General features: G+C 69.1%; 57 protein-coding genes (1 of these 57 only partly in view). 34 read left to right on the plus strand and 23 right to left on the minus strand.

Annotation, left to right across the window (positions count from 1 at the left end; translation table 11 throughout):
• The coding region (locus E3O46_RS18255; protein WP_166791041.1) for a J domain-containing protein at positions 1–330 on the minus strand (330 nt) is incomplete at its 3' end.
• A complete protein-coding gene (locus E3O46_RS18260; protein ID WP_166791042.1) occupies positions 327–821 on the minus strand; it encodes a hypothetical protein in 495 nt (164 codons plus the stop codon). The genes E3O46_RS18260 and E3O46_RS18255, both read right to left, overlap by 4 nt.
• 179 nt (positions 822–1,000) lie before the next feature.
• On the opposite strand from E3O46_RS18260, the gene E3O46_RS07745 reads away from it, so the two are divergent.
• Complete coding sequence (locus tag E3O46_RS07745) at positions 1,001–1,690, plus strand: hypothetical protein (RefSeq protein ID WP_134561452.1); 690 nt, start codon at positions 1,001–1,003, stop codon at positions 1,688–1,690.
• A 150-nt stretch (positions 1,691–1,840) separates the two neighbouring features.
• Here the strand turns inward: E3O46_RS07745 and E3O46_RS07750 are convergent, their stop codons facing one another.
• Complete coding sequence (locus E3O46_RS07750) at positions 1,841–2,656, minus strand: ice-binding family protein (protein WP_134561453.1); 816 nt, start codon at positions 2,654–2,656, stop codon at positions 1,841–1,843.
• Positions 2,657–3,079: 423 nt separating this feature from the next.
• Between E3O46_RS07750 and ppsA the strand changes: the two genes are divergently transcribed.
• Positions 3,080–5,470, plus strand: a complete 2,391-nt coding sequence (gene ppsA / locus E3O46_RS07755) for a phosphoenolpyruvate synthase (protein ID WP_134449647.1) — start codon at positions 3,080–3,082, stop codon at positions 5,468–5,470.
• Between the two features lie 23 nt (positions 5,471–5,493).
• Here the strand turns inward: ppsA and E3O46_RS07760 are convergent, their stop codons facing one another.
• From E3O46_RS07760 to E3O46_RS07770, 3 genes are all read right to left on the minus strand, one after another.
• A complete protein-coding gene (locus E3O46_RS07760; protein WP_134449646.1) occupies positions 5,494–5,841 on the minus strand; it encodes a hypothetical protein in 348 nt (115 codons plus the stop codon).
• A gap of 136 nt (positions 5,842–5,977) precedes the next feature.
• Positions 5,978–6,196 carry a hypothetical protein gene (locus E3O46_RS07765; RefSeq protein WP_134449645.1) on the minus strand — a complete coding sequence of 73 codons (219 nt, stop codon included), beginning with the start codon at positions 6,194–6,196 and terminating at the stop codon, positions 5,978–5,980.
• A 3-nt stretch (positions 6,197–6,199) separates the two neighbouring features.
• Positions 6,200–6,481: a glutaredoxin family protein gene (locus tag E3O46_RS07770; RefSeq protein ID WP_134449644.1), complete on the minus strand. Its 282-nt coding sequence runs from the start codon at positions 6,479–6,481 to the stop codon at positions 6,200–6,202.
• 152 nt (positions 6,482–6,633) lie between these two features.
• On the opposite strand from E3O46_RS07770, the gene E3O46_RS07775 reads away from it, so the two are divergent.
• The gene (locus tag E3O46_RS07775; RefSeq protein WP_166791043.1) at positions 6,634–8,331 is read left to right on the plus strand and encodes a GGDEF domain-containing protein; all 1,698 of its coding nucleotides are present in this window, start codon (positions 6,634–6,636) and stop codon (positions 8,329–8,331) included.
• Between the two features lie 107 nt (positions 8,332–8,438).
• Here the strand turns inward: E3O46_RS07775 and E3O46_RS07780 are convergent, their stop codons facing one another.
• Together E3O46_RS07780 and E3O46_RS07785 are read right to left on the minus strand one after the other, a co-directional pair.
• Complete coding sequence (locus E3O46_RS07780) at positions 8,439–9,545, minus strand: DUF3320 domain-containing protein (RefSeq protein ID WP_134561455.1); 1,107 nt, start codon at positions 9,543–9,545, stop codon at positions 8,439–8,441.
• A gap of 373 nt (positions 9,546–9,918) precedes the next feature.
• Entirely contained in the window at positions 9,919–10,392 is a 474-nt protein-coding gene (locus E3O46_RS07785) for a VOC family protein (protein WP_134561456.1), read from the minus strand.
• Positions 10,393–10,491: 99 nt separating this feature from the next.
• Here E3O46_RS07785 and E3O46_RS07790 point away from each other — a divergent pair, with 99 nt between their 5' ends.
• Positions 10,492–11,472, plus strand: a complete 981-nt coding sequence (locus tag E3O46_RS07790) for a helix-turn-helix transcriptional regulator (protein WP_134561457.1) — start codon at positions 10,492–10,494, stop codon at positions 11,470–11,472.
• A 477-nt stretch (positions 11,473–11,949) separates the two neighbouring features.
• Here the strand turns inward: E3O46_RS07790 and E3O46_RS07800 are convergent, their stop codons facing one another.
• Both E3O46_RS07800 and E3O46_RS07805 read right to left on the minus strand, forming a co-directional pair.
• The gene (locus E3O46_RS07800; protein WP_198413701.1) at positions 11,950–12,411 is read right to left on the minus strand and encodes a P-loop nucleotide/nucleoside kinase family protein; all 462 of its coding nucleotides are present in this window, start codon (positions 12,409–12,411) and stop codon (positions 11,950–11,952) included.
• A 193-nt stretch (positions 12,412–12,604) separates the two neighbouring features.
• Complete coding sequence (locus tag E3O46_RS07805) at positions 12,605–13,144, minus strand: TetR-like C-terminal domain-containing protein (RefSeq protein WP_198413705.1); 540 nt, start codon at positions 13,142–13,144, stop codon at positions 12,605–12,607.
• 254 nt (positions 13,145–13,398) lie between these two features.
• Between E3O46_RS07805 and E3O46_RS07810 the strand changes: the two genes are divergently transcribed.
• A complete protein-coding gene (locus E3O46_RS07810; protein ID WP_134561459.1) occupies positions 13,399–14,232 on the plus strand; it encodes an alpha/beta fold hydrolase in 834 nt (277 codons plus the stop codon).
• 137 nt (positions 14,233–14,369) lie between these two features.
• Here E3O46_RS07810 and E3O46_RS07815 read toward each other — a convergent pair whose 3' ends face one another.
• The gene (locus E3O46_RS07815; RefSeq protein ID WP_134561460.1) at positions 14,370–14,744 is read right to left on the minus strand and encodes a putative quinol monooxygenase; all 375 of its coding nucleotides are present in this window, start codon (positions 14,742–14,744) and stop codon (positions 14,370–14,372) included.
• Between the two features lie 339 nt (positions 14,745–15,083).
• Between E3O46_RS07815 and E3O46_RS07820 the strand changes: the two genes are divergently transcribed.
• From E3O46_RS07820 to E3O46_RS07850, 7 genes are all read left to right on the plus strand, one after another.
• A complete protein-coding gene (locus E3O46_RS07820) occupies positions 15,084–15,314 on the plus strand; it encodes a dodecin (RefSeq protein ID WP_134445971.1) in 231 nt (76 codons plus the stop codon).
• A complete protein-coding gene (locus E3O46_RS07825; RefSeq protein WP_134561461.1) occupies positions 15,311–15,649 on the plus strand; it encodes a YciI family protein in 339 nt (112 codons plus the stop codon). Before E3O46_RS07820 ends, E3O46_RS07825 begins: the two co-directional genes overlap by 4 nt.
• Before the next feature lie 157 nt (positions 15,650–15,806).
• The gene (locus E3O46_RS07830) at positions 15,807–16,157 is read left to right on the plus strand and encodes a PadR family transcriptional regulator (protein WP_134561462.1); all 351 of its coding nucleotides are present in this window, start codon (positions 15,807–15,809) and stop codon (positions 16,155–16,157) included.
• Entirely contained in the window at positions 16,150–17,223 is a 1,074-nt protein-coding gene (locus tag E3O46_RS07835; RefSeq protein ID WP_134561463.1) for a DUF5808 domain-containing protein, read from the plus strand. Before E3O46_RS07830 ends, E3O46_RS07835 begins: the two co-directional genes overlap by 8 nt.
• A complete protein-coding gene (locus E3O46_RS07840) occupies positions 17,220–17,576 on the plus strand; it encodes a PLD nuclease N-terminal domain-containing protein (RefSeq protein ID WP_134561464.1) in 357 nt (118 codons plus the stop codon). Before E3O46_RS07835 ends, E3O46_RS07840 begins: the two co-directional genes overlap by 4 nt.
• Positions 17,573–18,502 (plus strand): ABC transporter ATP-binding protein, encoded by a 930-nt coding sequence (locus tag E3O46_RS07845; RefSeq protein ID WP_134561465.1) that lies wholly within the window; start codon positions 17,573–17,575, stop codon positions 18,500–18,502. Before E3O46_RS07840 ends, E3O46_RS07845 begins: the two co-directional genes overlap by 4 nt.
• Positions 18,499–19,260 (plus strand): ABC transporter permease, encoded by a 762-nt coding sequence (locus E3O46_RS07850; protein ID WP_134559630.1) that lies wholly within the window; start codon positions 18,499–18,501, stop codon positions 19,258–19,260. The genes E3O46_RS07845 and E3O46_RS07850 overlap by 4 nt, the downstream gene beginning before the upstream one ends.
• A 40-nt stretch (positions 19,261–19,300) precedes the next feature.
• On the opposite strand, the gene E3O46_RS07855 is transcribed toward E3O46_RS07850, so the two are convergent.
• The gene (locus tag E3O46_RS07855; protein ID WP_134561466.1) at positions 19,301–20,299 is read right to left on the minus strand and encodes a DMT family transporter; all 999 of its coding nucleotides are present in this window, start codon (positions 20,297–20,299) and stop codon (positions 19,301–19,303) included.
• 124 nt (positions 20,300–20,423) lie between these two features.
• Here E3O46_RS07855 and E3O46_RS07860 point away from each other — a divergent pair, with 124 nt between their 5' ends.
• The 11 genes from E3O46_RS07860 to E3O46_RS07910 all read left to right on the plus strand — a co-directional run bounded on the left by E3O46_RS07860 (position 20,424) and on the right by E3O46_RS07910 (position 30,729).
• A complete protein-coding gene (locus E3O46_RS07860) occupies positions 20,424–20,984 on the plus strand; it encodes a CGNR zinc finger domain-containing protein (RefSeq protein ID WP_134561467.1) in 561 nt (186 codons plus the stop codon).
• Between the two features lie 95 nt (positions 20,985–21,079).
• A complete protein-coding gene (locus E3O46_RS07865) occupies positions 21,080–21,532 on the plus strand; it encodes a helix-turn-helix domain-containing protein (RefSeq protein WP_134561468.1) in 453 nt (150 codons plus the stop codon).
• A 10-nt stretch (positions 21,533–21,542) separates the two neighbouring features.
• The gene (locus E3O46_RS07870; protein ID WP_134561469.1) at positions 21,543–21,887 is read left to right on the plus strand and encodes a HepT-like ribonuclease domain-containing protein; all 345 of its coding nucleotides are present in this window, start codon (positions 21,543–21,545) and stop codon (positions 21,885–21,887) included.
• Between the two features lie 376 nt (positions 21,888–22,263).
• Positions 22,264–22,575: a hypothetical protein gene (locus E3O46_RS07875; protein ID WP_134445961.1), complete on the plus strand. Its 312-nt coding sequence runs from the start codon at positions 22,264–22,266 to the stop codon at positions 22,573–22,575.
• A 127-nt stretch (positions 22,576–22,702) separates the two neighbouring features.
• A complete protein-coding gene (locus E3O46_RS07880) occupies positions 22,703–24,235 on the plus strand; it encodes an MDR family MFS transporter (protein ID WP_134561470.1) in 1,533 nt (510 codons plus the stop codon).
• A gap of 165 nt (positions 24,236–24,400) precedes the next feature.
• Positions 24,401–25,336, plus strand: coding sequence for an ABC transporter ATP-binding protein (locus E3O46_RS07885; RefSeq protein ID WP_134446017.1), 936 nt, complete (start codon positions 24,401–24,403; stop codon positions 25,334–25,336).
• Between the two features lie 3 nt (positions 25,337–25,339).
• Positions 25,340–26,563, plus strand: a complete 1,224-nt coding sequence (locus E3O46_RS07890; protein ID WP_134561471.1) for an ABC transporter permease — start codon at positions 25,340–25,342, stop codon at positions 26,561–26,563.
• A 177-nt stretch (positions 26,564–26,740) separates the two neighbouring features.
• Positions 26,741–27,871, plus strand: coding sequence for an ABC transporter substrate-binding protein (locus E3O46_RS07895; RefSeq protein WP_134445958.1), 1,131 nt, complete (start codon positions 26,741–26,743; stop codon positions 27,869–27,871).
• Positions 27,872–27,920: 49 nt separating this feature from the next.
• Positions 27,921–28,721 carry an ABC transporter permease gene (locus E3O46_RS07900; RefSeq protein WP_370294624.1) on the plus strand — a complete coding sequence of 267 codons (801 nt, stop codon included), beginning with the start codon at positions 27,921–27,923 and terminating at the stop codon, positions 28,719–28,721.
• Positions 28,709–29,563 (plus strand): ABC transporter permease, encoded by an 855-nt coding sequence (locus tag E3O46_RS07905; RefSeq protein ID WP_338145022.1) that lies wholly within the window; start codon positions 28,709–28,711, stop codon positions 29,561–29,563. Before E3O46_RS07900 ends, E3O46_RS07905 begins: the two co-directional genes overlap by 13 nt.
• Entirely contained in the window at positions 29,560–30,729 is a 1,170-nt protein-coding gene (locus E3O46_RS07910; RefSeq protein WP_134561472.1) for an ABC transporter ATP-binding protein, read from the plus strand. Before E3O46_RS07905 ends, E3O46_RS07910 begins: the two co-directional genes overlap by 4 nt.
• 3 nt (positions 30,730–30,732) lie before the next feature.
• On the opposite strand, the gene E3O46_RS07915 is transcribed toward E3O46_RS07910, so the two are convergent.
• Entirely contained in the window at positions 30,733–31,755 is a 1,023-nt protein-coding gene (locus E3O46_RS07915) for a diacylglycerol/lipid kinase family protein (RefSeq protein WP_134561473.1), read from the minus strand.
• 141 nt (positions 31,756–31,896) lie between these two features.
• Complete coding sequence (locus E3O46_RS07920; protein WP_134561474.1) at positions 31,897–33,840, minus strand: DUF2207 family protein; 1,944 nt, start codon at positions 33,838–33,840, stop codon at positions 31,897–31,899.
• Positions 33,841–34,029: 189 nt separating this feature from the next.
• Between E3O46_RS07920 and E3O46_RS07925 the strand changes: the two genes are divergently transcribed.
• Complete coding sequence (locus tag E3O46_RS07925) at positions 34,030–35,430, plus strand: wax ester/triacylglycerol synthase domain-containing protein (RefSeq protein ID WP_134561475.1); 1,401 nt, start codon at positions 34,030–34,032, stop codon at positions 35,428–35,430.
• 76 nt (positions 35,431–35,506) lie between these two features.
• Here the strand turns inward: E3O46_RS07925 and E3O46_RS07930 are convergent, their stop codons facing one another.
• The gene (locus E3O46_RS07930) at positions 35,507–36,517 is read right to left on the minus strand and encodes a hypothetical protein (RefSeq protein WP_134561476.1); all 1,011 of its coding nucleotides are present in this window, start codon (positions 36,515–36,517) and stop codon (positions 35,507–35,509) included.
• Positions 36,518–36,739: 222 nt separating this feature from the next.
• Here E3O46_RS07930 and kduI point away from each other — a divergent pair, with 222 nt between their 5' ends.
• Genes kduI through E3O46_RS07945 form a run of 3 tightly spaced genes read left to right on the plus strand, consistent with a single transcriptional unit; the run spans position 36,740 to position 39,209 of the window.
• Positions 36,740–37,588: a 5-dehydro-4-deoxy-D-glucuronate isomerase gene (kduI, locus tag E3O46_RS07935; RefSeq protein WP_134445951.1), complete on the plus strand. Its 849-nt coding sequence runs from the start codon at positions 36,740–36,742 to the stop codon at positions 37,586–37,588.
• The gene (locus E3O46_RS07940) at positions 37,588–38,445 is read left to right on the plus strand and encodes an IclR family transcriptional regulator (RefSeq protein WP_198413702.1); all 858 of its coding nucleotides are present in this window, start codon (positions 37,588–37,590) and stop codon (positions 38,443–38,445) included. The genes kduI and E3O46_RS07940 overlap by 1 nt, the downstream gene beginning before the upstream one ends.
• Entirely contained in the window at positions 38,442–39,209 is a 768-nt protein-coding gene (locus E3O46_RS07945; RefSeq protein ID WP_174774625.1) for an SDR family NAD(P)-dependent oxidoreductase, read from the plus strand. The genes E3O46_RS07940 and E3O46_RS07945 overlap by 4 nt, the downstream gene beginning before the upstream one ends.
• A gap of 174 nt (positions 39,210–39,383) precedes the next feature.
• On the opposite strand, the gene E3O46_RS07950 is transcribed toward E3O46_RS07945, so the two are convergent.
• Positions 39,384–40,406 (minus strand): LacI family DNA-binding transcriptional regulator, encoded by a 1,023-nt coding sequence (locus E3O46_RS07950; protein ID WP_134445950.1) that lies wholly within the window; start codon positions 40,404–40,406, stop codon positions 39,384–39,386.
• Between the two features lie 167 nt (positions 40,407–40,573).
• Here E3O46_RS07950 and E3O46_RS07955 point away from each other — a divergent pair, with 167 nt between their 5' ends.
• From E3O46_RS07955 to E3O46_RS07975, 5 genes are all read left to right on the plus strand, one after another.
• Positions 40,574–42,610, plus strand: a complete 2,037-nt coding sequence (locus tag E3O46_RS07955; RefSeq protein WP_134561477.1) for a beta-galactosidase — start codon at positions 40,574–40,576, stop codon at positions 42,608–42,610.
• Positions 42,607–43,566 carry a carbohydrate ABC transporter permease gene (locus E3O46_RS07960; protein ID WP_134445948.1) on the plus strand — a complete coding sequence of 320 codons (960 nt, stop codon included), beginning with the start codon at positions 42,607–42,609 and terminating at the stop codon, positions 43,564–43,566. Before E3O46_RS07955 ends, E3O46_RS07960 begins: the two co-directional genes overlap by 4 nt.
• 110 nt (positions 43,567–43,676) lie before the next feature.
• Complete coding sequence (locus tag E3O46_RS07965; protein ID WP_134446013.1) at positions 43,677–44,483, plus strand: carbohydrate ABC transporter permease; 807 nt, start codon at positions 43,677–43,679, stop codon at positions 44,481–44,483.
• Between the two features lie 87 nt (positions 44,484–44,570).
• Positions 44,571–45,899 (plus strand): ABC transporter substrate-binding protein, encoded by a 1,329-nt coding sequence (locus tag E3O46_RS07970; RefSeq protein WP_198413703.1) that lies wholly within the window; start codon positions 44,571–44,573, stop codon positions 45,897–45,899.
• 75 nt (positions 45,900–45,974) lie between these two features.
• The gene (locus E3O46_RS07975) at positions 45,975–48,206 is read left to right on the plus strand and encodes an alpha-galactosidase (RefSeq protein WP_166791044.1); all 2,232 of its coding nucleotides are present in this window, start codon (positions 45,975–45,977) and stop codon (positions 48,204–48,206) included.
• 23 nt (positions 48,207–48,229) lie between these two features.
• Here E3O46_RS07975 and E3O46_RS07980 read toward each other — a convergent pair whose 3' ends face one another.
• From E3O46_RS07980 to E3O46_RS07990, 3 genes are all read right to left on the minus strand, one after another.
• Positions 48,230–49,561 (minus strand): GmrSD restriction endonuclease domain-containing protein, encoded by a 1,332-nt coding sequence (locus tag E3O46_RS07980; RefSeq protein ID WP_241987364.1) that lies wholly within the window; start codon positions 49,559–49,561, stop codon positions 48,230–48,232.
• A gap of 80 nt (positions 49,562–49,641) precedes the next feature.
• Positions 49,642–50,322, minus strand: a complete 681-nt coding sequence (locus E3O46_RS07985; RefSeq protein WP_420897725.1) for a nucleoside/nucleotide kinase family protein — start codon at positions 50,320–50,322, stop codon at positions 49,642–49,644.
• Positions 50,322–50,723, minus strand: coding sequence for a winged helix-turn-helix transcriptional regulator (locus E3O46_RS07990; RefSeq protein ID WP_241975404.1), 402 nt, complete (start codon positions 50,721–50,723; stop codon positions 50,322–50,324). Before E3O46_RS07990 ends, E3O46_RS07985 begins: the two co-directional genes overlap by 1 nt.
• Positions 50,724–50,893: 170 nt before the next feature.
• Between E3O46_RS07990 and E3O46_RS07995 the strand changes: the two genes are divergently transcribed.
• Positions 50,894–51,256, plus strand: a complete 363-nt coding sequence (locus E3O46_RS07995) for a DoxX family protein (RefSeq protein WP_134445946.1) — start codon at positions 50,894–50,896, stop codon at positions 51,254–51,256.
• A 1-nt stretch (position 51,257) separates the two neighbouring features.
• Here E3O46_RS07995 and E3O46_RS08000 read toward each other — a convergent pair whose 3' ends face one another.
• The 4 genes from E3O46_RS08000 to E3O46_RS08015 all read right to left on the minus strand — a co-directional run bounded on the left by E3O46_RS08000 (position 51,258) and on the right by E3O46_RS08015 (position 54,785).
• Positions 51,258–52,235 carry an NAD(P)H-quinone oxidoreductase gene (locus E3O46_RS08000; protein WP_134445945.1) on the minus strand — a complete coding sequence of 326 codons (978 nt, stop codon included), beginning with the start codon at positions 52,233–52,235 and terminating at the stop codon, positions 51,258–51,260.
• Between the two features lie 49 nt (positions 52,236–52,284).
• Positions 52,285–52,698, minus strand: a complete 414-nt coding sequence (locus E3O46_RS08005; RefSeq protein WP_174775121.1) for a DUF6176 family protein — start codon at positions 52,696–52,698, stop codon at positions 52,285–52,287.
• Between the two features lie 216 nt (positions 52,699–52,914).
• Entirely contained in the window at positions 52,915–53,805 is an 891-nt protein-coding gene (locus E3O46_RS08010; protein ID WP_134561479.1) for a DUF4190 domain-containing protein, read from the minus strand.
• Positions 53,806–53,891: 86 nt separating this feature from the next.
• On the minus strand, positions 53,892–54,785 hold the full coding sequence (locus E3O46_RS08015) for a neutral zinc metallopeptidase (RefSeq protein WP_166791045.1): 894 nt from the start codon (positions 54,783–54,785) through the stop codon (positions 53,892–53,894).
• A 262-nt stretch (positions 54,786–55,047) separates the two neighbouring features.
• Here E3O46_RS08015 and E3O46_RS08020 point away from each other — a divergent pair, with 262 nt between their 5' ends.
• Positions 55,048–55,218 carry the 5' portion of an NAD-glutamate dehydrogenase gene (locus E3O46_RS08020; RefSeq protein ID WP_134561481.1) on the plus strand. 4,701 nt of this gene lie beyond the right edge of the window, so 171 of the gene's 4,872 nt are visible here — the first part of the coding sequence; its start codon is at positions 55,048–55,050; its stop codon lies beyond the right edge, outside the window.

The raw sequence follows: 55,218 nt of genomic DNA on the forward strand, positions 1-55,218 counted from the left end.
CGGGCCCGCGGACGCGGTGGCCGGGCCGGACGGAGCCGCGGTGCTCGCGGGATCCGGTGCCGCGGCCCGCCGGGCCGCAGCGGGTGCGCGCGGCGGCGTTGCGGCATCCGTGCGCTTGCTCGCCACCCGGTCGAGCTCGCCGTAGAGCACGTCGCGTGCGGCGGACATCCGCACGAATTCGGTGGTCGCGGCCGCGATCGTCTCCGCGGAGGCACCGGCGAGGAGGTCGGGGTGGTGCGTCCGCGCCTGCTTGCGGAACTGCTTGTCGATTTCGGCGCGGCTCGCACCCGCAGGCACGTTGAGGACCTCGGCGGCGATCTCCGGGGTCATGACAGCGGGCCGAACGAACGGAGGTACTTGTTGTAGGCCAGGCGCTGCAGGGTGTACTTGTACTGCGGAGCGAGGGCGCGAACCCGGTCCAGCAGGCCGTCGTCGATCTCCTTCAGCCGGGAGCCCGCGCGGATCGTCAGGATCGGGCCGGCGACGATCGCCGCGACGAACACAAGGAAGAGGGGGTTGTGGGTGACCGCAAGACCGAGCACGGTCAGGAGCAGGCCGGCGACGAAGACTCCGACGCCGATCCAGAGGGACCGTTTCGCCGGGGCGAGGTTCTCCTCCGCGAAGCGCGTCCAGCCTTCCTCCGAGCGGGTCCAGAACACCCAGCCGGGAGGCGCGGGGGAGCACTCCGGAACCGGCGTCCATCCGGCAGGGGGCTCCCAGCCCTGGTTGCCCGCAACCCAGTCGAGGGTCGGCGTCGGCCACCGCGGCGGGCGCTGGAACTCCAGCGGCAACGGGTCGGGAAGCGTGGGGGCGTCGGCCATAGACCCAGATTAGTGGCATCGACGCCGGCTTCGGTCCCCTGAATGGGTGGCATGCCGGGGGACATGGTCCGATACCCGCCGAGAATAAGTCCCCTAAAAAGGGGACACGGGCCCCCCGCGTATGCCACTATGTGTTCAGCATATTAATGCAGACGGCTACCCGACCCGAAAGTTCCACCATGTCCCACTGGTTTACCCGAATTGCTGCCGTCACCGGTGTCGCCGTTCTGTCCCTTACCCTCACCTCATGCACAAGCGTCGCCGCCCTCGTCGGCTTCGCGCCGATCGACCAGGCCAGCCAGGTCTCGGCCTCCGCCGCGCCGACGGCCACCGTTACTCCGCTCGTCTTCAACTCTGTCTTCACCGACATGGGCTCGATCCACCCGACGATCCAGCTCGCGCCCCAGCTCGAGCTCCAGCTCGACATGTGGACGGAACAGAAGACCCACGAGTGGTACACGGACAGCGACAAGCGTTTCTCGTTCGTGATCAGCGTCTTCGATCGCTCGCAGGCGCCTGAGGCCGCTTTCGGTACCAAGCGCCACGTCTACATGTCCAACGTCACGGTCACCGCAACGACGACCACGGCGAGTGGCGCGAGCACGACGCCGTTCGTGCTCAACGTGAACCCGATCGCCGCAACGCTCGACCCCGAGGCACTCACGGGCCCCGGCGGGCTGCTCGTCACCTCGCCGAAGGGCGGCTTCCAGCTCGAGTCCAACTCGATCGGCGTGCTGACGCCGGACACCTACGGCCTGACCCTCGACTTCGCGATGACGATCGCCGGTGAGGCCACGGCCGGCGGCGGCGCGACCGTCACCCAGATCGTGCACCAGTCGATCCCCGTGGCGATCTTCAAGCGCATGTAACAACTGCATGAACAAGCGCCGGCACCGCACGCCGGCACGCGAGAAAGGCCCGGAACGGCGAAATCGCCGCTCCGGGCCTTTCCTGTTGTACGGGCCTTTCTCGGTGTGCAGACCCGTAGGCTCACCGCGGCGGATGCCGCAGCGTCCGATCTACAGGGCGGGCTCGGTGACCGTGTTCTTCTGCAGGGTGACCGCGGTCTGCGACAGCAGGCGACCGTCGACCGTCGCGCCGGTCTTCAGGGCGACGAGGGACTTGCCGAGGACGGTGCCCTCGAAGTGCGCGGTCGTGCCGACCGCGACGGACCCGGCGGCCTGCCAGAAGACGTTCTTCGCGAGCGCGCCGCCGGTGAGGGTGACCCGGGTGGCGGATGCCTGGGTGATGTTGCCCGAGATCTGGAAGATGAACACGTCGGTCGGGCCGCCGTCGAGGGTGACGTCACTCGTGATCGTCACGCCGGTGTTCCACTTGTAGAGCCCGGGAGCCAGGGTGAGGCCGCCGATCTCGCCGGCGCCGAGGTCGATCGCATCCGGCAGGGTGCGACCGGCGGCATCGGTGTACGCGGTGCCCATGTCGCCGACGGCGGTCGTGAGCAGGCTCGGGGCGGTGATCTCGCAGGCGGGGCCCGCGGCATCCACGGAGTAGATCAGGCCGGTCACCTCGGGGCAGCTCAGGTGGATGGCGGCACCGGTGATGGGGCTCGCCCCGACGTTTCCCGTGATTGCCGAGGCGTAGACATCCGTCACGCCCGTCTTGGAGAGGATCGCGAAGGTGCCGGCGAGGCCGAGCGAGACGGGCGCGCGCACGGAGCCGACCGGGACGGCGGCGGAGGCGGAGCTGGCCCCGGTGGTGGTGGCGCCGACCGTGCCGACCGCCGCGAGGGCGATCGCGACCAGGAGGACGGGCAGCCACTTTCGGGCCGGCGTGGTGGTACTGGTTTCGGTGGGTGTCTGGTCGAATGCGGTCATGGTGATTCCCTTTGTTCCCGTCAGCCCGGGTCCGCGACTGCGGAGCCGGGGCAGGGCCGTCGCACGCGGCGGTCCCCGGAGCTCCATCCGGGTTACGCTCGCTGGCGGAAGTGTGCCGGGAATGCACCTCTCCAGCCACCGGGGCAGACGGGTACCGCACCTGGAACAGGTGCCCTCAGTAGCTGGAATCCAACGAATCGAATCTGTCTAACCCCCAGACTAGGGCCAGAATCCGTCGGCCCTGGACCGGGGAGTGCTGTCCGGGTGAATTCGCGAGGAACACCCGGCGCCGGCGCACCCCTGCGCCCTCGACACCTGGGGCACTAGCCGCTGCCCTGACCTAGCAGTAGGTTGCCGAGAGCGGATGCCGTCGGCGCCACGAGACGCCGGGTCGCGGCTTTCGAGGTCGCGTCAGGAGTTGTCATGTCAGAGCGTCATGTGGTCTGGTTCGAAGAGATCGGCCTCGCCGACATCCCCCAGGTCGGCGGGAAGAACGCTTCCCTCGGCGAAATGGTCGGCTCGCTCGCCGGCCAGGGGGTGCGGGTGCCCGACGGTTTCGCGACGACGGCGGATGCCTACCGCGCGTTCATCACGGAGAACGGGATCGAGTCGGCCCTGCGCCAGGCCCTCGACAGCTACCACTCCGGCGAGGCGACTCTGCGGGTCACGGGCGAGAGCCTGCGCGAGTTGTTCCTGAACGGGGAATTCCCCGAGGACACGGCCGCGGGCATCCGCTCGGCCTATCGGGAACTGTCTGCCCGCTCCGGGCAGCAGAACCTCGCCGTGGCGGTGCGGAGCAGCGCGACCGCGGAAGACCTGCCGGACGCGAGCTTCGCCGGGCAGCAGGAGACCTTCCTGAACGTGACGGGGGAGCGGGACCTGCTCGCCGCCTGCCGCCGCTGTTATGCGAGCCTGTTCACCGACCGGGCGATCAGCTACCGCGAAGTCAAGGGCTTCGACCACCTCGACGTGGCACTCTCGATCGGGGTGCAGCGGATGATCCGCTCCGACCTGGGCGGGTCCGGGGTGATGTTCTCGATCGACACCGACACCGGGTTCCCGGGTGCCGCCGTGATCAGCGCGGCCTGGGGACTCGGCGAGACCGTGGTGCAGGGCGCCGTCGACCCCGACAAGTACCTCGTGTTCAAGGCGCTGCTCGCCGACCCCGGGCTGACCCCGATCATCGAGAAGACCCTCGGCGCCAAGGCGACCAAGATGGTCTACGCCGCCGGCGGCAGCGCCCGTACCCGGGTGATCGACACTCCGCTGCGGGAGCGGAATGCGTTCGTGCTGAGCGACACCGAGATCGTGCAGCTCGCCCGATGGGCCGTGATCGTCGAAGACCACTACGGCCGGCCGATGGACATGGAGTGGGCCAGGGACGGCGTCACCCAGGAGCTGTACATGGTGCAGGCGCGGCCGGAGACGGTGCAGTCGCAGGCGAGCGGCACCGTCTTCACCGTGAGCAGGCTGCTCGAGAGCGGGCCCCTCATCGTCTCCGGCGTCGCGATCGGTGACAGCATCGCGACCGGAACCGCGTGCGTGATCCGCGACCCGGCCGACATCGACAACTTCATCGACGGCGCGATCCTCGTCACCGAGATGACCGACCCCGACTGGGTTCCGATCATGACCCGGGCATCGGGCATCGTGACCGACCACGGCGGGCCGACCAGTCACGCCGCGATCGTCAGCAGGGAGCTCGGCGTGCCCGCGGTCGTCGGCACCGGCACCGGAACCGACCTGATCCACAACGGCGCCGAGATCACGCTCTCCTGTGCAGAGGGCGACGAGGGCTTCGTCTACGCAGGCACCCTCGACTTCGAGACCGAGGAGGTCGACCTCGGCACGGTGCCGACGACGCGCACGAAGCTGATGGTGAACATCGCGAGCCCCGCCGCCGCGTTCGAATGGTGGCGGTTGCCGGCCGCGGGCGTCGGCCTGGCCCGGATGGAGTTCATCATCAACAACCTGATCACCATCCACCCGATGGCGCTCGTGCACCCGGAGCGGGTCACCGACCGGGCCGCGCTCCGGCGCATCCACGAACGCACCCGCGGCTTCGCCGACCCGCAGGAGTACTTCGTGCAGACCCTCGCGCTCGGCATCGCGAAGCTCACCGCGCCGTACTACCCCGACCCGGTGATCGTGCGGATGAGCGACTTCAAGACCAATGAGTACGCGCACCTGCTCGGTGGCGGAGCGTTCGAGCACACCGAGGAGAACCCGATGATCGGCTTCCGCGGCGCCTCCCGCTACTACGACGACCGCTACCGTGAGGGGTTCGCGCTCGAATGCCGGGCGATCAAGCGGGTGCGCGAGGAGATCGGCTTCACCGACGTGATCGTGATGGTTCCGTTCTGCCGCACCGTGGCCGAAGCCGACAAGGTGCTCGCGGTGATGGCCGCGAACGGGCTGACCCGCGGCGAGAACGGCCTGCAGGTGTACATGATGTGCGAGATCCCCGCGAACGTGATCCTCGCCGAGGAGTTCGCGACCCGGTTCGACGGCTTCTCGATCGGGTCGAACGACCTCACCCAGCTCGTGCTCGGCGTCGACAGGGACGCCGGCGAACTCGCCGGCCTCTTCGACGAACGTGACGAAGCGGTCAAGCGGATGATCAGCGAGGCCATTCGCAAGGCTCACGCCGCCGGGATCAAGATCGGCATCTGCGGGCAGGCGCCGAGCAACTACCCGGACTTCGCGGCCTTCCTGGTGCGCGAGGGCATCGATTCGATCTCGCTCAATCCGGACAGCTTCCTGAAGACGGCGGGCATAGTCGCCGAGGCCGAGGGGCTGCTCGACACCGTATGACGGCCGGCTCCTGCGGTGCGGCGTCAGCCCTTGCTGTCGTCGTACTGCTCGAGCACGGCCTGCTCGTATTCGTACTCGGCTGCCTCGGCCGCGGCCTTCGCCTTGGTCACCCGCTGGCTGATCGCGTGCTCCGACTTCTCCAACCGGCGCGCCTCGAGCGGGCTGGAGCTCTCAAGGAGGTCCTCGAGGGTGTCCGGGTCGAGGTGCATGGCCTCGATCGCATCGGCCTCCGACCGGGCGACGGCCGCCTTGCTGCGCAGCAGTCGCACCCGCGCATCCTTCGCGTCCTGCCGCTTCGCCGCCTCGGCGTTCGCAATGTCCTCGTCACTCCCGAAGCGTTCGATGCGCTTGTCCTGGCCAGTGTCACTCATGATGCCTCCCCGTCTCCGTGGCATCGTAGCGCGGCAGCGGCGATGGGGAAACGGCCCCGAGCGGGTGACGCCGGGTCGGGCGGCGCCGGGCGTCAGTGTGGAGTGGGTGGTGTGGCTGTCGCCGGTCCGGCGGGCGTCAGCGGCGCTGGTTGCCTCGGCCGCTGGTCCAGAGCCAGCGGGCCCTGGCGGTGGCGATTCCGCCGGCGGCGAGGGCGACGATCGCCACCGGAACCGCCACGCTCACGAAGGCGTTGTGGTTCACGGCGTTGAAGTAGAGAACCCCGAGCGCGATCGCACAGCAGACGAAACCGGCGATCCCGCACATCGAAAATGTCCAGTCCTTGAGGCTGCGCATGGCTCAGGCCTCCACGGAGAACTGGGCGAGTTTCGCGCGCAGGTCGGCGTCGCTCGGCTCGACGAGGTGGCTCGCGTCGGGGAACACGATCACGGGGATCCGGGTACGTCCACTGATCGCGTGGGCGCGGTCGGCGCCGTCCGCGACGGCCTCGAGGTCGACGTAGTCGTAGTCGAGTTCGAGTCCGTCGAGCACCTTCTTCGAGCGGCGGCAGTCGCCGCACCACTCCGCGCCGAACAGGGTGATGCGGGGGTCGAGGGGGACGGATGCTGTCGCTGCGGTCATCCGCCGATCTTACGTGGCCGCGCTGGGTATCCGTCTGCGGGGACGGACAGGGGCGGATCATAGGTTCGCCCTTTTTGGGGCTTTTTTCCGGCCGAATCGGGCCGGGTGCCCTGTTATGTTCGAAAGAGCGACAGACAGTCGGGGGGCTGAAGGTGGACTCGAAGGCGGCAGCACCGGAGGTGCGGGCATCTTCGGCAGCGCCCGTTCGCAGTACCGCACCGACGCCCGCACCGACGCCCGCACCGTATTCGACCGCGGCACTCCTCGCCGCGTGCGAACTCTCGCGCGCCGACGGCCGGCACCTGGACGGCGCGGCGCAGGCCGAACAGGTGCTCGCGACCTTCGGGATCACCCCCGCCGAGTGCGCGCAGGCCCGCGAGCTGCTCGCACTGCACCGGTTGCGGCTGGGCGAGGTCGAGGCATCCGTTCGTCACGGGCTGCTCGCCCTCGAATACCTGGTCGACACGGGCGAACTGCTGCGGCAGTCGCAGGTGCACTGCACCCTGGCGCTCGCGTTCCATGAGTCCGGCCTGCACGAACCCGCGCTGCGCCACGTGCTCGGCGCGCTCTCCGCGGCGCGGGCGAGCGGCAGCAAGCTCGCCGAATTCTGGGCGCTCAGCCGCTCCTCGATGGTGCACGTGGGTATGGCCGACGCGCAGCGCGCCCTCGAACTGGGCCGCCAGGCGCTCGACCTGTCGCGGCTGCTCGAGGACGCCGAGGCCAGATTCGCCGGACTCAACAACCTCGGCGACACCTGCCTCGAGCTCGCCAAGACCCAGAGCGCCCAGGGCCTCGACCCGGCGGATGCCCTCCGAGAGGCACTCGACAATGTGCAGCAGGGCGCGGCGCTCGCCCAGGGCCAGGGACACGTCTTCTGGGAGACGATCGCGCGCACCAACCTCGTGAGCATCCTGATCGAGCTCCGCCGGTACGGCGAAGCGCGCGAACAGGTCGGGCTGTCCAAGCGCCTCGCGGCGGCGAACGGCTACCGGAATCTCGAACTCGACAATGACGCCCAGCTCGCCGAGCTCCTGCGTGCAGAGGGACGCATTGACGAGGCGACCGCGATGATGGTCGCCCAGCTGGCCGATCCCTTCATCGAGGACGATCCCGCGCGGCTCACCCGGCTGCATCGTGCGCTCGGGGAGATGTACAAGGAGCGCGGCCACTTCAAGTTCGCCCTCGACCACGCCGAAAAGCTGCACGAGCTGACCCTGCGCCTCACTCGGCAGACGGCGGGGCTGCAATCCCGGATGCTGATCAACACTCTCGAGATCGAACAGGCCCGCCACGAGACGGAGCGGTCGCAGCTCGAAGCACAGGTGCTGCGCATCCGTGCGGAGAAGCTCGACCAGCAGGCCCACACCGACCCGCTCACCCTGTTGCCGAACCGGCGAGCGCTCGACCGGCAGTTGCCCGCGCTGATGCGCCGGGCGCACGACCGCGCGCAGCCGCTCTGCGCGGCGATGGTGGACCTCGACCACTTCAAACGGGTGAACGACGCGCACGGGCACGCCACGGGCGACCGGGTGCTGGCCGCGATGGGCACGATCCTGACGGACGCCATCCGGGACAGCGACCTCGCGGTACGGCTCGGCGGCGAGGAATTCCTGCTGGTGTTCGGCGACGCGACCCCGGCCGACGCCGCGAAGGCCTGCGAGCGCCTGCTCGATGCGGTGAGCGGCTTCCGCTGGGACGACGTAGCGCCGGGGCTGCGCTGCACCGTGAGCATCGGTCTGGCCGTGCGGAACAGTGGCGAACGCACCGCCCACTGGCTCGCCCGCGCCGACAAGGCCCTCTACGAGGCCAAACGCGCCGGCCGCAACCGCGTCGAGTCCGCGCCGCAGTAGCCGTGAGGTGTTGCACATCGACGTTTGAGGGCACTAGGAAGGTCGATTTGCGACACCTCACGGGGTGGTCGAGTGGGCGAGTGGGCGAGCGGATGCCAGCGTGGCGGCTAGTGGGAGCCGGGGCGGAGGAGGCCGGCGGGGGTGCGGGTGAGGCGACCGGCGTCCAGGGCGAGGGCCAGGGCCGCGTCGAGACGGATGCCGACGGTTCCGCGGGTGCTCCGCCCGCCGAAGAAGGCGAGGGCCTCCCGCTTGAGCTCAGTGTCGTCGATGCCGGCGGCGGCCTCGGCCGCGCGGCGCATCGCGTTCGCGATCTCCGCGAGTGAGACATGCTCGAGGGATCGGGTGACGTCGGGCGGGGTGCGCCGGGCGCCCTGCCAACCGGTCGGGTCGATCGACTCGGGCCAGTAGAACGGCTCGTCGGCGCCGAGCGGCAGGTCCGCCGGCACACACCGCACGATCGACGCCGCCCGAGCCTGGTTCACCCGGTCGAGCCCGAACGCCGCCGCGACGAGCTTGATCAGCCGGGCGCTGTGGATCGGACCCTCGGCCGTGACCGCCGCACGGATGGCGGACTGCACCTTCGCCGCGGCCGCCGCTCGCGGCAAGGCGTCGAGCACGTCGACCGTGCCAAGACGCCCGGGGGACCACTCGGCGTAGTCGAGCGCGAGGGAACTCGTGGACGCACGGCTGTTGGCCAACGGCACAATCGTGGCGGACACCGCGCGGGATGCGACGAGTACCTCGGGTGCATCCCGTGGCGTTTCGGTGATGGTTGCTGCGGGCTCGACGTCCGCGGGGAGGTCCAGCTCCCTGGCCACGTCGGCCGCGGCTGCAGCTTCAGTCGCGGCCTCGACCGCCGCCCCGAGCCGGGCGACCGTCTCGTCGCGGTGGTGCAGCCACTCGGGCAGCCAGACCCGCTCGACGCCCGGCCAGCGCATGATGCCCTGCAGCACGTCCACGGGCAGGCCGTCGCGGTCGGAGACCGTGCGCCGCGCACGCCAGTTCGGCCCGTCGAGCAGCACGGCGACGAGCGGCCGACTCGGGTCCGTCGCCGAGGCGAGGCTGAGGTCCACCCGGAAGTCGGAGAGCCCGACGTCGGTCTGCACGACGTGCCCCGCGGCGCGGAGCGCGGCCGCGATGTCGTCGCGGTGCCGGTCCACGGTGGACGTGCGGCGGACATCCGTGCTCAACGCCTCGGCGCCCGCGCCCGCCATCTCGAGGTAGGCCTTGAGGTGTTTAGACGGCGACCGGAATCTTGGGCTTGACCCCGGCATCGCGCGCAACGATTGCTCGAAGACTGTGAGTAGCGGCTTCTCGAGTTGGGTACTTGATCTTGGTACAGACGGCCATCACGGCGAGCTCCTTGTAGGAAAGATTGCTCGCGTGGCACATATCCACACTTGGCCTCGCCTTAAAGGACGAGGGCCCTGGAACCGTAGAAGACGGTTGATTGAAGCATAGAGGGAGATGCGCGTTTCGGCGTGACGAGCGAGATGACGTTGAGGAGTGTCTTCATGGTGCTGTCGAGCGCCTCGGGTCGTGCGCTGCGGCGCGGACCTGAGCGCGCCACAGCTGCACTACCGGCGGTTATGCGGTGTACGCGACGGCCACGTCGAGAATCCACGTCACGCCGAACGCGTCGGTGAGCATGCCGAATCCGGGGCTCCAGGCGGATGCCGCGAGCGGCTCCACGATGGAGGCCCCGGACGAGAGCGCGGCCCAGTATCCCTGCACCTCGTCGAGCGTGTCGCCGCGGACGGAGACGAAGAACGGCTGGTCGGTGATCGTGACGCCGTTCTCGCGGCGGGTCGAGCCGGCCACGCTCGCCGCGCCGGCCGTGCCGCCCGCCTGGCCGGCGATGTCGTACGCCATCACCCGGAAGCCGGCCTGCGTCTCGATCTGCCCGAAGACGACGTTCGCGGCCCCGGGAGCGTCCTGGGGCATCCCGAAGTCACCGTAGGTCGCGATCGTGACCCGGCCGCCGAAGACGGACTGGTAGAACTCGAGAGCCGCTCGGGCGTCGCCGCGGAAGTTGAGGTGCGTGGTGGTCGTGATGCTCATGTCTGCTCCTAGTGAACGGTGCCGGGCGGGTCCCGACAACGGTCACACTGGCATCCGTCTAGGACAGCTTTGGTCCTCGACTCGAACTACGATCGAGGCATGACGACGACCACCGCGCGGCTCCTGAAGCTGCTGTCGCTGCTCCAGACCCGGCGCGACTGGCCCGGCGCCCTGCTCGCCGAACGGCTGGACATCAGCCATCGCACGGTGCGCCGCGACGTCGACCGGCTCCGCGAGCTGGGCTACCGCATCCAGGCGACCATGGGCCCCGACGGCGGCTACCGGCTCGACGCCGGAAGCGAGCTGCCGCCGCTCCTCTTCGACGACGACCAGGTCGTCGCGCTCGCCGTGGCCCTCCAGATGGCCGTCGTCACCGGAGCGGGGATCGAGGAGGCGGCCCTGCGGGCGCTCACCACCGTGCGGCAGGTGATGCCGTCCCGGCTGCGCCACCGCCTGGACGCCCTCGACTTCACGACCGTCCCGCGCCCGGGCGACGGCCCCGCTGTTGAGGTCTCAGCGGATGTCCTCCTCGCCCTTTCCGCGGCGGTCCGCGCCCGCGAGGTGCTCCGGTTCGACTACGCGAGCGCGGAGCCGGGAGGCGACGACACCGGACCGCGGCCGCCTCGTCGGGTCGAGCCGCACCACCTCGTCACGTCCCACGGCCGCTGGTACCTCGTCGCGTGGGACCTCGAGCGCGACGACTGGCGGATCTTCCGCGCCGACCGCATAACCCCGCGCACCCCGACGGGACCCCGCTTCACGGCGCGCGAGCTCCCGGGCCGCGATGCGAAGGGCTACGTCTCGGCCCGCTTCAAGGGATCGGCCGAGACGAACGCGTGGCCGTGCACCGGAACGGTCGTGCTGCACCTTGACGCTCGTGCCGTTCTCCCGTTCGCCGGCGATGGCGTCGTCGAGTCCCTCGGCCCCGACCAGTGCCGGTTCACCGCCGGATCCTGGTCCTGGGTCGCCCTCGCCGCCTCCCTCAACCGTTTCGACACCGACATCGACGTGGTCGGCCCGCCGGAACTGACCGAAGCCTTCGCACGCCTCGCCGCACGGAACGCGGCCACGTCTCGATAGCCCGGTCGGACATCCATGCGCGGGGAGTCCCCGCGCCGCTCCCGACCTGGCCGTGAGCGGGCTGGGGCGCGACCGGGGAGGTCCGGCTCGCGGACGCATCCGTGCGCGCTGGCGCCGGCGCCCGTTTCGGCGGGCCGCGCCCGAAACGGCGGGCGCAGGCCGCGGAACCGGCGCGGGCGTGGCTCCCACACCGGCCTGGCCGCGGATGTGCTCGTACGCACCGCCGTGTTGCGACATGCGGACCTTTCCTCCGCGTATCGTGCCGGCGATCGTCGAGTTCAGCTACGGTGATCTCGCTAAATCCCCCCGCCGCGTCGGGAAACCACTTGAGCGCGAGCTCACCGGTTCGTGGAGTGCCCGCCGAGGTCCGTACCGGGTGCTTAACGACATCCACGAGGATGAGGCCCGGGTCATAATCCTCAGGGTGGATCAGCGCGCGGACGGCTATCGCGCGCGGTAAGCGTCGCGGCGTCGAGCCTATGCGACGACGGTCAAGGGTCCCTCGTCGGAGGTGGGGACCTCGAAGTTATCGAAGTAGGCGGCAGCCAGGTCGTCTGTCAGCTGAACGCAATTCGCTTCGTGTCCCGCCCGCGCACGGACACGAGCCAGGGCCAGTTTTCGCGGCGTCGCCAAGTAGATCGTCTCCGGCTCGACACCCAGCGGCCGGAGGAGGGCGCGGTAGTCGTCGCGCATCCGTCGGGACCAGAAGGAGTAGTCCAGCACCACATCCGCCTGCGACCTCACCAGGTCGAGAAGTCGCTGGCGCAGGTGGCTTTCGATCTCGAGCCGGACTTCCTCGGCCAGGGGCTGGGAGTGAATGCCACGACGCCAGGCCTCCTCATCGAAACTCAGCCTTGCCATACCGTCGACCTCGAGCGCGCGTGCAACCGTGGACTTACCTGAACCGGCCGGGCCACACATAAAGACGACACGGACCATGCCGACGAGCCTAACCGCAACCGAACTACTCAGCGGACGACGGATTAGCGGACGTCTGATTCGGGCGTACCCGAATCATGGAGGACAACTTGATCGGGCTAAGAAGATCGGTTCGGGCGTGGGGAGCGACGAGTCGATCAGTTGGCGCCGACGGTCGCGCGTGCGACAGGCATCCGTGTGGTCGTACAGTGCTTTACCGGCCGGGCTGCGGGGTGCTGGTGTCCGTCCACTGGGTGAGGGCGACGATGAAGCCGTGGACCAGGCGTTCGAAGCTCCGGTTGATGTCTGCGCTCATGGCGAAGGACCCGCCGGTTTCAAAGGAGATGAACCCGTGCAGGGTGGACCGGAAGGCGCGGATCGCATCGATCGCGTCGTCGCCCTCGAGGTGGTACGCGGTGAGCACGTCGCTGATCAGCTGAACGATCGCGAGCGACACGGCTTCGTCCTCGAGGTCGCCCGGGGCGGGCATCCGATTGGCGGCCTCATACCGGGCGGGGTGCTGCAGCGCCCACTGGCGGTAGGCGTGCGACATGGCCGAAATGGCGTCCGCACCGGAGCGACCGACGGAGGCCCGCGCAAGCACCTCGCCCATGTCGCGTTTGGCGTGCACGGCGATGTCGCGGTGGAGGCCGGCCATCGAATCGATGTGCTTGTAGAGGGACGGCTGCCGAACGCCGAGACGCGCGGCCAGCGCGGCCAGGGTGAGCGAATTCAGACCGACTTCGTCGGCCATCACGGCCGCCTCTTCCGCAACCCGATCGCGGGTGAGCCCGACCCTAGGCACGGGTCCGTGCTCCAGTCCTGGCGCTGAGGCGTGGTCGAACGAAAGCGGATGCTGTTTCCATGGGGCTAAGGATGACCTTCTTTCTGGCTAGTGTCAATAGCCAACCCGGCGCGCAGGCGACGCGGCCTGACCGGCCTGGGTGAAGCATCCACTTTTCGAATTTGGCTATTGACACTAGCCAAAAGGGGATGCATAGTAGCTGCATGACCTCCTCCTCTGCAGCTTCTGCCTCGTCGACTCAGTACCTCGCCCGCCCCGAGGGGCGCATCGCCTATGACCTCCAGGGCGCCGGACCGCTTCTCGTTCTCGTGCCCGGCATGGGCGAGTTGCGGTCCTCCTATCGCTTCCTGGCCCCCGCGTTGGTCGCCGCCGGCTACTCGGTGGCGACCACCGACCTCCGGGGGCACGGCGACAGCGACACCTCCTTCTCCTCCTACGGCGACATCGAGACCGCGGGCGACATCCAGGCCCTGATCGCGCAGCTCGGCCGACCGGCGGTGGTCGTCGGCAACTCCCTTGCCGCCGGAGCCGCCGTCATCGTCGCCGCGGAGCATCCTGCTCAGGTCGACGGTCTGGTTCTGGTCGGCCCGTTCGTGCGGAACCCGCCGACGAACGTGTTCACTCGCGGGCTGTTCCGCGTGATGATGGCCCCGCTCTGGATCGCGCCCATGTGGAAGAGCTACATGCCCACCCTCTACGCCGGCCGGAAGCCCGACGATTTCGCGGAGTACCGCACGGCGGTCATCGCCAGCCTGAAGCGCAAGCCGCACGGAAAGGCCTTCTCGCTCACCACCCAGCAGACCACCCACGACCCCGCCGAGGCGAAGCTCAGCGCGGTGACCGCCCCCACGCTCGTCATCATGGGCGACAAGGACCCCGACTTCAAAGACCCGGCCGCCGAGGCCCGTTTCGTAGCGGATGCCCTCCACGGCTCGGTCGTGATGGTCGCCGACGCCGGCCACTACCCCCAGGCCCAGCAGCCGGACGTCACCGCGGCTGCCATCCTCGGGTTCGTGAAGACCCTGCCCCGCGCCTAGGTCGGACTCTCTCCGGCGGACTCGCTGGCGCGCTGCCCGTAGGCGCCGGAGGTGAGGACGCGGAATGAGTCGGCGTGGGAGTCGCTCATCTCGCCTCCATTCTGCCGGGAGTCACTGGCGAAGGCCATGGCCCGTGGCTAGCTGACGAGCGACTCCTTGCGCGTGAAACCGGAGAAGGGCCGCATGTAGGTCGAGCCGAAGCCGTCGAGGATTTCCTTCGCCGCGGCATCCGGTGTGCCGAACACGACGAAGCCCGTGATGTCGACGCCGTCGAGGAAGCGCTCGGCGAACTGGGGGAAGACCGTCGTGACGTGGCTGACGACAGCCGCTGAGTCTCGATACATTTCAAGAATGTGCACCACGGTCTCGTCGTCGCTGACGCTGTAGTCGTAGATGAGCGAGCCCTCTTCGGCCTTCGTCGCTGCCACGAGCGGCTCGATTGCTTCGGTGAAGTCCTGGAACTTGCCCGGCTTCACGTCGCAGGTCACTAGCCAGTAGATTTCTTCGCGCATGGTCGTTGCCTCTCTCGATGCCTCACTCGGTGGATCCGTTGCGGTCTGGGCGCCAGAACAACCCGTCACGCCTTGGTCCGAACTATCGAGACCGATGCTAGAGCGCACGAACAGCCGGTCGCGGAGAGTGTCGAGTATCTGAACACCCGGGCCGATGCTCCGCACGACGCGGCGCTCGTGGTCTGTGCCGGGCGGGCGTGGTGTGGGTCGGGTGCGTTCGCGGTGGCGTCGGGGGATGCCCGTGGCCACGCCGTTGAAGGCTCGTTGCTCGCGGGCTATGGTCGGAGAACCCGAGGCGAGGACGCCGCGGGTTCGGCACGAAGGTGGAGGGAACAAGCGATGACGAATCACACGTACCGCGTCACGGAGATTGTCGGGACGTCGCCGGACGGAACGGATGCGGCCATCCGCAGCGGACTCGAGCGCGCGACCCGCACGCTGCGCAACGTGGACTGGTTCGAGGTGGTGGGCACCCGCGGGCACGTGGAGGACGGCGTGATTCACCACTTCCAGGTGACGCTCAAGGTCGGCTTCCGGCTGGACGACGCCGATGAGGTCGCCGATTCATGACCAAGTACCTCATCTCCTTCCCGAGCGACGCGATGGTAGTCACGGATGAGGAGTTCCCGGTCGTTGTCGTCGACTCCCATGCCGTGGTCGCTGAGGCGAAGGCGGCCGGCGTCTGGGTCTTCGGCGGGGGGATCGACGAGGGCGTTGCTCCGGTGCTCGTGGCCGCCGATGGCGTCTTGAGCTCCGAGCTGTATCCGGGCTCGGACCTCACGGGCGGGTTCACCGTGCTGGAGCTGCCGACCCGGGAGGATGCGGTCGAGTGGGCGCGGAGGATCGCGGTGGCCTGCCGGTGCGCGCAGGAACTCCGCGAGTTCGGGTACGACCCGGAGAGCTAGGGGCGCCGGGCCTCGAGGTCGGCGGGAGTGGCGGCATCGACCGGGCGTCGAGACCCAGTTGTCGGCCGGCATCCGCTCGCGCCGGTAACGTGTGTTACCTTGTAGTTGGCATAACAAGCAACCGGGTGTGACACGGTACACGACGCGAGGCGGGACCATGGCGATTGAGGGCGAGGCGATTCCGTCTCAACTGCGCAAGGGCGTGGTCGAGCTCGCCGTGCTCGCCCTGCTGCACCGGGGCGAGGCGTACGGCGCCGAGATCGTCGACCGGCTCGTCCAGTACCCGGGCCTCGCCATCAGCGCCGGCACCGCGTACCCGCTGCTGAACCGGCTGAAGAAGACCGGCCTGATCACCTCGGAGTGGCAGGAATCGCCCGTCGGCCCGCCGCGCAAGTACTACCGGCTGTCGCCCGCCGGCGAGCGGGCCTTCGTCGCGATGACGAAGGTGTGGACCGCGATGAGCGCCGACCTGACCGACCTCCTGGGAAAGGACGCGACCCGTGCGTGACCACTCCGAAGCGCTGCCCGGCGACGGGCTCCCGCCCGCCGGGGCAACCGCGCTGGTCGACGCCTACTTCGACCACCTGGGCGCCGCCGCGGCGCGACTGCGCATCGACATCGACGCGGACTCCCTCGCCGAGCTGCTGGCCCACGTCGAGCATCGCCTCGACGGGACCGATCGCAGCGACGACGCGGTGCGCCGGGTGCTTGCCGAGCTGGGCGAGCCCGAGGCGCTCGCGGGCGCCTATGCGGCCGACGATCCCGACTCCGACTCCGACTTCGATTCAAACTTCGACACCGACCGTGGTTTCGACTCCGGCATCGACCACGACGGGGGCACGGATGCCGCCGCTCGAGGCCCCCGGGACCTCGCCGCCGGGGGACTGCCGCGCACCCACCGGGCGGGCCGGTTCCTCGGCGTCCCCTACGACACGCGGCAGCCCACATCGGAGCGCTTCGCGAGCCGGTCCTGGGACCCGAGCGACCCGAGCATCCTCGTGCCGAAGGCGCTCGGCATCGGCTGGACGGTCAACTTCGCCGCGCTCGCCGTGCGGGCGCACCTGATCCGACCGGACGACGAGGACGAGCCGTTCGCCGAGGCGCCCTCGTGGGTGGTCACGGCGACGCTCGCCGCACCGATCCTCGCCGGGGTCGCGTTCGCCACCCTCGCGGCCGCGACCTGGGCCGGCCTGCCCGAGACCGTCCCTTCGCACTGGGGACTCACCGGCGAGCCGGACGGCTACTCGAGCCGCACTGCCAACCTTTTGCTCCTGAGCGGGTTCGTGCTGCTGCCGCTGCTCGCCGCGGCCTGGGTTCACCTGGCCCGGCGTGGGGCGTGGAGCCGGGTCGCCGCATCCGCCGTGAGTCTTGCGCTTGCGCTCGTCGCGCTCGTCTGCCTGGTGCAGACCCTCTTCGCGGTGCAGGGCGGCGCCGGAATGTGGCCGACCTGGGTCGGGCTGTTCCTCGTGCTCGTGCTGCCGTTGGGGTTGCTCGTGGGTGTTTCCCGGAGCGGTCGCGCCGCCGAACAGCGCCGCGACTTCGCGTCGGCCTCGAAGAAGGGTTCCGTGTCATGAATATGCCTTTGTCGTCACTCCCCGGATGGGTGTGGATCGTCATCGCGGTGATGGGGGTCGTGCAGGTCACCCTCGACGTCATCGCGCTCGTCGACCTGTACCGGCGGCCTGCCGACCGGGTTCTCACCGGCAACAAGTGGGTGTGGCTGGCCGTGATCCTGCTCGCCAACCTGCTCGGCGCCATCCTCTACCTGGTGGTGGGCCGGAAGCCGGCCGTGCTGGACGCGGCAGCGTCGGCGCCCCGGTCGCCCTCGATCAGCCCCGACGCGGTTGCCGACTCCTTGTACGGGTCACGCAACGACGCCGACGGGCAGCCGGGCACCGAGCCACGGAGTGAAGCCGGCCCGCGATGAGCCTCGCGATCCGCACCAGCGGCCTGACCAAGACCTACGGCGAGCACCGCGCGCTCGACAACGTCGACCTCGAGGTCGAGGAGGGCTCGATCTTCGGGTTTCTCGGCCCGAACGGAGCAGGCAAGACGACGCTGCTCCGGATGCTGACCGGGCTCGCCCGGCCGACGAGCGGCGGCGTGCAGATCCTCGGCCGCGACGTCACGGCGGTCGACGACTCGATCCGCGCTCGGATCGGCTTCCTGCCCGACGTGCCCGGCTTCTACGACTGGATGACCGCCGAGGAATTCCTCCGGTTCGTCGGCCGGCTCTTCGCGATCGACCGGCGCACCCTGGATGAACGTGTCGGCATGCTTCTCGGACTCGCCGGACTGACCGACGTGACCACCGCGATCGGCGGGTACTCCCGCGGCATGAAGCAGCGGCTCGGGGTCGCCCAGGCGTTGATCAACGCGCCGCAGCTGCTGCTCCTCGACGAGCCGACGAGCGCCCTCGACCCGATGGGACGCCGCGACGTGCTCGAGATGCTCAGCTCACTGCGCGGGCGGACCACCGTATTCTTCTCGACGCATATCCTCGCCGACGTCGAGCGGGTCTGCGACACCGTCGCCATTCTCGACCACGGGCGTGTGGTCGCGCACGGTCCGATCCAGGAGCTCACGTCCCGCTACGCCGAGCGCAAGGTGATCCTCGAGGTCACGGATGCCGCGGGCGGCCTCGCGGAAGACATCTCCCGCGAGCCGTGGGCGACATCCGTTGCCGTGGGGCCCACCGGCGCCCTCGAAATCACCGTCACCGACATGGACGCGGCCCGCCGGGCCATCCCGGTGCTGGTCGCCAACCGGCACACCGGTCTGTGCCGCATGGATGCCGGTGAGCTGGGCCTCGAGGACGTCTTCGTCAGCCTGGTCGGAGGGGGGACCCGATGAGGGGATTCGCAGCGTTCGCGCGCAAGGAGGTCCTCGAGATCGTGCGGACCTGGCGGCTCTGGGTGCTCCCGGGCATCGTGCTGTTCTTCGCGCTGACCGGTCCGGTGATGGCCCGGTTCACGCCGGAGATCCTGCGAGCGGTCGCCTCGGACCAGCTCGGGCAGTTCACGCTCCCGGACCCGACGTATGCCGACGCCTACACGGGCTGGATCAAGAACCTGTCCCAGATCGTGCTCTTCGCGCTGATCATCGTCTACGGCGGCATCGTCTCCTCGGAGCGACGCAGCGGCACCGCGGTGCTCGTGCTCACCAAACCGGTTTCGCGCGGCGCGTTCATCCTCGCCAAGGCGACCGTGCATTCGGCGTTCCTCGCGATGCTCGTAGTCGCGGGCACGCTCGTCACCTGGGGCGGGACGGCGATCGTGTTCGGGGAGGCGCCCGGCGGGGCGCTCTGGTCGGCGTCGCTCGCCTGGCTGGTGTTCGGCATCCTGTTCGTCGCCCTGATGACGCTGCTCTCCGTGGTGATCAGCCCCACGGCCGGGGCCGCCGGTGCCGGGCTGGGCGCGTATGCGCTCGTGTCGATCGCCGCACTGTGGACGCCCCTCGGCACCTATTCACCGGCGGCGCTGACGGGCGTGCCGACGTCGCTCGCGCTCGGCAAGTCGGTCGAAACGTTCTGGCCGGTGTGCACGGCGCTGCTGCTGGCCGCCGCCCTGGTCGCGCTCGCGGTCGCCGCCTTCCGGCGGAAGGAACTCTAGGCCCGACGGGCGGTGCCCGCAGAGCGGGCGCTGCGGGGACCTACCTGTCGAGGGCCGTCGCCGGCTCCACGACCCCGGCGTCGGCCATGACGCGTGCCGGGATGAGCGGTTCGAGCGTGGCGGGAACGGCGTTTTCGGAGCCGGCCGCACGCACGGCCGCGATGCCGCCGAGGATGAGCGCGCCGCCGAGGAGCTGGAGGGGCGTGAGCTGTTCGCCGAGCAGCAGCCAGGCGAACAGGGCCGCGAAGACGACCTCGAGCAGTGAGACGAAGGAGGCGAGCCGCGACCCGAGGACCGCGGCCGAGGTGATGCCGGCGACGTAGGCGAGCGCGGTGCTGACGACCGCGACGATGACGAGCGGCACCCACCACGGCAGGGCGGTGCCCGCGAGCGGCACCGGGCCGAACGTCGCGGAGAGGGGGAGAACGCCGGTGACGCCCAACCCGCCGAGTACGAGGCCGCCGAGCACGAGTCCCGCGGCCGCGAACCCGACCGGAGGCAGCCCGTCGCTCGGGCGGGCGGCGATCACGAAGTAGATCGCGCAGCCGACCATGGCACAGGCGGCGAAGGCGAGGCCGAGCGGGTCGACCGCGCGAATCGCGCCGGGGCCGACCACGAGCACGAGCCCGCCGACGGCGAACAGCGACCCGACCAGGACCAGGGCGTGCGGGATGCGCCGGGTCATCACCCACACGACGCCGACCAGGAGCAGCGGCGCGAGGAGTTCGATGAGCGCGGCCGTGGCCACGGGAATGGTCTGGATCGCGGCGAAGTAGAAGAACTGGGTGGCCGAGACGCCGGCGAGGGCCATCGCGAGCACGCGCCACCGTGCGCGCCACAGGGCGGGCCAGGATCCGCGCAGCGAGACCAGGGCGAGTGGCAGCAGCACGAGCCCGCCGACGAGCACGCGTGCGGTGACGGCGGCGCTCGGGGACCAGCCGGCCTCGAGCAGGGGCTTGATGAACGCGCCGGAGGTGCCGAAGGAGAGCGAGCCGATGACCGCCACGACGAGACCCGCGGAGGGGGACGAGATCTTCATGGGGGCTCCTTCTGCTGCCGGCTCGGCTTCCGACTTCTGTCACGCGCACTGCTGCGCGCACAGCGTTACGGTCTACTATTGGGTATGACCATAACGTTAGGCGATGGTCGGGTTAGGAGTCAACATGCAGTTTGCCCATGACACCGTGGAGTCGCTCGAGTTCGCGGTTGACCTCGGCAACACCGATCCCGCGGCCTCCCGCAGCGGCACGGATGAGCTCGCGACCCTCGACCAGCTCGCGGACTTCCTCGCCGGGTATCCCTTCTCCGGCCGCATTGACGGCGACGAGCGCGAGCGGCTCGACGTGCTGCGCGCCCGCGACGAGGTGCGGCTCGTCTGGACCCTCAACCGCGACTCCGCGGCGCTCCAGGTCAATGCCATGCTCGCCGAGGCCCGGGCCATGCCGTACCTCGCCCGGCACGACGCGTCCGACTGGCACCTGCACGCGACCACGCCCGACGCCCCGCTCGGCGAACGCCTGCGCGTGGAAGCCTCGCTGGCCCTGATGGACGTGATCCGGATGGACGAGATGCAGCGGCTGCGCACCTGCGAAGCGGATGACTGCGCCGGCCTGATCCTCGACCTCTCGCGCAACGGGTCCAAGCGCTTCTGCAGCGCGCGCTGCGGCAGCCGGATGAACATGATCGCGTTCCGAAAGCGGAAGGGCGCGGACCCGCAGGGCTGACGCAGGCTAGAGCGGCCGGCTCGCCAAGGGCTGAATCGGGGAGGCGACGGGACCGGGCTCGCGGAGGTCGTATAGCTGCGAGCTATAATCCGTGCATGAACACAGCGAAGAGCATTCTCGAGGCACGCACGCGCGCCGGGCTCTCGCAGAGCCAGCTCGCCGTGCGCGCCGACGTGCCGCAGTCGAATCTCTCCGCCTATGAGTCCGGTCGGGTGCAGCCGCGCCCCGAAACCCTCGCCCGCATCATGGCCGCGACCGCCGAGCGACCATCGGTCGTGCTGCAGCGGGGGCGCGAGCGCGTGATCGAGCTGGCCGCACGCCGCCGCGCCGGCAATGTGCGGGTCTTCGGGAGCATCGCCCGGGGCACGGATGCCGTCGGCAGCGACATCGACCTCCTCGTCGCATTCGCGCCCGAGGCCTCAATCCTCGATGCGGCGGGCCTGGTCCTCGATCTTGAACACCTTCTCGGCGTGCGGGTGGACGTCATGAGCGACCGGGCCGAGGGCAGCATCCGCGATCGTGCCGTCGCCGAGGCGGTGCCGCTGTGAGCGTGACCCGATGACCCACGAATTCGACCGAACGGATGCGCTGCTCGCGGACATCCGCGACCTTGTGCGTCACGCGCGCCTCATCACTGCTCGCGGACGAGACGTCTTCTTCGACCGGGCGGACCGCACCCAGCAGCTCGCGGCCAAGGCCATAGTGATCGACCTGCAAACCGCGGTCGAGCGGCTCCCGGCTGAGTACCGGGACAAACACCCCGAGGTGGCCTGGGCAGAGTTGCGTGCAATGCGAAACTATCTCGCCCACGACTACGCGAACACCGACTATCAGATCGTCTGGAACGCGCTCGCCACGGACTTTCCCCGGCTTCTGCGGCAGCTGGGCCTTGCCGAGGGCTGAGGCCGCGGGTTGAGGTCACCTTGCTCGATTCCCTTGCGCGATCGTGCGGGAGACGGGTACCGTGGCAGCTACGCCACACCACGAGAGGAGCCGTCCCATGATTCAGTCCAACATTCCCGCAGTGAACTGCCTCGCCGTCGGCCTCGTCGGCGTCTTCACCGCCTGACCGGCGCGAGTTTCCGCCACCGGTTCTGCGGTGGCGACGCCCTCGATGTCCGTACGCAGCCAGCGCTTTCCGCGCCCCGGGATCAATCCCGTTCCCTGACGTCGCACTCCTGACGACGTCCCTTTTTGCGCCGCCTCGGCGGCCCCGCCGGTGCACTCGACGGATGCCTCCGCATCCGTTCTGGGCACCGCCACAGTGAGGCTCACTCTCATGACCACAACACTGTCGACCACTGCCGGTCGCCACGACCACCCGCTGCACCCGCAGCCCGAACCGGACCCGCACTCCGGATCCGAACGCGCATCCGCTGACCGCAACCTGCGTCCCCTCGGCCGCATCGATCGCCTGGCGCTGCACCTCGGCGTCGCCCTGATCCGGTGGGGACGTCGGCCGCGGGTGCAGCGCCCGGTCGCCGCCGTCGACTGGGAGGCCGTCCGGCTCGTACGCGAGGAACGCGAGCGGGCTCTCGAGCGCCAGCACGCGGACCTGCTCCGCTACCGGATGACCACGCCCTATCGGTGACCGGTGAAACGGAACTCCGTCCTACGGAGTTCCGTTTCACCGGAACAATCGGGCGGTGTCAGTGGTTTGAGTTTCAATAGCTGCACCGCCCCAACATCTTGACCGCACTTCTCGACGGGACCTTCACATGGCTGAAATCGCCACCGCCACCACCACACACGAGAACACGAACCACGGTTCACCGGGGGCGGATGCCGCGGCATCCGCGGCCGAGGCCGCCCTCGGCGTGCGCAACCGACTCGTCATCACCCTGCTCCTCATCTCCACCTTCGTCGTGATCCTGAACGAGACGATCATGGGCGTGGCGCTGCCGCGACTGATGGAGGACCTCAGCATCTCCGCGAGCGCAGCCCAGTGGCTCACGAGCGCGTTCATGCTCACGATGGCCGTGGTGATCCCGATCACGGGGTTCCTGCTGCAGCGCTACAACACGCGGCCGGTGTTCATCGCGGCGATGACCCTGTTCAGCACCGGAACGCTCATCGCAGCGCTCGCACCCGGGTTCACCGTGCTGCTCGTCGCCCGGGTGGTGCAGGCCACCGGCACGGCGATCATGTTCCCGCTGCTGCTCACGACCGTGATGACGCTCGTTCCGGCGGCGCACCTCGGCCGGATGATGGGCAACATCTCCATCGTGATCTCGGTCGCACCGGCGATCGGCCCGACGATTTCCGGGGCGATCCTGAGCGTGCTCGACTGGCGCTGGATGTTCATCCTCGTGCTGCCGATCGCCCTGACCGCGCTCGTCGTCGGCGGCATCCTGATGAAGAACGTCACGACACCGACCAAGACCCCGATCGACGTGCTCTCGGTGGTCCTCTCCGCGCTCGGCTTCGGTGGGCTCGTCTACGGGCTGAGCAACCTGGGCGCGGCGGGCGGCGGCATCGGCTCGGTGTCCGGCTGGCTGCCGCTCGCCGTCGGCGCGCTCGGCCTCACGGCGTTCATCCTGCGTCAGCTGTCCCTGCAGAAGCGCAACCGCGCCCTGCTCGACCTGCGCACCTTCCGCTCGCGCACCTTCACCTTCGCGATCGTGATGATGGCGATCAGCATGATGGCCCTCTTCGGGACCATCATCCTGCTGCCGATCTACATTCAGACCGTGCTCGGCCTCGACACGCTCACCACCGGGCTGATGCTGCTGCCCGGGGGGCTCGTGATGGGCCTGCTCGCGCCGCTCGTGGGACGGCTCTACGACCGGTCGGGCCCCACCCGGCTCCTCGTCACCGGCTCGGTGATCGTGAGCGCGGTGTTCTGGGGGATGACCCTGTTGAACGAGCGCAGCGCGCCATGGATGGTCGTCGCTGCGCACGTAACCCTGAGCCTCGGCCTCGCCCTGCTCTTCACTCCGCTGTTCACCGCGGGGCTGGCGGCTGTGCGCCCCGAGCTCTACTCGCACGGCAGCGCCATGGTCGGCACAATTCAGCAACTCGCGGGCGCGTTCGGCACCGCACTGTTCGTGACGGTGATGGCCTCCGTCGCCGCGTCGCAGCTGGCCACCGGTGTGACCGCGGTGACCGCAACGAGCGCAGGGATCCACGCGGCCTTCCTCTGCGGCGCCGTGATCTCGCTGTTCGCGATCCCAGCGGCGTTCTTCATCCGGCGCACGCCGGCGGTCGAGGGCGCGGATGCCGACGCACCGGCCGGAGCGCACGGCCACTGACGCGCGCAGGCCCCTCCGGTGTAACGTCGTGGTAACGAAACTGGGGGGATCTTCGGCATGGCGTCTTCACTTCTTTCTTCACTTGATAAGCCCGATCAGCAGGCTGTTCCGCGGAAGGACTCGCGGTCGGAAACTGAGCCGCTCGTGCACATCAGCAACTTCCGGATGGACTTCGGCCGCACCACCGTGATCCGCGACCTGTCCTTCGACATCAACCGGGGCGAGACCTTCGGGTTCCTCGGGTCCAACGGATCCGGCAAGACCACCACCATCCGCGCGCTGCTCGGGATCTACCAGCCCACCGCCGGTCTGCTGCACATCAACGGGAAGCCGTTCAGCCCCGAGGACGGCGCCACCCTCGGCTACCTGCCCGAGGAACGCGGCCTGTACAAGAAGGAATCCGTCATCGACGTGATGACCTATTTCGGGCGCCTCAAGGGACTCAGCCGATCGAACGCGCACTCCTGGTCGCTGCAGTATCTCGAACGGGTCGCGCTGGCCGATAAGGCGAAGGTGCGGCTCGACAAACTGTCGGGCGGCCAGCAGCAGAAGGTGCAGCTCGGCGTCACGATCATGAACGACCCGGAGCTGCTCATCCTCGACGAGCCCACCAAGGGCTTCGACCCGGTCAACCGCAAACTGCTGATGGACATCATCGAAGACCAGAAACGCGCCGGCGCCACCGTGCTGATGGTCACCCACCAGATGGAAGAGGTCGAGCGCCTCTGCGACCGGATCGTGCTCCTGAAGAACGGTGAGGCCGAGGCATACGGCACCGTCGAAGACGTGCAGGACCAGTACGGCGGAACCGTGGTCCGGGTCCGCTACTCCGGCGAGATCCCCGACTCTCCGCACTACACGGTCACCCGGCGCGAGAGCAGCTACGCCGAACTGACCGTGACCGGCCCGATCGACGAGGCCGTCATCCTGCGCGAACTGATGGATGCGGGGGTGACCGTTCGCGAGTTCACCGCCGGTCGTCCTTCCCTCGACGACATTTTCGTCGCCGTCTATGGTGACCAGAACACCGGTGATCAGAACCCCGGCGACCAGAACGCCGGCGCTACTGCCGGTGAACGTAACGGAACGGCGGGGGAGTAGACCATGGCTCGGCACAATCTCGGCACCGTCGTCTCCTTCGAAGTGACCCGCACGCTCAAGAAGAAGCAGTTCTGGCTCACGACCCTGCTCGTGCCAGTGGTGATCGGCATCGTGATCGCGCTCATCGTGCTGTCCAACACCTCCACGGAGAGCAAGGTCGACTCGCAGAAGGACGCGACCCTCCGGTTCACCTACAGCGACGCATCCGGTTACATCGACCCGGCCATCGCCACCGCGTTCGGGGGCACCCTCGCCGCCGACCCCGACCAGGCGATCGCGGACGTGAAGTCGGGCGCATCGGCGGCCTACTTCTCCTACCCGGCCGAACCGACGAAGGAGGCCACCACGGTCTACGGCGCCGACGTCGGCATCTTCGACAACGGCAAGTACTCCTCGGTGGCGACCCAGTTGATGGTCGCCAGCGCCCAGGCGAAGATCGGCGACCAGACGTTGACCGGGCTGGCGCGGGGCTCCTTCCAGGTCGATGCGATCACCTATAAGGACGGCGCGGTCTCCGGCGGAATCCTCGGTGCCGTCGCCCCCCTGCTCTTCCTGCTGATCTTCTACGTCGTGATCGTGATGCTGGGCAACCAGATGCTCACGAGCACCCTCGAGGAGAAGGAGAACCGGGTCACCGAGATGATCCTGACCACCCTCAACCCGACGACCCTCATCATGGGCAAGATCATCTCCCTGTTCATCATCGGGATCGTGCAAATGCTCGTGTTCATCCTGCCGGTGCTGGTCGGCTACCTCTTCTTCCGCACCTCGCTGAGCCTGCCCGACGTCGACCTCTCCCAGCTCATCGTCAACCCCGGCCAGATGGTCGTCGGCGCCCTGCTCCTGATCGGTGGGTTCACCCTGTTCATGGGCACCCTCGTCGCCGCCGGGGCGATCATGCCCACCGCCAAGGAGGCCAGCCAGGTCTTCGGCATCGTGATGGCGCTCGTTTTCGTGCCCCTCTACGCGGTGTCGCTCGTGGTGTCCGATCCGCACGCGCTGATCGTGCAGCTCTTCACGTTCTTCCCGTATTCCGCGCCGGTGACGGCGATGCTCCGGAACGGACTGGGCTCGCTGAGCCCCCTGGAGTCCGGCATCGTCATCGCGGAACTCTTCCTGCTCGGCGGAATCGTGCTCCGGCTCGCGGTGCAGCTGTTCCGCTACGGCTCGGTCGAATACACCAAGCGGGTCTCGCTGCGCACCGTGTTCGCGCGCTCGCGGCGGTGAGCGCGGGAGTCGTTCCGTGCGGAGGGAAACGTGGCTCCGAGCATTCATGAGCTGTTCAGGAGCGTTTCGCAGTCCCGTCAAGAACGACTTTTAGTCTCTCGGTGACCAGCACCGCGGCAACGAACTGCGCGCGCCGATGCGTGTGCGGCCTCTCGCTGCTGGTCAGACGGAGGAAAATTGATCACCCCACGCACCCTGATCACATCCCTGGCTGCCACGGCCGTGCTTGCGATCGGCCTCACCGGATGCTCCGGCACGGCCGCGAGCGGAACCGCCACCACCGATGCCGCAACAGCCACCAGCCTGAGCGCATTCGGCGACCTGCCGGCCCTCGAGAACGCAGCCAAGGCGGAAGGCAACCTCAACGTCATCGCCCTCCCTCGCGACTGGGCGAACTACGGCGCCGTGCTCGATGCGTTCTCGAAGAAGTACCCTGAGATCACGATCAACGAAGCCTCCCCGGACGGCTCGAGCGCCGAGGAAATCCAGGCGGCGGACACTCTGAAGGGGCAGGACACCGCGCCAGACGTCTTCGACCTGGGCCTGGCCGTCGCCCTGTCCAGTACCGACCGGTTCGCCCCCTACAAGGTGGCCACCTGGGCCGATATCCCCGACGCCCTCAAGGAAGCCACCGGGCTCTACACCGGCGACTACGGCGGATACCTGGCCGTCGGCTATGACCCCGACGCCGTCCCGGCGCCGACGCAGCTGAGCGACCTGCTCGGCGCAGCCTACAAGGGCAAGGTCGCCATCAACGGCGACCCGACCCAGGCCGGGGCCGCGTTCGCCGCCGTCGGGATGGCGACCGTGCAGAACGGTGGCACCGTCGACAACTTCCAGCCCGGAATCGACTTCTTCACCAAGCTCAACGCCGCGGGCAACTTCGTCAAGATCGACCCGACCCCGGCCACGATCGCTTCCGGCGAGACCCCTGTCGTCTTCGACTGGGACTACCTCAATGTCGGCTACGGCACCAAGCTCGCCGGTCAGCGCAACTGGAAGGTCGTCGTGTTCCCGGGCACCGGCTACGCCGGGTACTACAACCAGGCCGTGAGCAAGGACGCCCCGCACCCCGCCGCAGCCCGGCTGTGGCAGGAGTTCCTCTACAGCGACGAAGGCCAGAACCTCTGGCTCGCCGGTGGTGCACGCCCTGCGCGTGCCGAAGCGATGACGGCCGCGGGCACCATCGACGCGGCACTGTTGGGCGCCCTTCCGACGGCCCCCACGGAGACCGTGGTCCCGACCAAAGAGCAGAGCGCAGCCGCGGCTACCCTGCTCGGCGCGACCTGGGCCGCCGCTGTCCAGTAGCACCCGCACAACGGCAGCAGCCTTCGGGCTGCTGCCGTTCGCGGTCTACGTGCTCCTCTTTCTCGCCCTGCCGACGCTGATCGCCGTCGGTACCGGATTCTTCGACAAGTCCGGCTCGTTCACCCTGGCGACGGTCGCGGCACTCGGTAACCCCGTGGTGCTCAACGCGTTCGCCAATTCCCTGTGGTTGTCCGCCCTCACCGCGGTGCTTGGCGCGTTGGTCGGCGCGATCGCGTGTTACGGGCTGCTCGGCGCACGTCCGGACGGGGCCCTCCGCACGGTGGTCGATTCGCTCAGCGGAGTCCTCGCCCAATTCGGCGGCGTGATGCTGGCCTTCGCGTTCGTCGCCACCATCGGCATCCAGGGCATGGTCACGCTCATCCTGCGCGACACCTTCGGCCTGGACATCTTCGCGGGCGGTGTCTGGCTCTATGAATTGCCCGGGCTGGTGCTGCCCTACCTCTACTTCCAGGTGCCGCTGATGATCATCACGTTCATGCCCGCTCTCCAGGCCCTCAAACCGACCTGGGCTGAGGCCAACGCCACCCTGGGGGGGAGCACCGCCTCCTACTGGCTGAGGATCGCCGGCCCGGTTCTCGCGCCCTCCTTCCTCGGCAGCCTCCTCTTGCTGTTCGCGAACGCGTTCTCGTCGTATGCGACCGCTGCGGCGCTCACGAGCCAGGGCTCCCAGATCGTGCCGCTGCAGATCCGGTCGGCGCTGACCAGCGAGACGGTGCTCGGCCGGGAGAACCTGGCCGGTGCGCTCGCCCTCGGGATGGTCGTGGTGATGGTGGTCGTCATGGCCGGCTATTCGGCCCTGCAATCGAGGGCTGCACGGTGGCAGCGGTGACCGGCCCGATCGTGCGGGAGGGCGTAGCGCACGCTCCTTCGCGCGCCGTGCGCGCCCTGATCCTGGGTGTGATCGGTTTCCTCTTCGTCATTCCGTTCGTGGCCATGGTCGAGTTCACCCTCCGCAAGGGACTGGCCGGTGGCCACGATTTCTCCCGCTGGAGCGCGCTGTTCCAGGGCGGTCTCACCGGGCCGTACCGCCAGGTGCTCGTTGCCGTCGGCAATTCGGTCGGCCTGGCCGTCGGAACGGTGCTGATCGTGCTCCTGCTGCTCGTGCCTACGATGCTGCTGGTGCACATCCGTTTTCCCCGGCTGCGACGCCTGCTGGAATTCGTCTGCATCCTGCCGATCAGCATCCCGGCGATCGTCCTCGTCGTCGGACTGGCGCCGGTCTACTCGGTGCTCTCCCGGCTCGCCGGCAGCGGAGTCTGGACGCTGTCCCTGGCATACGGCATCATCGTGCTGCCGTACGCCTACCGGGCGATCCAGGCCAACCTCGATGCCGTTGACGTGCGCACGCTGAGCGAGGCGGCCCGCACCCTGGGAGCAGGCTGGGGGAGCGTGCTGTTCCGCGTGCTTCTGCCCAACCTGCGCCGTGGCCTGCTGGCCGGCGCATTCATAGCGGTCGCCGTGGTCCTCGGCGAATTCACCATCGCGTCGCTGCTGAGCCGGGTGAACCTGCAGACCGCGCTCGTCGTGGTCAGCAAGGCCGACCCGTACACGGCAGTGATCCTGTCCCTGCTTTCGCTGATCCTCGCGTTCCTGCTGCTCCTTCTCATCGGCCGCCTGGGCGCCGAACGCACCAGCTCGCCACGACACCGCCCCATCGGAGGCAGGCAATGACCCGCAACACGAGCAACACCCCGCTGGACACGCCGACCGGGAGCACCGCGCCGGCTCCCTCCGGTCAGGCTGCTCAGACGGAGGTGTCGTCGAGCGCAGCCACGCACCGCCACGGAGCCGTCGTCGAATTCTCGGGCGTCACCAAGGATTTCGGGGGACACCGAGCCCTCGCCGGATTCGACCTCACCCTGCACGCCGGCGAGTTCGTGGCGCTTCTCGGCCCGAGCGGAAGCGGCAAGACCACGGCACTCCGGGCGCTCGCCGGTCTCGAATCGACGGATGCCGGCATCATCCTGGTCGACGGAGTCGACGTGTCCACCCTCCCGACGAGCCGGCGCGACATGGGCATGGTCTTTCAGGCCTACTCCCTGTTCCCGCATCTGAGCGCGGGCGAGAACGTCGAATTCGGGCTGCGGATGCGCGGGGTCGCCGCCGCGGCTCGCCGTCGTCGAGCCGGGGACGCCCTCGCGCTCGTCGGCCTCGCGGGCCACTACGACCGATTCGCCCACCAGCTGTCCGGCGGTCAGCAGCAGCGGGTCGCACTGGCCCGCGCCCTGGTCACCGAACCCCGGGTGCTCCTGCTCGACGAGCCGCTCTCCGCTCTCGACGCCAAGGTGCGGGTGACCCTGCGCGAGGAGATCCGGCGGATCCAGACCGAGCTGGGCATCACGACCCTGTTCGTGACGCACGATCAGGATGAGGCGCTCGCGATCGCCGACCGGGTCGCAGTCATGCGCGACGGCCGGATCGAGCAGGTCGGTACCCCCGAAGACCTCTACTCCCGGCCGGTCTCGCCGTTCATCGCCGATTTCGTCGGCCTGAGCAACCAGCTGACCGGAATGGTGCGCAACGGATTCGCGGAGCTGTACGGCACACGGCTGCCCCTTCTCGACCCGTCGCAGGCGGACGGGACCGTACTCGTCGCGGTGCGGCCGGAAGACCTCGAGCTCTCCGCGGACGGGGTGGCGGGCGTCGTCACCGCTTCCAGCTTCCACGGGTCGCTTCGCCGCACCCGGGTGCGGTTCGCCGACGGTGCCGAGGTCTCGGTGCAGCACGGCGTGCGCTTGCACCCCGCTCCCGGCGACGCCGTGCGGGTGCGCTTCACCGGTGCTCCGGTCTCCGTCGCAGCGGCCGCGAACCCGGTGCAGGCCGGGTCCCGTCCGTAACGGCTACGCAGCCGGGGCTGGCACGCGCACGGTGAGGCCGCCCGGGGAGATCCAGGTCTTGAACGCGATGGCCGAGCCGAATTCGTCGCCGTCGAGCTCGATCTCCTCCTGCCGGTGCAGGCGCAGCACGAGCTCGGTTCCGGTCGCGTAGTTGAGGGCGTCGACATTCGTTGTCCGGAACCGGCGCCCCAGGCGCGTGCGGCTGAGCACCCCGTTCTCCCAGATCACCTTGGAGACGATCTGCACCCAGCCGAGCACGCCCTTCGGCTTGAGCACGACGATGTCGAAATGACCGTCGTCGACGACCGCGTCGGGCAGCAACACGATCTCCGCCGGAAGCAGGCCGCAATTGCCGATCATGATCGTGTGGGCCCGCATGGACTGCGCGGGCTGCTTGTCGAGGCTGTACCGGAAGTGCAGGTCATTCCGGTCCTGCCCCACGGCGACGAGGGCCTTCACGTAGGCCAGCCAGCCGACCTTCGCCTTGAGGTCGTCGTCGGTGTTGGCGAGCATCTTGGCATCGAGGCCGAGACCGGCCATGACCAGGTAGGCGTGCCGGTCGACCGTGCCGTCGGCGCGCCGGATGTCGATCATGCCCACGTCGATGGGGCGGTCGGTCCCGGTGAACGCCGAGCGGATCGACCCTGCGGCATCGTCGAGGGCGAGTTTGAGGTTGCGGGCGAGCAGGTTCCCGGTGCCGGAGGGCAGCAGGACGAGCGCGCGATCGGTGCCGTGCACGACCTCGGCGACCGCGCGCACGGTGCCGTCGCCGCCCGCCACGATGATGACGGATGCGCCCGCCTCGATCGCTTGCCGGGCCGCGCCCTGTCCCGGGTCGTCTTTCGAGGTCTCGAACCAGAGCGTCTCCGGCCAGCCCGCGGCGGACTCTTCGGTGGCGACGGAGGCCTTGAGCGCGGGAAGGTCGACCTTGATCGGGTTGTAGACGACCGCGGCCAGGCGGGTCCGGGCGTCCGGGGCGGTTCCGTTTCCGGTCGCGTCGGGATCCGTCAGCTCTGTGTTTGTCATGGGGTGTCCTCCGGGTTCTGTGCGGGAAGCCTAGCGCCCCGCAGGCTCGGCGGTCACCGTCGTGCGACATCCGTCACCTGTAAGACGGTTCTTCGGCGGAATTGTCACGCCGATCGGCCAGAATTCCCTGAGCCTCTCTGTTCAGGGGGTGCGGTCAAGGTCCCGCGGGAGCCACCAGCCACGGGGCAGCGCGCCGGCCGACGCGAGGTCGAGCTCGCGCCGCCAGCCACGCTCCAGGCCGAACAGAATGGCGTAGGCGAGCAGCGGGTCGTTGAGGTCGGCGACCTCGACGGATGCCCGGCGCTGGGTGTACAGCGCGCCGGACGGGCTCTGCAGGAAGTTGATCCGGAGCTGCTCGGCGACCCGGATGTACTCCCGCAGGCCGAGCAGGTGCTCCCGGGCGAGGGCGCCCTTCCGGGTCAGGGGGTAGCGGGTCACGGCGAGCGTGAAGGCGCTGAAGGTGACGGCGGCGCTCGCCACGCTCACCCAGAACAGCAACCAGGCCTGCGATTCGATGCCGTCGTAGGCGAGTTGGCGGGAGAGACCCCATTGCAGGGCGGTCGTCGCGATGACGCCCCAGGTCAGCAGGTCCCTGACGAAACCGTTCGGCACCCGCCGGTAGCCCTCCGCGAGGGACCGGCGCCAGCCGCGCAGGCTCAGTTGCCGGAATGCCGGTCGCAGCAGTCCGCCGCGCACGTCGAGGCGAACGGGTCGCATCGAGCGTTTGGCGGGACGTCTCTTCGTGCTGATGATGCGGGCGTCGCCGAAGACGGCGTTGAGCAGGTCCTTGTCGGCGTCGGTCAGGGCCGCCTCATGCACGTATTCGAACTCGTACCAGTGCCGGCCGGCGGGGGAGTTCGCGCGGTCGTTGCCGCCGTCGACCCTGCCGTCGGTCACGGGGCTCACCCGGAGCAGTCGCACGTTGCCGCGCACGGCGAGGTCGAGCAGGGAAGCCACGATCGACCGGCGGCTCCGGCCCAGGATGTGCGAGGCGAGCATGAGGTCGACGCCCGCCTGGGGCGTGCTCTCGGCGATGACGATGCCGCGACCGGAGGCATTCCGCCACACCGTGGCCCGGGCGAGGAGCCCGAGCAGGAGCAGCCCGACCCCCACCAGGATCGGCAGGAACGGCGCGAGCAGGCGCATCCACTCAAGTAGCGAGCGGTCGGAGGGCATGAAGGTGCCGTCGGCGAAGTGGAACCCCACCCAGACCGTGCCGAACGGTGGCAGCGTGGACAACACCCGGTTGTGGAAGACCGCCTGCCCGGGCTGGGCGAGGGGATCGTCGTCGGCGACCCGGTCGAATGAGGCGGTGCTGCCCAGGATCGCCCAGGCGACGCCCCAGCTCGGTTCTCCGGTCAAGTGTGCCGCGAGGGCCTTGTCCATGCGCACGGTCACGTCGACGCCGCCTATTCCCTGCAACCAGCGTTCGCCCGTCACGCTCCAGTTCAGGCTGTCTTCGAACGCGGTGTTCTGGGCGTCCTGGACATGATCGGTCAGCTCGGTCTGCACGTAACGGATCAGGAATCGGTGGTCGCCGACGAGTCGCGCGCCGGTGTCGGTGGAGATCTTCCAGGTGTCGCCGCTGCGGGTGACCGTGAACGGAACGGCGGTGCCCCCGGCATCCGTCACCGAGGTCACGGTGGTGTGCACGGTATGGCCCCGGCTCTCGGCGACCAGGTAGCGGGTGATGCCGGTGGCCGTTGAGTCGGAGCCGAATATTCCATCGACGGTCTCGAGCACGCTCGCCCGCGAGTGGCCCTGCGCGTCGGCGTCGAGCGTGTAGTCGACGGAGAGGTTGCGGATCAGGAACTCGTCTGCGGAGGTCTTGGCCGGGTGCAGGTACTCGTCGAGGGTGTCGGGCGGGGTGAGGTCCTTGCCGAGCAGCATGGCCAGCCCGGCCAGGGTGAGGAGCAGGCACATCGTGCGGAGGATCAGCCGCTTGCGACCGATGCCGATCGCATCCGCCCAACGATCAAGGCGTTCCAGGCGCCGGCCGAATACGGCGACGAAACCGGATGCCGGTGGTGCCGCCGGCGCCGGTGGGCCGGCGTTGTGCGCTGGGCTGGAGCTGGAGTCGGCCATCCCGCCAGCCTACGGGCGGTTCGGGAACGCCTCGCCCGCGCCTCGCCCGCGCCCGTATTGCCAGGGCAGCCATCGCTCCACTGGATCGTGCCCGACATCCTCGGCGTGCTGATGTGGGCCTGGTTCGTCTGGACGGGGATCGCATTGATCCGGCTCGGGCTGCGGACCCCGCGGGTATAGCGTGGCGCTATGCCCACCCTGCCACCCATCGATCGGGTCAGTGCGGACGATCTGATGTCGCTCGCCACCGAACGAGGATCCTCGCCCATGCAGGTCGGAGCGGTGCTGTTTCTCGATACTCGTGCGGGCCTCGACACAGAGGTGGCCCTCGGCGTGCTCGCCGACCGCATCCGCCGGGTGCCGCGGCTGCGGCAACGTCTGATCGACGTGCCCATCGGATGCGGCCGGCCGGCCTGGGTCGACGACCCCGCATTCGACGTGTCGCGGCATCTGTCCTCGCGAGTGTGCCCGGCGCCCGGGGGAGAGGCGGCGGTCCTCGACATCGCCGCGGGGCTGCTCGGCACGCGGCTGTCGCGTTCCCGGCCGCTCTGGGTCGCGGTGCTCGTGACCGGGGTCGGTGCGGGTGCGCCGGCCTCACCGGACGACCGCGCCGCGCTCATCATCGTGTTCCACCACGTGCTCGCCGACGGCATGGGCGGCCTCGCCGTGATGGCGAGCCTCGTCGACCGCCCCGCGGATCCCCTGCCGCGAAAGCGGGTGAATCGTCGGTCTGGGATGCCCATAACGACGATTCACCCGCTTTCGCGAAAGGGTTCTGGTGGGATGCCCTCGGTCGGGGCGCTCGCGCGTGACGCGTGGGCGGGAAGGGTTCGCGCGGTGCCGCACCTCCCGGCCTCGCTGGCGCGCGCGGTCGGCGGCCTCCTCGCCTTGCGCGGATCGATCGGCGCCCCGCGCCTGGCCCGCACCTCGCTCAACGTGCCGACCGGGCCGCGGCGGCGCTTCGTGTCGATCCGGCTCGACCTGGGGCGTGTGCTCGCGGTCGGCCACGCGCACCACGCCACGGTCAACGACGTCGTGCTCACGGCGATCGGCGGCGCGCTGCACGGGCTGCTCGAGCAGCGCGGGGAGCGGCAGGAGACCTTCGTGTTGTCGGTGCCGTTCTCGGGTCGGCGCCAGGCTGCCGCGGGCGAACTGGGGAACCAGAGCGGGGTGATTCCGATTCGTGTGCCCGGGGTCGGGCATCCGTTCACTCGGCTGGATGCCGTCGCCACCGCCACGAGGGCGGCGAAACTCGCGCCCGCGGGCGCGTCGACGGCGTTGCTCGGGCCGTTCTTCCGGCTGCTCGCGCGGCTCGGACTGTTCCAGCGGTTCATCAGCCGGCAGCGGGCGATCCACACCTTCGTGACCAACCTGCGCGGGCCGGCGGAGCCTCTCGCGATCTTCGGGTGCCCGGTCACCGGCCTCGTGCCCCTGACCGGTCCCACCGGAAACGTGACGGTGTCGTTCGCCGTGCTCTCCTACGCCGGCGGCCTCGAGGTCACCCTCGCCGCCGACCCGGACACCTGCCCAGACCTGGACGCCCTCCGCGCGCTCCTCGAGCACGAGTTCGCCGCCCTGCTGCACCCCTGACGCGTGGGCATGGCTCCTGCAAATTCTTCGGTTGCGAACCCGCGGCCGCGTAACTCCGGGCTCGTTTCGGCCAGTGTCAGAGGCAGGCGAAGACGGTCAGGTCCCACTGTTTCGTCTCAAAGGCAATCTGGACGATGTATGAGTACGCGAAGTCGTAGTCGAAGGTGTACGAGCTGCCACCCTCGACCATGATGTCGTCGAAAGCCTCGCCCTGGCACATGGATTGGTAGTTGGCGTTGTTGTGGACAACGGGCGGGTCCAGGAAGGTGGGGTGGGGCAGGAACTGGATGCCAGGGGAGCCGGACGTCGTGCCGCCGGTACTGCCGGTTCCGCTCGACCCGGAACTCCGGGAAGTACCGGAAGTCCGGGAAGTACCGGAATTCCGGGCGGCGGTCGCTGCCGCGACCCGCGCGGCTTCAGCGGCGGCGGCTTCGGCCGCGGCTTGGGTCGCGGCCACGGCGGCTGCCTGATTTGCCGTCAGCGCGGCATTCGCGACGACGACCGCGGTGAAGGCCTTGGGCAGTTCTCCGTGGGTGATTGCTGCGGCACGCAGTTTGAGAACGGCCGCGGTGACAGCATCCCGGGCGTTCTGATCGGCAGCGGTCTGCACGCCGACCGCGGTCTCCGCTGCGGTGGCTTCCGCCTCCGCGATGGCCTGGAGCCGTCGCACGACGACGGAGTGAGCTTCGGCGATCGCCCGGGGGTAGCCGCCGTGCGCGGCCAACCCCAGTCGGTCTCGGGCGACGTTCAGCTGTGCGATCAGGGCAGGGTCGACGACACCGACCAGGCGCCTATCGAAGTCATCCAAGGGGAGAACGAAGAGGGCGACTTCGGTGCGCAGCGCCGCGAGTTCGCTCACGGCTCGTGCGGCTGTCGCCGCGAGGGTCGCACGCTTGGTGTTCTCGGCGACGACCCGATCGTGTTCGGCCGATGTCAGCGGGATACCGATCCCGGCGGTAAGGAGAGTCGCGAGACCGACAGCGAGTGTCAGGAAGAACCACGTTCGCTGTTTCCGGGACCGCGCGGGGACCCGCACTGTGGACCCGTCGGCAGTGGAGGTCGTGTCGGTTCCTGCGCCGGTGCGCATGCGGTCCTCGCTTCATCGGTGATCGTGGGACATCGGCTGGGCATCCACGGGATTCACCAGCGCACCTCTCGTCAGGCTATCGGTTGGCCGTGCCGCAGCCGGAGCCCCCGTTCGAGGCGCGTCGCACCAGTCTGACGGCCGCGGTCGGTTTGACTGACGGCATACCAGCGCCCAGAATGGAACTAAGTTCCATTTTGGGGCCGTGAAGCGCAAGGAGTCTCCGTGCAGATCCGCAATGCCACCAGCCCGACCGAAGTCCGGGGAATGACGACCGCCGAGCTGCGCGAACGCTTCCTCGTCACCGACCTCTTCGTCGACGACGAGCTGCGCGCCGTCTACTCCCACGAAGACCGGGTCATCCTCGTCGGGGTCAGCCCCGTCACGGCCCCGCTCACTCTCGAGAGCTTCCCCGAACTGCGCACCGACCACTTCTTCGAGCGCCGCGAGGCCGGGATCGTCAACGTCGGCGGATCCGGAACCGTTGTCGTCGATGGCGTGCCGTTCGCTCTCGGGCACGGATCGTGCCTGTACATCGGCCGCGGGGCATCCGTCGTCGAATTCATCTCGGACAGTGCGAGCGCCGCGCCCGAGACCGAAGACTCCGCCCGGTTCTACATCTTCTCCGCGCCTGCCCACACCGAATACCCGACCACGCTCGTGCCCGCGGGAACCGGTATCGTCCGTGAGCTCGGCGACCAGTCGACCTCGAACCGCCGCACGCTCAACCAGTACATCCACGAGAACGGCGTGCGCAGCTGCCAGGTCGTTATGGGCGTGACGAGCCTGCACGAGGGCAGCATGTGGAACACCATGCCCGCGCACACCCACGACCGCCGCATGGAGGCCTACCTCTACTTCGACCTCCCCGAGGCCGCCCGCGTCGTGCACCTGATGGGCGAGCCGACCGAAACCCGCCACCTGATCGTCGCCAACCGCCAGGCGACCATCGCGCCGAGCTGGTCGATCCACTCGGGCGTCGGCACCTCGAACTACTCCTTCATCTGGGCCATGGCCGGCGAGAACCAGTCCTTCGACGACATGGACGCCGTGGACATCACCGCCGTTTCCTGATGACTGCTGACCTGGCCGGCGAGCGGATGCCGTCGGCCCCCGCCGCCGTCCGGGTCGCCACCCCTGCCGCCCCTGCCGCCCCTGCCGGCGCAGCCGAGCGCACCCTCACCGTGCTCGAGGCGGCCCTCGAGCACCCGCGGTTCTCGGACGTCGTCGCCGCGACAGGCCTGCCCAAGGCCACCGTGCACCGCCTGCTCGCTACCCTTGTGACCCAGAGGTTCCTCGCGACCGACCCCGCCGGCAGCTATCTGCCGGGCCCGGCGATCCTGGCGATCGCCGGCCGCGCCCTCGCCGGCGTCGACATCTCCGCGATCGCCCAACCCTTCGTCGACGACCTCGTCGCGACCGTGGACTGCACCGTGCACATCGGCTACCTCGCCGGCGACTCGATCGTCTACGTGATGCGCAGCGACTCCCGCAAACCGTACACAATGCCCTCCCGCGTCGGCCATGCCGCCCCGCTGCACACCACCGGCATCGGCAAGGTCATCCTCGCGAGCTACCCAGACGACACCGTCGACCGTATCATCGCGAGCGCCGGCCTCGCCCGCATCACGGATGCCTCGATCACCGACCCGGACGCCTTCCGCCGCGAGATCGCCGGCGTGCGCTCGCGCGGCACCGCCCGCGACCGCGGCGAGAACGTGCCCGGAATCGCCTGCATCGCGGCGCCCCTCTTCGACCACACCGGAACCGTCCGCTACGGGCTCAGCGTGTCCACGCTGTCGATCGAGCACAGCGACGAGCAGATCGAGGCGATGTCCGGCCCCCTACTGAAGGCCGCGGCGGCCATCTCCCAGGCCCTCGGCTACCAGGGAAGCGCATTCGCGACCACAACGTTAGGAAATCACTCATGAGTGTTCTGAACCTCTTCGACCTCAGCGGCAAGACCGCCGTCGTCACCGGCGCGAGCCGCGGCATCGGCTTCGCCATGGCCGTCGCACTCGCCGAGGCCGGCGCGGACATCGTCGGCGTTTCGTCGAGAATGCCCGAGCGCGGCAGCGCGATCGAGACCGCGGTCACCGCACTCGGCCGCCGGTTCACCGCACTGCACGCCGACTTCGCCGACCGGGACGCCGTCGCCGCGCTCGCCGCCGAGATCACCGCGCTCGGCCCGATCGACGTGCTCGTCAACAACGCGGGCACGATCGCGCGCGCCCCCGCCGCCGAACACTCGGACGAGATGTGGGACCGCGTGATCGCCGTCAACCTCTCGAGCCAGTTCGTGCTCAGCCGGGAGATCGGCCGCACCATGATCGCGCAGGGCCACGGCAAGATCATCTTCACCGCCTCACTGCTGAGCTTCCAGGGCGGGCTCAACGTGCCCGGGTACACGGCTTCGAAGTCTGCGATCGCCGGACTCACCAAGGCGCTCTCCAACGAGTGGGCGCCGCTCGGCGTCAACGTCAACGCCATCGCCCCCGGGTATTTCGCAACAGACAACACCCAGGCCCTCCAGGACGACGCCGGCCGGTCCGGGGCCATCCTCGAGCGGATCCCCGCCGCCCGCTGGGGTACCCCAGCCGACCTCACCGGAGCGACGGTCTTCCTCGCCTCCGCCGCCTCGGACTACGTGAACGGCATCATCCTCCCCGTCGACGGCGGCTGGCTCGGTCGCTAGCCGCCCGCTCCTCCCGCTCCCGATCCCGCTCCCGATCCCGCTCCCGCTCCCGCTCCACGGACCGGGCCATGACCTCCCGCGAGAGTACACTTTTGGCCCTTAAACCCGTGGTTTAAGGGCCAAAAACGTACTCTCGCGAGGGAGGGAGACGGGTGCAAGGCAGGGCAGGGCGGGTCAGGCGGAGTCGCGCCAGACGATCGGGGTGGTGAGCAGGATGCCGCCGAGCTCTGGCTCCTCGCCGCGCAGCTGGGCCAGCACCGATTCGGCAGCCCGCTCGCCGAGGCCGGCGGCCGGTTGGTGCACGGTCGAGAGCAACGGCTGGCACCGGAGCGCCCAGGCGCTGTCGTCGAAGCCGACGACGCCGACGTCCCCCGGCACGCTGCGCCCGGCCTCGCGCAGCGCCTCGAGCGCGCCCGCAGCAACGGCATCGGATGCCGCGAACACCCCATCGAGTCCGGGCTCGGCGGCGAGCAGCGCGCGCATGCCCGCGACACCATCGGCATACGCATAGAACGGCACCCGGGCCACGAGGGCCGGGTCGAACAGGGGACCGAGGGCATCCGTGAACCCGGCCAGCCGGTCGGCTCCCGAGTCGCGGTCGAGGGCGGAGGCGATCATGCCCACGCGCGTGCGGCCGGTGGCCAGCAGGCGCTCCGTGATCGCGCGTGCGGAGCTCCGGTTGTCGATGCCGACGAACGGCAATTGCCGCAGGTCCGGCGGATGCCCGACAAACGTCGACGGCAGTCCCAGCTTCTCGATAATGCGCGTGATCGGGTCATTCTTGCGGGCCGACACGACGATGACCCCGTCGACGAAGCCGCCGCTCAGGTACCGGGCGACCCGGTCGGTGTCCCTCTCGGAGTCGATGATGAGGCAGACCATCTGGAAGTCGGCGAGGGACAGCGCGGCGTTGGCCCCGAGCAGGATCTCACCGATGTTGGGGTCTTCCAGAAAGAGCGAGTGCGGTTCGTGCACGATGAAACCGATCGCCTGCGAGCGCTGCATGACGAGGTTGCGGGCCGCGGTGTTCGGCACGTAGCCGACCTTCTCGATGGCGGCCTCGATCGCGATCCGCGCCTCGGCGGACACGTAGGGTTCGTCGTTCACGACCCGGCTCACCGTGCCGCGGGAGACCCCGGCCTCGAGGGCGACATCGTGGATCGTGGCACGTTTGCGCCGCCCCGGATTGGTCACCATTCGATAACTGTATCGCCCGTTTCGCGAAATGGTCCTTGACACGGATCGCGATCCGTACTTACTCTGTGTACGTTCACAGATCGGCCGCAGGGTCTTTTTTTCCACCCGGTCTGTGCACGTTCACAGACCATCCGGCGGATGCCGGTGCCAACGACGTCAGGGAGCCGATGAACGCGCGAGCAGCAGTCCAGAACGAGGCGGCATCCGCGGTCCCGTTCGCCCACGACGGCATCGCATACGGGTGTGACTACAACCCCGAGCAGTGGGGCCCGGAGACCTGGGCCGAGGACATGCGGCTGATGCGCGCGGCCGGCGTCGACCTCGTCGCGATCAACATCTTCGGCTGGTCACACATCGAGCCGAGGCCGGGGGAGTACGACTTCGCCAACCTCGACACGATCATCGAGCTCCTGCACGCGAACGGCATCCGGGTCAATCTCGGCACCGCCACCTCCTCGCCGCCGCCGTGGCTGACCACGCTGCACCCGGAGATCCTCCCGGAGACCGAGGACGGCAGCATCCGCTACCCCGGTGGTCGCCAGGCCTGGTGCCCGAGCTCGCCGGTGTTCCGCGAGCACGCCCTCGCCCTCGTCGAGAAGGTCGCCGAGCGCTACGGCCGGCACCCCGCGATCGCGCTCTGGCACGTGTCCAATGAACTCGGCTGCCACAACGCGCTCTGCTACGACGAAGACAGCACGCTGGCCTTCCGGCGCTGGCTCCAGGCGCGCTACGGCACCATCGCCGCGCTCAACGCCGCCTGGGGAACCTCGTTCTGGAGCCAGCACTACGGTGACTGGTCCGAGATCCTCACCCCGCGACTCACCCTCTCGAGCCGCAACCCCGGCCAGGTGCTCGACTTCCACCGGTTCAGCTCCGACGAGCTGCTCGACTACTACCGCAGCGAACGCGACGTCATCCGCCGCCACAGTGCGGTGCCGGTCACCACCAACTTCATGGTCACCGCCCACATCCGCAACCTCGACTACTGGCAGTGGGCGCCCGAGGTCGACGTGGTCGCCAACGACCACTACCTCGACCACCGTCTCGGCGACCCCGTCACCGAGCTCTCCTTCGCAGCGGACCTCACCCGTGGGCTCGCCGGCGGGGCCCCGTGGCTGCTGATGGAGCAGGCGACCGGTGCCGTGAACTGGCAGCCGCACAACCTCGCGAAGGCGCCGGGCGAACTGACCCGCAACTCCCTCACCCACGTCGCCCGCGGCGCGGACGCGGTCTGCTTCTTCCAGTGGCGGGCCTCGCTGCAGGGCTCGGAGAAGTTCCACTCCGCGCTGGTTCCCCACGCCGGCACCGACACCGAACTCTGGCGCGAGGTCGTCGACCTCGGCGCCATCCTGGACCGGCTCGGCGACATCGCAGGCACCCGCGTCATCGCCGATGCCGCGATCGTCTTCAGCTGGGAGGCCTGGTGGGCCGGGGACGGCGAATCCCGGCCGTCACAGTCGGTCGAGTACCTCGGCCAGATGCACGCCGCATACACCGCGCTGCACCGTCTCGGCATCACGGTCGACGTGATCGCTCCGGACGCCGACCTGAGCGGCTACCGCCTCGTCGTCGTGCCCACCCTCTACCTCGTCACCGACGCGGATGCCGCCGGTCTCGCCGACTATGTCGCGAACGGTGGGCACGCGCTCGTCACCTTCTTCAGCGGCATCGTCGACGAGGACGACCGGGTCCGCCCGGGCGGCTATCCCGGCGCGTTCCGCGAGATGCTCGGCATCCGTGTCGAGGAGTTCTCCCCGCTGCTCCCCGGCCGGACGCTGAGCCTGGACTCCGGGGCGACTGCCGGCCTCTGGACCGAGCGACTGCGCCTCGACGGCGCGACCGCCGTTGCGAGCTACCGCGACGGCCCCCTGCCCGGCGTCCCGGCGATCACCCGCAACGGCTTCGGCCGGGGCACCGCCTGGTATCTCGCCACCGCACTCGAACCCGACGCCCTGCGCGGGGTGATGCGCACGGTCGCCCAGGCCGCGCGGGTCACCGCCCTCGGCCCGGAATCGGACGGCACCATCGAGGTCGTGCGTCGCGCCGATGCGACGCACAGCTACCTTTTCGTCATCAACCACGGCCACGCCGAGATCGAGATCGCCGCCAGCGGGCACGAACTCGTCACCGACGCCGCCGTCGACCGCATTGTGCGCGTACCGGCCGGCGCCGTGCGCGTCATCAGAGAGGACACGGCAGCATGAGTGCTTCCACCGCCCGATTCACGGATGTCCCGGGCGACACCCGCACGGCCCGCCGGCTCGCCGGCCGGCCCGGCCCCCGCCCGGCGAAGCCGCGGGTGCAGCACAAGCGCGCGATCCTGATCTTCGTGCTCCCCTTCGGCGCCCTGTTCTCCCTGTTCTACCTCGTGCCGATCGGCTACGCGATCTACGAATCCCTGCTCGTGATCAAGCGTGAGGGCACCTTCGGCGCGGCGACCGAGGTCTTCGGCGGACTCAGCCAGTACGTCCTGGTCTTCCAGAACGGCCCGTTCTGGCAGTCCGTCGGCCGGGTGCTCGCCTTCGGCGCCGTGCAGGTGCCGATCATGCTCGGGCTCGCGCTGCTGTTCGCGCTGCTGCTCGACTCCCCGCTCGTGCGCGGCAAGAAGTTCTTCCGCCTCGCGTTCTTCGTGCCATACGCGGTACCGGGCGTCATCGCCGCGATCATGTGGGGCTACCTCTATTCACCGAACCTGTCGCCGTTCAGCGCGGTCACCCAGAACATCAACTTCCTCTCGGCGGACCTCGTGCTCTGGGCCATCGCGAACGTCGTCACCTGGGTCTACGTCGGCTACAACATGCTCATCATCTACTCGGCGCTCCTGGCCATCCCGACCGAGCTCTACGAGGCCGCCCGTCTCGACGGCGCCGGGCAGCTGCGGATCGCCTGGTCGGTGAAGATCCCACTGATCATGCCCGCGATCGTGCTCACCGCGATCTTCTCCATCATCGGAACCCTGCAACTCCTCGCCGAGCCGCAGGTGTTCCGGAGCTTCAGCTCCGCCGTGACGAGCACGTTCACGCCGAACCTCACCGTGTACACGACGTCGTCGATCCCCAACGTCAACCTCGCCGCCGCGTTCTCGGTGGTGCTGGCCCTGGCCACGTTCGTGCTCTCGTTCACATTCCTCAAGTTCACGCAGCGGAAGGAAGCCCAGTGAGCACCCTGACCCCCACCCCCGGCCCGGTGCGGCCGGCCCGTCGCATCCGCTCGACCCCCGGTTCGGCCCCACGTGCCCAGCGGGAGAACCCGTTCGCCCGGGCCAGCGCCATGATCGTGATGGGCGTCTTCACGCTCTACTTCCTGGTGCCGGTCTGGTGGCTGCTGGTCGCCGCCACGAAGGATCGCGCCCAGTTCACCGGCACGAACCCGCTCTGGTTCGCGGACTTCTCCCTGTTCCAGAACATCGGCGCCCTGGTCAGCTACCGCGACGGCGTCTACCTCAAGTGGATGCTCAACAGCGCGCTGTACGCCGGGCTCGGCGCCCTGGTCGGAACGATCATCGCCGGCATGTGCGGGTACGCCCTCGCCAAGTACCGGTTCCCCGGGCGCGAACTGATCTTCAACGTCGTGCTCGGCGGGGTGCTCGTGCCCGCAACCGCGCTCGCGCTGCCGCTGTTCCTGATCTTCAGCCAGATCAGCCTCACCAACACGTTCTGGTCGGTGTTCCTGCCGAGCCTGGTCAGCCCGTTCGGGGTCTACCTCGCCCGCATCTACGCCTCGGCGAGCGTGCCGGACGAACTGATCGAGGCGGCCCGCCTCGACGGTGCCGGCGAGGTGCGCACCTTCTTCACCGTCTCGGTGCGGATGATGGTGCCCGCCCTGGTCACTGTGTTCCTCTTCCAGTTCGTCGCGATCTGGAACAACTTCTTCCTGCCGTTGATCATGCTGCGCGACGAGACCCTGTTCCCGGTCACGCTCGGGCTCTACGGCTGGAACTCGCAGGTCAACCAGATCCCCGTGCTGCGCGACTACGTGCTGATCGGCGCGCTGCTGTCGATCATCCCGCTGATCATCATCTTCCTGCTCCTCCAACGCTTCTGGCGGAACGGCCTCAGCGCCGGCTCGGTCAAGTAGCCCCCTCACCTCACCTCCGCTTCACCCACAGCACCACCCGCCCGGAATGCCGGACGGTTCCTTTCCCAAGAGAAAAGAAGAAGACACATGCGAATGAAGAAAAGAGCGGTCGCCGTTGCCTTGCTCGCCGCAGCTTCGGTTGCGCTGACCGGCTGTTCCGCCTCGACGACAAGCTCCGGCACCGCCGCCGCAGCCTGCGCACCGTCGACCGGCAAGGTTGACCTGACCTTCACCACCTGGGTCCCCGGCATGGAGGACGCCGTCGCCGTGTGGAACAAGGCGAACCCCGACATCCAGGTGAAGGTGCAGACCGGACCCAACGGCAACGGCGGCACCTACCAGAACTTCTTCAACCAGCTCAAGGCCGGCAACGCGCCCGACCTCGGCCAGATCGAGTATGACGCGCTGCCGAACTTCCGCGTGCAGGACGGCCTGACCGACCTCGCCGCCTGTGCCGGCGTGCTCGACGCGAAGAAGGACTTCGTCGACTGGACCTGGGGACAGGTCAACTTCGGCGAGGACAACGCGGTGTACGCGATCCCGCAGGACGCCGGCCCCATGGCCATGTTCTACCGCGCCGACCTGTTCAAGGCCAACAACATCGCCATCCCGACCACGTGGGCCGAGTACACCGCCGCCGCAGAGAAGATCCGCGCGACCGGCGGCTACATCACCAACTTCTCCCAGAGCGACATCAACCAGTTCGCCGGACTCGTCTGGCAGGCCGGTGGCACCTGGTTCAAGAACGACGGCACCAACTGGACCGTGAACCTGACCGACCCGACGACGGCGAAGGTCGCCGCGTACTGGCAGGACCTGATCGACCGGGACCTCGTCTCGACCAACCCGCCGTGGACCGACGAGTGGAACAACGCGTACAACACCGGCAGCGACTGGACCTGGAACTCCGCCGCCTGGGGCGCCAACTCCATCGCGAGCGGTGCACCGGATACGGCCGGCAAGTGGGCAGTCGCCGAGTCCCCGCAGTGGGCCGCCGGCGACAAGGCCAGCGGTAACTGGGGCGGTTCCTCGACTGCTGTCTTCAAGGGATCGAAGCACCCCTATGAGGCCGCGAAGTTCGCGCTCTGGCTGAACACCTCCGATGAGGCGCTCACCCTGCTGAACAAGTCCGCCAACCTGTACCCGGCGGCCAAGTCCGGTCTGGAACTGCCCGCGCTCAAGGCCGGAGTCGACTTCTACGGTGGCCAGGCCATCTACGACGTCTTCTCGAAGGCGTCCTCGCAGGTCTCGCCCGACTTCGTCTGGGGTCCGACCATGACGCAGACGTACAACGACGTCTCCGACGGGTTCAAGGCCGCGGTCACCAAGAAGGGCACCCTGATCGACGCCCTCAAGACCGGCCAGACGGCTACGATTGCGGCCATGACGGCGCAGTCGATTCCCGTCAACAAGTAGGGCTCTCCCAGCAGCTCCCCGGGAGCGATCCGTACCGACCCGTTCACGCAGTGTGAGCAGTTAGCAGCGATCCACGTGACTCACACTCCGTCGACGGACTCCCCGGCGGGTCTGTACTACCTCCGTGCCGCGGGCACCAGCCTTGTGCTGGACGCCCGCGGCACGGCCGTTCCCGCGATCGTGCACTGGGGCGCCAACCTCGGTGCCCTCTCCTGGCCCGAGCTGGCCGCGCTCGCCGATGCCGCGATTCCCGCGGTCCCGCCGAGCTCGATCGACGTGCCCCTGCGGCTCTCGCTGCTGCCGACGTTCGCCGAAGGGTGGAGCGGCCGGCCGGGGCTGAGTGGCTTCCGGCGCGGCGTCGCCGGTTCCGCCGGTTCTGCCGGTTCTGCCGGTTCGATCGGTTCCGGTCGGCCGGCGGATCTCGCGCTGCGGCTCGAGGCGGTGCAGCGCCGGGGTGCGCGCTCGCTCCGGATCGACACGGCGGATGCCGCGGCATCCGTCTCGGTGTCGACCGACCTTGAACTCACGGTCGAGGGCGTGCTGCGCGTGCGGCACACCCTGACCAACACGGGCGACACCGACTTCGAACTCGGCTCGCTCGACATGACCCTGCCCGTACCCGACCGGGCCGGCGAACTCCTCGATTTCACCGGGCTGTGGAGCCACGAACGCCGTCCGCAGCGCACGAGACTCGCGCACGGAGTCTGGAGCCGCGAGAGCCGGCACGGCCGGCCCGGCCACGACGACCCGTTCCTGTCGGTCGCCGGGGTGCCCGGGTTCGGGTTCCGCCGCGGGGAGGTCTGGGCGGTGCATCTCGCCTGGAGCGGCGACAAGCGGGTCTGGGCGGAGCGCTCGGCCCTCGGCGCCGCAACCCTCGGCAGCGGCGAACTGCTCGCCCCCGGGGAACTGGCCCTGCCAGCCGGGGCCGGCTACACCTCACCCTGGACCGTGGCCGCGTACTCGGCGACCGGACTCGACGGGCTGTCGGCGCGGCTGCATCCATGGATTCGGTCGTGGGCGACGATCCACGACCCGCGCCCGGTCGTGCTCAACACCTGGGAGGCCGTGTACTTCGACCACGACCTGCCGACGCTCACCCGGCTCGTCGAGGCGGCCGCGCGGGTCGGGGTCGAGCGCTTCGTGCTCGACGACGGCTGGTTCACCGGCCGCACCGACGACAAACGCGCGCTCGGCGACTGGTTCGTCGACCCCGTGACCTGGCCGGGCGGCCTGCACCCGTTGGTCGAGCGGGTGCACGCGGCGGGTCTCTCCTTCGGGCTCTGGGTCGAACCGGAAATGGTGAGCCTCGACTCCGAGCTCGCGCGGGCGCATCCGGACTGGGTGCTCGGCGCAGCAGGCTCGCTCGAATGGCGGTTCCAGCGGGTGCTCGACCTGGGCAACCCGGATGCCTTCGCGTACGTGCTCGCCCGCCTCACGGCCCTGCTCGACCAGTACCCGATCGCCTATCTGAAATGGGACCACAACCGTGACCTCCTCGGAGGCTCGGCGCACCGGCAGACCGAGGCGGTCTACCGGCTGCTCGGCACGCTGCGCGCCGCGCACCCGGGACTCGAGATCGAATCCTGCGCCTCGGGCGGGGCCCGGATCGACCTCGGCATCCTTCCGCTCGTCGACCGGGTCTGGACGAGCGACACCAACGATCCGCTCGAGCGGCAGCAGATCCAGCGGTATACCGGAGTGCTGGTGCCGCCGGAGTACCTCGGCGGGCACCTCGGCGCCGCGACCGCGCACATCACGGGCCGCACCGCGTCGCTCGGCTTCCGGCTGGCGACGGCGCTCTTCGGCAGCGCCGGTATCGAGTGGGACCTCACCCGTGCCTCGGCCGGCGAGCTCGAGGCCGTCGCCGGGTGGATTGCGGAATACAAACGGCTTCGTCCGCTGCTGCACTCGGGTGTCGTTGTTCACGCGGATGCGTCGGACCCCGCGCTCGAGCTGCACGGCGTCGTGGCCTGCGACGGGGCATCCGCTGTCTTCGCGTACGTCGCGCTCGCCGCGCCGCGGACCGCACTGCCTGCCTCGCTGCGGTTCCCCGGGCTCGACCCGGACGCGCGGTACACGGTTCGGCCGCTGACGATCGGCGGGGCAGTCGACCCGGGCGCTGAGCCTTCCGGGGCGGGGGAGTCCGGCGTGCCGACGATTGAGCCGCGCGTGATCCAGGATGCCGCGCCGGCCTGGCTGCAGCACGGGTCGGAGACCCTGAGCGGCACCGTGCTCGCCGAGGTCGGCCTGCCCGCTCCGCTGCTCGCCCCCGAGCAGGCGGCCCTCTTCGAGCTCACCCGCCTCTGAGTCGCGCCTCGCGAAGGGGGCGGCTACTCGCAGCCGATCCCGTCGCCGTCGCGGTCGAACTTGGACTGCCAGCCCGGGTCGCCGGGGTGGATCGGCGCGGCTCCGGCGGCGCGGACGGCGTCGCAATTCTTGTAGTAGGCCGTGGCCGGCGCGGGGGCTGGCGCGGGGGCCGGGGCGACGACCGGAGCGGGTTCGGGTGCGGGGGCGGCGGCGGGAGCGGGCGCCGCGGTGGCCGGGGCGACGACGACGGGCGCGGGTGCCGGTGCCGGCGTGAATCCGGACGTGAGGGCGGGCTCGCTGTGGCAGGTGTCGAGGACGCGCGTCATCGCATCCCGTTCGGCCTGCGTCACCCAGAGGCCGTAGGTCGCCTTGACCGAGATCTGCCGGGCGACGTAGTGGCATCGGTATGCCTTGTTCGCGGGGAGCCAGGTCGCGGTGTCGCCGTCGCTCTTCTGCTCATTGGAACGCCCGTCGACCGCGAGCAGGTTGAGCGGATCGTTCGCGAGCGAGACGCGCTGCGCCTGGCTGAGCTGCTGCGCGCCGGTCTGCCAGGCGTTCGCGAGCGGCACGACGTGGTCGATCTGCACGAGGGCGGATGTCGCCGCTCCCCGCACGAAGCCGATCGTCGCGTTCGTGTACGGGGAGACTATGGTGCCGGTCATGACCGTGCACGTTCCCGACTTGACGACGCTCGTGAGGTCGCGGCCGAGAACGTCATTGCGGGTGTCGCAGCCGTTGCGGTCGACGTCGAGCCAGGCGGTGCCGAAGTCGCCGACCCGGTCGTAGCCGGTCTTGGGCGCCTTGCCCTTGACCGCGAGCGTCGCGAGCAGGGTGACGGCGAGGCCGTTCGTCGCCGAGGTGTCGGTGATCGCGACCGTCGCAGCATCGGAGGCCGCCGTGACGCTCGCGGGGTCTGCGGGCGATTCCTCGGTGAACGCCGCCGCAGTGGGCGTGGCCGTGGCCGTGGCCTTCACGATCGAACTCGAGCTGGTCGGGGTCGCGCTCGCACTCGAACTCGCCGCGGACGTGTCGGCGAGCCGCCCTGCGGGGTGTGTCGCAGCTTGGACGCCGCCGCCCACCAGTGTGAGCACGAGGCTTGCCGCGAGCGCAATCGCCGCCACCTTGCGGGAGGGAAGCGCAGCCCAGGAGCCACGACCGGAGACGACAGAATAGAGGGCCGTCACGAGCCCGATCAGCCCGGCCATCACGAGGAGGGAGCCGAACCCTCCGATCGAAGCCAGCAGCAGGACAAATACGACGATTCCGCCGCCGATCCAGCTCAGCGGCTTCAGCGAACCGACGAACCGCCTGATCTTCGCTTCGAGGGTGGTGGGCTTCTGTGGTGCGGGCGTCATGGCGGCCTTCCGGGTCACCTGAGCCTAGGCGTAACCGGAGGCTCGCCCCCACACCCACTCCGGGGCGTTCCGAATGCGGGTCAGTCGGCGAGGCGCAGGATCAGGTCCGCCCGCCCGCGAGTGCGGTCGATGAGGTCTGCATTGGCCTGGTCGCTCCCACGGGCGAACGCCGCGGCATCCGCTGCGTCGCGCCCGAAGCTCACGTGCCGGCCGATCAGCCGCGGCAGCCGAACGGCGTCGGGCGTGTCGATGAACCAGACCGCGTCGAGTTCGCCGCGCAGCTCGCGCCAGACGGGGGCATCGGCGAGCAGGTAGTTGCCCTCGGTGATGACCACCGGCACACCGCGGGGTACGGCGATGGATGCCGCGATCGGCTCCTCGAGGCCGCGGCGGAACGAGGGGGCGTAGACGACGTCCTCGTCGCGGGTGCGGAGCCGGCGGAGCAGCGACAGGTACGAGCCGGGATCGAAGGTGTCGATCGCGCCGCGGCGCTCGGCGAGCGGCGTGCCGCGAATCAGGTCGGTCGCGAGGTGGAAGCCGTCCATCGGCACGATCACGGCGGTCCCGGCTCCGAGCCGCTCGACGAGCGCCGCCGCGAGCGTTGACTTGCCCGAGCCCGGCGCGCCGCAGAGCCCCAGCAGGATGCGCGGCACAGCGTCGGCCGACCCGGCGAGCACCCGGCGCACGCGCGCCGCGAGTTCATCGACCGTGGTCTCGATCACGGTCGGCGCGCCCGCGCCCGCGCCCGCTCCCGTCTCGATCACCGGGTCACCCGCGCGTCGAACTCGGCCCGCCGGGCGAGGATCTCGGCGGAACTGTCGTGCGCCCACGCCGCGAACGCGATCGCCGGCGGGAGCAGCGTGTGTCCGAGCGGCGTGAGTTCGTATTCGACCCGCGGCGGGATCTCCGGGAAGCTCTCCCGGCTCACGAGTCCGTCGCGCTCGAGCTTCTTGAGGGTGAGCGTCAGCATCCGCTGGGAGATGCCGGGCACCCGGTTCTTGAGCTCGGAGTACCGGATTGCCCCGCCTTCGAGCATCCCCACGACGAGGAGGGTCCACTTGTCGCCGAGGTGTTCGAGCAAGTCGCGCACGACCCGTCCGTCGTCGCCCTCGCCGGAACAGATGTCGTCCATCCGGGCGGCGTGTACGTCCGTTGTCGTCATGCGGAACTCCATTTCTTACCTCCGTGTGCCCAAGGCACAGAGCAGTGCGTGGGGCCCGTGCGGTATAAAAGTAACCACTCGTGATGTTAGGCACCAATCGTAACAATCACGGGCGCGTCACACCTGCCAGACTCCCAGACAAACACCGGAAACTCAACGAAACGGATGCCATGACTCTCGCCCTCTGGATCACAGCGGTCCTCCTCACCGTCGTCTACCTCATGGCCGGGGGTATCAAGGTCGTCCGCAGCAAGGCCCAACTGCAGCCGATGATGCCGTGGGTCGAGGACTTCACCGAGCCCCAGGTCACCGTGATCGGGGCGCTCGGCCTGCTCGGCGCCCTCGGCGTGATCCTGCCGCTCGCCACCGGAATCGCGCCCGTCTTCACTCCGATCGCCGCGATCGGGCTCGTGCTCCTGCAGATCGGCGCCATCACGGTTCACGTGCGTCGCGGCGAGCTCTCCTCGCTCGGCGTCAACGTCGTCCTGCTCGTGCTCGCCGCCGCCGTCGCGATCCTGAGTTTCCTCGCCTGAGTCAGGGCACGAGCACGATCTTGCCCACGTGGGCGGATGCCTCCATCCGGCGGTGCGCGGACGCCGCCTCGCTGAACGGGTACCGGCTGTCGATCACGGGACGGAAGGCCCCGGATTCGAGCCAGGGCCACGCATCCGTGCGGAGGGCTGCGATGATCGCGGCCTTCTCAGCGAACGGACGGGCGCGCAGGGTCGTGCCCCAGTAGCGGCCGCGCTTCTGCATGAGGTACATCGGGTTGAAGACGGCGTCCTGGCCGCTCTGGTTGGCGATCACCATGATGCGCCCGTCGAGCGCGAGCGCGGCGATATTGCGCGCCGCGTACGAGCCGCCCATGATGTCGAGGATCACGTCGGCGCCGTGCCCCTCGGTGGCACGGTCGATCTCGGCGGGGAAGTCCTGGCTGCGGTAGTCGATCAGGATGTCTGCGCCGAGGTCGCGGCAGACCGCGAGCTTCTCGGGGGAGCCTGCCGTGACCGCGACGCGCGCGCCGGCCAGCCGGGCCAGCTGGATCGCGGTCGTGCCGATTCCGCTCGCCCCGCCGTGGACGAGCAGGGTCTCGCCGCTCTGCAGCCCGGCCGCGAGGAAGACGTTGGACCAGACCGTCGCGAGCGCCTCGGGCAGCGCTGCCGCGTCGACGAGGTCGATCGCTTCGGGCACGGGCAGGGCGAGTTCCTCGTGCACGACGGCCTCGGCCGCGTAGCCGCCGCCCGCGAGCAGTGCGCAGACCCGGTCACCGACGGCGAAGAGCGTTGTCGCGCTGCCGACCTCCGTCACGATCCCCGACACCTCGAGGCCCGGCCAGGCCGGGGCCCCGGCGGGCGATGGGTAGTAGCCCTGCCGCTGGGAGACATCCGCCCGGTTGACGCCGGCGGCGGCGACCTGAATGCGGATGTCCCTGGGTCCGACCTCCAGGTCGGCCACGGTTGACAGGGTGAGGGCGTCGGGCCCTCCGGGTACGGGTACCAGAATTGCGCGCATGCCCTCATCCTACGAGCGGCCGCTGGGACGCCGCCGGGGCGCCGGAGTCCTACTCGGTGTCGGAGGTGCGGGCCCCGCCACGCCCCTCGCCGCGGCCGGCGCCCTGCCTGGCCCAGGTCTCCTCGTTGTAGTCGAGGACCAGTCGCGCGGGCGGCGGACCCTCCAGCATCTCGGGCGTGAGGCCGTGGAACTCGATCATCTTGTCCCGGAACCACACGTCGTGGGAATCCTGGGAGGTGGCGAAGTCGCGGAACATCCTGGCGAGGTCGTCGGCCTCGTGATAGAGCGCGACGAAGTCGCCCTGCGGGGTCGACATGAGCGAGGCGACCTCGCGATGCAGGCCCATCCGACGCCGGGACCGCTCGTGCTCCTCGCGGCGCGCGCCGGCCATCTCCGCGGCGAAGGACTGCCAGGCCTCGGTCTTGCCGGGCAGGATGGGGGCAAACCACGTGATGTATTCCATGACATCTTCTCCTTTGAAGTAATGACATGCGGCAGGAGCCGAGCGGGCCGAAGCCGCGAGTGGATCATTCCACCGGAGAGCGTAGTCCCCTCATCGCGGGCCGCAACCGTGGTTCCGGGCGGCCCGACAAGCGCCCTCAACGCCTCAGTCACGGAGAAAGCACCCTCGTCGCGTGGGCGAGGGTGCTTTCTCCGCAACGGAACAGTGAGGGTGGGCCTACTGCGCTGCCGAGTAGAACTTCTGGTCGCTGAACGACTGCGAGATGACCCAGGTGCCGGTCGCGGCATCCGCTGTCGGGATGGCGATCACGACGTTGCCGGTCGCCGTTCCGGCGGGGTAGAGCTCGTTGATGTCGGACAGCGGCGCGGGGCCGACGACCGAGCTGTCGAGTTCACTGTGCGTGGTGCCGGCGGCGGACACGAAGGACACGTCGAGGTCCATCCAGGGGGTGCCGGTCGTGGTGCCCTGATAGGTGACCGTGATCGGCAGCATGGCGTACTGCATGCCGGCGGGTGCGGCGTCGTTGAACTGGTTCTCAGCGGCGATGATCGCGTCGGCGTTCAGGGTCGGGGCGCCGAGGGTGATCTCATACTCCGGCTCGCCGTCCGCGGTCGTTGCGATCGTCGTGCCGATCGGGGCCGGGTTGGTGCGGGTTCCGACCTCGCCCTCGTTCGAGGGAACCTCGGTGGGGTCGGTCAGGCTGTCACCCGAGTCCGAGCTGTCGCCGGACGTGTCGCTCGAGGAAGTGCCCGACTTCAGGCCCTGGGCGTCATTGACGGCGGCGACGAAGCCGATCGTGTACACGATCGCGAGCACGATCGACAGCAGAAGGGCGACACCGGATGCCGCGATCCCGCCCTTCGCAAGACCCTTCGGCTTGCCCTTTCTGGTCACGGCGATGATTCCGAAGACGAGCCCGGCAATGGCGGCGAACCCGGACACGTAATTGACGATCGGAATGAACGCGCCCACGAAGGCGACGGCGCCGACGATGAGGGATACCAGTCCGAAGGGGTTGCTCGTGGGGGCGAGCGGCGCGGGTGCAACGGGCGGCACGGGCGGTGCGGGCGGGAGGTTGCTTCCGCCGAATTCTGGGGGTGAACTCACTGTTTGCTGAGAATCGGACATACGTCCAGCCTTGCAGCGTCCCGCTATTTTCAACGACTCCTGTCTACCCCCATAAAGGGGTGTCGTCAGTACGTGTCGTTGAGCCAGCCGTCGCAGGACCCTTCGCTACCGCCGTCGTACCCCTCCAGGAAGGCCTCGTTGCGCTGCTCGGGGGTGCCGTGGTGCTGGGGGTTGTCGAAGGCGTAGTCGCCCAGGTCGAGAGTCGTCTGGCCGGCCTCCTTGATGTCGCCCTGGTCGAGGATCCCCTCGTCCTCCGCCGACTTCGCCCAGACCCCGGCCCAGCAGTCGGCGTGCAGCTCGATCTTGTAGACCGGGTAGATCGAACCGGCGGTGCTGAAGATGCCGATTTCGTTCTGGAGCTCGTGCGCGTACTCGTGCGCGACGACGTAAGCGACCGAGAAGTCGCCGGTCTTATGGGTCCTCGTGCCGTCGGTGTTCGCGTAGAGGGTTCCGTCCCAGATCTTCTGGGCGAGGCTCTGCGACACCGTGATCTTGTCGTCGTACAGGCAGTAGTACGCGCTCATGTCATCGGAGAAGCCCGGCGCGCACATCGACGGCACGACCTCGCCCGCCGCGGGGAAGGCATAGGTCACGAAGGGTGCCGGGCGGCCGTCGTCCTTCCACACGCCGGTCCAGTAGGCATCCACGTCGCCGAGCACTGACACGAGGAAGTCCTTCATCGTGCCGCTCGACCCCACGATATTGGCCGTCGGCACGCCCCCGATCCCCGGCGTGCCCGAGGTGCTCGTCGGCGTGATGCCGGACGGTGAGGGGCCGACGGCGACCTGCAGCACCCCGCTCGGGTGCGCGCCCTGTGCGGAGTTCCTGGGGACGGATGCCGCGGCGTGCCCGCCGCCCGGATCCGCGGCGGCCGCGGTCACCGCGGTCACCGCGCCGCCTCCCGCGAAGGCGAGGACTGACATCAGGGCGATGGCACACAGAGCAGACGTGAGTTTCATGGTGGTGGACTCCCTTGTGGAGTGCGTGTGTGGTGTTGTCAGGAGCGACCGGAGCGACATCATCCGATTCGCGGCGTGGAGCCCGAGTGTCAACTCTCGCGAGTATAGGCAGACTCATAGCAGCCCGATAGGTCAGCTCGCAGTTCGTGACTCATCGACAGGGGGCGATGTGCGAGCTTCGGCGAACGAAACTACGATGGGGGTCCAAGCGGTCCTCGTTCAAGAGCGAGCGGGATCAGAAGCGAATGGGTGCCTTTTGTCAATGTCGTCAAAATCGTCGTCCGAACTGTCCAGTGCGTTGTCGAACACCGAAGCGTCGACGACCGAGGCCTTCGTCGCCGACTACTACGAGCACCTCGGTGACGATGCCAGGGAATACGACCCGGCCACGCTGCGCGCACGGGCGGAGAGCCACTGGCAGGTCGCCCTCACC

The sequence above is a fragment of the Cryobacterium glucosi genome, assembly GCF_004402235.1.
Taxonomy (GTDB): Bacteria; Actinomycetota; Actinomycetes; order Actinomycetales; family Microbacteriaceae; genus Cryobacterium; species Cryobacterium glucosi.

What these genes read in the sequence shown, in the direction of transcription:
- E3O46_RS18260 (WP_166791042.1), bottom strand. Translation starts at nt 821, where the DNA reads ATGGCCGACGCCCCCACGCTTCCCGACCCGTTGCCGCTGGAGTTCCAG.
- E3O46_RS07745 (WP_134561452.1), top strand. Translation starts at nt 1,001, where the DNA reads ATGTCCCACTGGTTTACCCGAATTGCTGCCGTCACCGGTGTCGCCGTT.
- E3O46_RS07750 (WP_134561453.1), bottom strand. Translation starts at nt 2,656, where the DNA reads ATGACCGCATTCGACCAGACACCCACCGAAACCAGTACCACCACGCCG.
- ppsA (WP_134449647.1), top strand. Translation starts at nt 3,080, where the DNA reads ATGTCAGAGCGTCATGTGGTCTGGTTCGAAGAGATCGGCCTCGCCGAC.
- E3O46_RS07760 (WP_134449646.1), bottom strand. Translation starts at nt 5,841, where the DNA reads ATGAGTGACACTGGCCAGGACAAGCGCATCGAACGCTTCGGGAGTGAC.
- E3O46_RS07765 (WP_134449645.1), bottom strand. Translation starts at nt 6,196, where the DNA reads ATGCGCAGCCTCAAGGACTGGACATTTTCGATGTGCGGGATCGCCGGT.
- E3O46_RS07770 (WP_134449644.1), bottom strand. Translation starts at nt 6,481, where the DNA reads ATGACCGCAGCGACAGCATCCGTCCCCCTCGACCCCCGCATCACCCTG.
- E3O46_RS07780 (WP_134561455.1), bottom strand. Translation starts at nt 9,545, where the DNA reads ATGGCGGGCGCGGGCGCCGAGGCGTTGAGCACGGATGTCCGCCGCACG.
- E3O46_RS07785 (WP_134561456.1), bottom strand. Translation starts at nt 10,392, where the DNA reads ATGAGCATCACGACCACCACGCACCTCAACTTCCGCGGCGACGCCCGA.
- E3O46_RS07790 (WP_134561457.1), top strand. Translation starts at nt 10,492, where the DNA reads ATGACGACGACCACCGCGCGGCTCCTGAAGCTGCTGTCGCTGCTCCAG.
- E3O46_RS07800 (WP_198413701.1), bottom strand. Translation starts at nt 12,411, where the DNA reads ATGGTCCGTGTCGTCTTTATGTGTGGCCCGGCCGGTTCAGGTAAGTCC.
- E3O46_RS07805 (WP_198413705.1), bottom strand. Translation starts at nt 13,144, where the DNA reads ATGGCCGACGAAGTCGGTCTGAATTCGCTCACCCTGGCCGCGCTGGCC.
- E3O46_RS07810 (WP_134561459.1), top strand. Translation starts at nt 13,399, where the DNA reads ATGACCTCCTCCTCTGCAGCTTCTGCCTCGTCGACTCAGTACCTCGCC.
- E3O46_RS07815 (WP_134561460.1), bottom strand. Translation starts at nt 14,744, where the DNA reads ATGCGCGAAGAAATCTACTGGCTAGTGACCTGCGACGTGAAGCCGGGC.
- E3O46_RS07820 (WP_134445971.1), top strand. Translation starts at nt 15,084, where the DNA reads ATGACGAATCACACGTACCGCGTCACGGAGATTGTCGGGACGTCGCCG.
- E3O46_RS07825 (WP_134561461.1), top strand. Translation starts at nt 15,311, where the DNA reads ATGACCAAGTACCTCATCTCCTTCCCGAGCGACGCGATGGTAGTCACG.
- E3O46_RS07830 (WP_134561462.1), top strand. Translation starts at nt 15,807, where the DNA reads ATGGCGATTGAGGGCGAGGCGATTCCGTCTCAACTGCGCAAGGGCGTG.
- E3O46_RS07840 (WP_134561464.1), top strand. Translation starts at nt 17,220, where the DNA reads ATGAATATGCCTTTGTCGTCACTCCCCGGATGGGTGTGGATCGTCATC.
- E3O46_RS07845 (WP_134561465.1), top strand. Translation starts at nt 17,573, where the DNA reads ATGAGCCTCGCGATCCGCACCAGCGGCCTGACCAAGACCTACGGCGAG.
- E3O46_RS07850 (WP_134559630.1), top strand. Translation starts at nt 18,499, where the DNA reads ATGAGGGGATTCGCAGCGTTCGCGCGCAAGGAGGTCCTCGAGATCGTG.
- E3O46_RS07855 (WP_134561466.1), bottom strand. Translation starts at nt 20,299, where the DNA reads ATGAAGATCTCGTCCCCCTCCGCGGGTCTCGTCGTGGCGGTCATCGGC.
- E3O46_RS07860 (WP_134561467.1), top strand. Translation starts at nt 20,424, where the DNA reads ATGCAGTTTGCCCATGACACCGTGGAGTCGCTCGAGTTCGCGGTTGAC.
- E3O46_RS07865 (WP_134561468.1), top strand. Translation starts at nt 21,080, where the DNA reads ATGAACACAGCGAAGAGCATTCTCGAGGCACGCACGCGCGCCGGGCTC.
- E3O46_RS07870 (WP_134561469.1), top strand. Translation starts at nt 21,543, where the DNA reads ATGACCCACGAATTCGACCGAACGGATGCGCTGCTCGCGGACATCCGC.
- E3O46_RS07875 (WP_134445961.1), top strand. Translation starts at nt 22,264, where the DNA reads ATGACCACAACACTGTCGACCACTGCCGGTCGCCACGACCACCCGCTG.
- E3O46_RS07880 (WP_134561470.1), top strand. Translation starts at nt 22,703, where the DNA reads ATGGCTGAAATCGCCACCGCCACCACCACACACGAGAACACGAACCAC.
- E3O46_RS07885 (WP_134446017.1), top strand. Translation starts at nt 24,401, where the DNA reads ATGGACTTCGGCCGCACCACCGTGATCCGCGACCTGTCCTTCGACATC.
- E3O46_RS07890 (WP_134561471.1), top strand. Translation starts at nt 25,340, where the DNA reads ATGGCTCGGCACAATCTCGGCACCGTCGTCTCCTTCGAAGTGACCCGC.
- E3O46_RS07910 (WP_134561472.1), top strand. Translation starts at nt 29,560, where the DNA reads ATGACCCGCAACACGAGCAACACCCCGCTGGACACGCCGACCGGGAGC.
- E3O46_RS07915 (WP_134561473.1), bottom strand. Translation starts at nt 31,755, where the DNA reads ATGACAAACACAGAGCTGACGGATCCCGACGCGACCGGAAACGGAACC.
- E3O46_RS07920 (WP_134561474.1), bottom strand. Translation starts at nt 33,840, where the DNA reads ATGGCCGACTCCAGCTCCAGCCCAGCGCACAACGCCGGCCCACCGGCG.
- E3O46_RS07925 (WP_134561475.1), top strand. Translation starts at nt 34,030, where the DNA reads ATGCCCACCCTGCCACCCATCGATCGGGTCAGTGCGGACGATCTGATG.
- E3O46_RS07930 (WP_134561476.1), bottom strand. Translation starts at nt 36,517, where the DNA reads ATGCGCACCGGCGCAGGAACCGACACGACCTCCACTGCCGACGGGTCC.
- E3O46_RS07940 (WP_198413702.1), top strand. Translation starts at nt 37,588, where the DNA reads ATGACTGCTGACCTGGCCGGCGAGCGGATGCCGTCGGCCCCCGCCGCC.
- E3O46_RS07945 (WP_174774625.1), top strand. Translation starts at nt 38,442, where the DNA reads ATGAGTGTTCTGAACCTCTTCGACCTCAGCGGCAAGACCGCCGTCGTC.
- E3O46_RS07950 (WP_134445950.1), bottom strand. Translation starts at nt 40,406, where the DNA reads ATGGTGACCAATCCGGGGCGGCGCAAACGTGCCACGATCCACGATGTC.
- E3O46_RS07955 (WP_134561477.1), top strand. Translation starts at nt 40,574, where the DNA reads ATGAACGCGCGAGCAGCAGTCCAGAACGAGGCGGCATCCGCGGTCCCG.
- E3O46_RS07960 (WP_134445948.1), top strand. Translation starts at nt 42,607, where the DNA reads ATGAGTGCTTCCACCGCCCGATTCACGGATGTCCCGGGCGACACCCGC.
- E3O46_RS07965 (WP_134446013.1), top strand. Translation starts at nt 43,677, where the DNA reads ATGATCGTGATGGGCGTCTTCACGCTCTACTTCCTGGTGCCGGTCTGG.
- E3O46_RS07970 (WP_198413703.1), top strand. Translation starts at nt 44,571, where the DNA reads ATGCGAATGAAGAAAAGAGCGGTCGCCGTTGCCTTGCTCGCCGCAGCT.
- E3O46_RS07980 (WP_241987364.1), bottom strand. Translation starts at nt 49,561, where the DNA reads ATGACGCCCGCACCACAGAAGCCCACCACCCTCGAAGCGAAGATCAGG.
- E3O46_RS07990 (WP_241975404.1), bottom strand. Translation starts at nt 50,723, where the DNA reads ATGACGACAACGGACGTACACGCCGCCCGGATGGACGACATCTGTTCC.
- E3O46_RS07995 (WP_134445946.1), top strand. Translation starts at nt 50,894, where the DNA reads ATGACTCTCGCCCTCTGGATCACAGCGGTCCTCCTCACCGTCGTCTAC.
- E3O46_RS08000 (WP_134445945.1), bottom strand. Translation starts at nt 52,235, where the DNA reads ATGCGCGCAATTCTGGTACCCGTACCCGGAGGGCCCGACGCCCTCACC.
- E3O46_RS08005 (WP_174775121.1), bottom strand. Translation starts at nt 52,698, where the DNA reads ATGGAATACATCACGTGGTTTGCCCCCATCCTGCCCGGCAAGACCGAG.
- E3O46_RS08015 (WP_166791045.1), bottom strand. Translation starts at nt 54,785, where the DNA reads ATGAAACTCACGTCTGCTCTGTGTGCCATCGCCCTGATGTCAGTCCTC.